Source organism: Flavobacterium sp. LK-23, assembly GCF_058135255.1.
The window spans coordinates 1-57671 of the sequence record NZ_JBYUVT010000016.1; the positions used below are offsets into that span (position 1 = coordinate 1).

The following is a 57671-nucleotide window of genomic DNA, read 5'->3' on the forward strand; positions in this document are numbered from 1 at the left end:
ATGGAAAAAAGCCAATTGAAATGATAAATCCGTTACCGAAATAAGTAACTTTTACAATTTCGACGAAGGAGAAATCTTCGCGAGAAACTCTACAAAGATTGGCGATTTTGATTGCGGCGTTACTTGCTTGGTCTTCGACTTCGCTCAGACTGACAAAACTAGATGTAATTCTTTTTTGAATAGATTCATAAAAATTCCAAATTCCAATTACTTTATAGCTTGGAATTTGGAATTTTTATTTTGGAATTTAACTCGACTTACTAACTGCTTTTATAAAATAAGGCGAATCATTCCAGCGGATTTTTTTATAATTGAAATCTTTTTTTAACGATTCGGGAAGACAATTCCAGATTGCTTCATTCATTTTTTCTAGTAATAATTTCTTGGAGAAGGAATCGGAAACTACTAAACTTATTTCTCTTACGGGAACAGGTTCCTTGAAAGGCTTAAAAAGTCCGCCAGATTCGTTTAAGGTGGAAAGTTTAGGAATAATTGCAAATCCTAAATGGGCGCGAACTAGATTTTTTAAGGTTTCTATCGAATTAATATCGTACGTAAATTGCTCCTTAATTTTATCGGATGTTTTTAGTCCGCAGATGTCTAACAATTGTGCGTTGTAGCAATATTCGTGATGCAATAATAACAATTCGGTTTTGTCGCCAGGCTGCATTTCGTAAAATTCATCATTCGCCATAGGATGCGTCTGATTTAAATAGGCAACAAACGGTTCTTTAAAAACAACATGTTCAATTAAATTCGGGTTTCCTGTTGGCGTAGCCATAATGGCAACGTCAATTGCACCTGTTTCCAAATCGCGCATTAAATGCCCCGTATATCCTTCTTTAATAATAAAATGCACTTTTGGTGCCACTTCTTTCATGGCCTGAATAAACAGCGGAATCAGATAAGGCGATAAAGTAGAAATAATGCCAAGTTTCAGCTCTCCTTCCAGCAGATTTTTTTCATTGATCACAAAATCACGAATTTCATCGACTTCACGAAGTATCTTTTTGGCTTTATTAATAATTTCAATTCCTAAAACGGTTGGTGTCAACGGCACTTTATTTCGATCAAAAATCTTAATTCCGATTTCTTCTTCCAGATTTTTTAACTGAATGGTAAGTCCAGGCTGCGTTACCATACAAACTTCGGCAGCTCTTGCAAAATGCCGTTCTTCGTCTAAAGCGACTATATATTTTAACTGCTGAATGGTCATGTCTTCTAGTTTCTAAGATACTGAGATGCTAAGGTACTGAGTTGCTCTTTTTTATTGTTAGTTTTTTAAGAAAACTTTGCTTTTGTTTTTATTTAGCGATTCTTAAAATACCCTATTCTATTATTTTTTTGTCTTTTAGAGGTAGTCACTATTATTTCTCCCTGTCTATATTTACCATAATACCGCACTAAAAATACTGCGCATATACCAGCAGTAAATCCAACTACATTTTAGAAATCCCACTATTCTCCTCTATATCAAAATAAAGGATCGCAAAACTATTGCATCAAATTAACCTTAAAACAAACAGCATGAGCTTTCTAGCAAACTACAAATCAACGAAGAAGAATGTAACAGCATGAGCAAATTCTAATGCTCTTATCCCTAGAACTGACCGCCAAAGAATCGATTTTCGGCAATGCCAAGTTCTTTAAAAAATAGATTTCAATTTAACCAATCACTACCCTATTTAAATTTATAAAAAATGTCAAAATTCTCCGAACAGGTACATATTACCATAGAAGGCTTTACCCAAAATGTTATCTACTACAATCTTGAGCTCTCTCAAAAAATGGCAGACCACCATCATTTTTCTTTCTTTTGGCAATACACAGGAAAACCTATTATTGCCCCGCAGGATCAGGAAAAAGCCTTTAGCAACTATATTGGCAGCGAGGTCATTTTTACCTTTAAAGTAAAAGGCATCCGACTGATGTCTAAAGGAAGAATTACAAAATTAGGCTCTATCGATCTGCACGGAAGCCCCGCCGGACTGCATGTAACGGGAACAAGCCATACCATTGCTCTGGATGATATGCCAAAATCCAGAATCTTTCGCGAGAAAAGCCTTCAGCAGATTGGGCTCGAAATTTTTGCAGAAGAAAGTTCGGGAGAATTCTATCAGAGAGAAGCCATTGTACCTACTTATACCAAAGAATTCAGTTTTAAAATCCAGTATAACGAAACGAGCTTTGATTTCCTTAAACGCCTTTCTGCACGCTATGCCCAATGGTTTTATTTTGACGGAATGCGCATGCAGTTTGGCAAAATTAAAAACACCGACATAAAACTCATAAACGAATCGTCTCTGCATAACTTTAGCATCGAGGCCAATCTGGTTTCGCACAAAACTTCGTTCAGCAGCTATGACTACAATAGCGCTTCCCCCATAAAAAATGGTGCAGAAAAAACCTCAGAAGGAAGCCGAGATCGTTTTGCATCGCTTGCCGTCTTTAAACAGCCTTACATTGTAAGACCCGGACTCGAAAACGGCGCGTATACCAGCAACGCTCAAAATAAAGAAGAAATTGATAAAATGGTGAAAATGCAGACTGCAGGGCGCGATGCCAACAGCATATTCTACAGCGGCACCTCTTATCTGCCAATAGGTTTGGGACAGACTTTTTCTATTGAAAACAAAAATGTAGAGCACCATTTATTGGCAGTTGAAATTGTACACCGCTCTGAAGTAAACGGAAATTACACCTGCCAGTTCAAAGCAATTCCAGCCGATGTGGCAGCGCCACACTACACAGACGTAACGGCATTTGCTCCCGCCGAAAGCCAGCCCGCAATAGTAATTGACAATAATGACCCTGAAAAAATGGGACGCATAAAAGTGGAATTCTTCTGGAATGGCTGGTCAAGCAAAAGCGACTGGATGCGTGTGGTTCAGCCTTACTCTGGTTCTGGAAAAGGGCTTTATTTCAGACCCGAAATTGGCGAAGAAGTTCAGGTGAGTTTTGAAGGCGGCAATGCGGAACGCCCGTATGTTTCTGGCACCTATTACAACGGAAAAGAAATGCCCGATTTCTTTGATGACAAAAACCGAATTAAAGGCTGGAAACTCCCTTTTGGACAGCTTTTCAAATTTATTGAAAAAGTGTGCATCATACTCTCTGACCCGAGTGGGAATGAAATTCAGCTAGATGAAGAAGGCAAAAATATTAATATGACCTCTCCTGAAACAGTTACTATACGGGCTAAAAATATTGTTTTTGAGGCAAGTGAAAGTATAACTTATGTAGCTGGAACTAATATCTCTGAAACAGCTACACTAAATAAAACATCAAGTATTGGAGGAATTTTAGACACTAGTGTCGGATTGGATAAAATACTACATGTTGCTGGAGATAATCATATCAATATTGATGGCGACTCTAACTCAGAAGTAAAAAAAGATAGAAATATTGCTTCTGAAAACAGAATAGTTACACATAGTGAAATTGGACATGAGTTTCACTCTGATAAGGATATCAAAAACAACAGTAGTGAGAAAACAAGACAAAACTAACTAAGATGGCAATAAAAACAATCTGCGGTATTACCATAATGGGAAACATTGGCAATTACAGTTTTCACAACTCTAAAAACGGCGCTCATTTTTTCTTGAAAGACAGCAATGTCAGTTATAGTGATCCTTATGGAAACCACATGACCAATCATGCCTGTCATATCCGAATTAATTTTGAGCCTTTTAGATTAGAAAAAATGGGCGATGAAATTCGAAAATCAGATGGCAGTCTCATTATCATGATGCCAAAAGAACAAATAGAAGAAATTGCCAACAAAACCTTCTATGCTGATGGGCAGTTTCATGCTATAGATTTTTTAACCTATACCATAACCGAAGAAAAATAAACTATGTCAGAATATATTAGAGTAAAAGGAAATATAATAGAAAAAACTGGAGGAACTTCTAGAGTTTATGCCAAAGGAGGAATTGAACACAACTCAAACGGATTTATAGATTATTTTGCTAAAAATCACACCTATGGTGAACCAGAAAAATATGTACCAAAACAGCCTGAAAACTCAGTCAATGTATATGTAGGAATGTTTTTTGATGGCACTGGAAACAATCGTTTTAATTCTGACAGCATGTATTACTCTAAAATTAAAAGTAATACCGACAGAATAGACCCAAAAGATATTCCTGCAAACAAAGAAACAGAAATTACAATAGAAGATAAAGACAAAAAAAGCAAAAAAATAAAAGTAAAAATTACAGATCGTGACAGCTACTGGAATCCTTATTCTAATATTGCCAAACTTTTTGATTTATATAAGGAAAAAAAAACACCTAGTAAGGATGATAAAAATCAAATAGATGCTCATTCTGAATATGGAGAATATGCATTGTTAAAACAATATGTAGAAGGTATTGGTACAAAACAAGGAAAGCCAGATGATTTTTTAGGTTCGGGTTTGGCCAGAGATACTTGGGGTGTAATAAGCCGTGTACACGAGGGCATCGAAAAAGTGGTTCAAAACCAGTTTAGTGCAATACCCAAAGATAAAAAAATCAACAAAATTGTAATTGATGTATTTGGCTTTAGCAGAGGAGCTGCTGCTGCAAGGCATTTTTGCAACGAAGTGATGAAAAAAGCCACGTACAGAAATGAAATGATCAATGATCCTTATGATAAATACCCTTTGCCCTCTGGAAAAAAAATAATTGATAAACATGCCGGAGGACAATTGGGATTTGAGCTTAGTGCAAAAGGACATCTACCTGTGGGAGAAACCTACAAAATAGAAATACGCTTTTTAGGTATTTTTGATACCGTAATATCAGATATAGTTGTAAAAGAAAATATGGGGTACAAACTAGGACTTGGAGCACCACTCATACCTTATTTATCTATGGCTCCTTTGGCTCAAGAAGCATTGCCCGAAATAAAAACCAATATAGGAAGCATCAAAATAGGCAAAGTTTTTCATATAAAAGCATCTACAGAATGGCGGAAAAACTTTGCTTTTACCCCATCAGAACAAGGTTATACGCTAGGTATGATAGGCTCCCACTCCGATATTGGCGGAGGGTATGCAGAGTTAACACAATATGAACCTGTATTAAGTTATTTTGATTTACCGCTTGGCGATAAAGAAATCCTGAGTCAGATGCAGAAATTTAAGCAATTTTATACAGACAGATTTATCTGCACTAATGAGGAGCTGCAATTTGTAAATACCTATGATCATGTTACCGAAACCAGCATTTCACCAAATTCGATGGGGACAAGCATATCTAGTAGAGAACTAAAAGCACCGAATGATTTTCCAGATGAAGGAAAGACCATCTCAAATAATCCAATGTATCAGGTATATCAAACTAAAGATTCAGATCATTATGTTTTAAAAGATTCTAGATATATTTCAAACAAGTATTCGCTCGTACCCATGCAACTCATGTTAGAAAAGGCAATAGAAAATGACGTGCCATTCTTTAAAAGTTACGATGAAGCCTCTCCAAAGCCTCCATATAAATTTGAATACGAAATTCCCGAAACAGAATCATTTGATATATTGCGAAAGTATTTAGAAATTATGCGTGCCGCTTCAAAAGAAGAAAACAAAGACAAAAATTCAACCTACGAGATAGATTACGAGATCTACAAACACATACACCACAATTACGTTCATTTATCAGCGCATTATGGCGGTTTTGAAAATGATTTTTTAACAGTGCAAACAGGAGATCATCATCTTTTGGCAAATTATGTTTTTATCAATGAACCTGTTGAACCAATTATAAAAGAGGATAAAGTAATTTATAAAAGAGAAATATATGTACCCAAAAGTTAGATTTTTTATATACTGCTTTTTAATCATTAGTTTATTTGCAAGCTGTCAGTCTAAAGATACATTTGACTGGAATGCAGGTCTTTCTGGTCCAAAAAATTACCCATCAGGCGCACCGTTTGTAGAATATTTTTATCAAGGACAAAGTGTTGCGGGGGCGTCTTCTGGTACAGGAGCAGATCAAGGATGGGGCATTACTAGCGGCGGTTATGTTGGAGGTGACAAATACAAGCCCGTTCCTGATAGCATGGCGGTAAAATGGATCTGTTCAGTCGACAACTTAGTATATAGAGGAGGGTTTAAATTGCCTAGAGAAAAAATGCTCGAATTGTTTAAAAGAAAAGTGATAGATTCTTATGGTGTCCGAAATGATTACAGTGTAATTGTTGCAGGAATGGCACCTGGAGGCAATATAACTGTATGGATGCAGGGAGGAACTGGCAGTACAGAAATAGCGAAGTTTAAAATTTTAAAATGGGAAGAAGATAAAAACATAGATGATGACTACAAAAAAAAAGAGATAAAGTCATGGGGCAATTATCTTACCTATTGGAAAATTCATGGCATTCCCTATTCTGTTTGGGAAAAAGGAGAAAAAGAATATCCATATGATATTGGATTTTCAAGCGAAGAAGAATACAAGTTTGCATTAACATTTTATGCCAAGGATGGCAGTTTATTTCGAATTGACAATAAATCCAGTTTTTTGCCTTGGAAAGATCGATTTGTTTCCTATCCAAAAAACTCTGACTTTCTTTCTAGAAAGAAAAAACTTCCAATTCAAATTCATATCCAATGGTACTCCCAAGATGAATCAAGGTGGTTTAATGGTGATATTATTATGCCACAGAATCTAGAAAAAAAAATTAATCCTAAACAATTTGATAGAATGATTATATCTATAAAAAAAGATACCCTAGATAAAGTTATTGGTGATATTTATTTAATTAATAAATCAAAAAACGAAAAAATTATGTCTTTTCAGCTTGGTGTCTATAATGAACATCTTAAAAGATTAATGGCACCTGAATATTCTTTACCTAAAGATTTTGTATTTCCTAAATGGGAAGGCAGAGAACCTATTGTGTTTCCAGATTTAGATTATTGGCAGGAAAAATAAAAGAAATAAAAGAAACTAAAAAATTAAATATGATCACATTAAATAATAACAAGAAATCACTAAAGGCAAAAGTATTTTCAATTTTACTCTGTCACATTGTCCTTAACTTTGCATACTCACAAAAGGGTTATACCAATTTTGAAAATTTGAACAAAAAAGTAAATGTAAAAGAATTTTTTCTTGCAAATTTTGTGGATAAAGATTCTACCCAATATTTATTGCCCAATGAGAACAATATTTATAAAACGATAAATGCGAAAGAAGCATTTTCCAAATATTATGAAACACGATATGTTTCTATGAAAAACATATATGCTAACGAGTTAAACAATCAAATTAATTATACAGATGATGCGGAAAAAATAATTGGAAAAGTATTTTCTCTCAACAGATATACAGAAGATGACACATCATATTTCTATAAAAATTTAAGATTTAATCATTTTCAAATGATGTCAGATACTAATAACCTACTATTAGCTGTTATTTGCTATAATTCAAAAGAAAAAGAAACCAGTTATGAAAAATTGTTATCAGAACTTAAACTAAAATTTCATTTTAATGTAAAAGAAGACAACAGAAAAATAAGTACCATTTTTCAATTAAAAAACTATAAACTAATAATAAATAAAATAAAAACATCTTATTATAGTGAAAGTGAACCGATAGTACAAACATTAGATATGGAAACACCTCACAACATTGAAAAAACAATAAATCTAGAAGCAATAATGCAGTTCGATACGTTAAATAATGACCAACAAAAATGGATTAATAATTTGCAAGAATATTAAAAAATCTTCCTAGCGTTTCGCTCGAACTAATGACCAACTTCACTACAAAAAAATACCACTACTTCCTAGAGCAATCATTTTCCCCTGCCGGCGCGAGTGTCCCGCTCGTGAACACAAAGAATGACACAATTAAAGACAAATCTTGCAAATGCACGAGCGAGACGCTCGCGCTAGCAGGGGGAATATGGCCCCTATTTAAAAGATAATTATAAAATAGTTTAATTTCAAATCTCCAAAAAATGAAACAATTACAAATTAAACACCTCTTATATTTATTAATTTTTCTTTTCATATCGTGTAATCTAAAAAAAAAAGAAAATTATTGTTTAAAAAAAGCAGAATATTACCCACTATCAAAAATGCTAGTGCCTGAATCAGCAATTAAATTATATATCCAAGATAAAGACAGTGTATTGCAAAAAAGAGTAAACTTAGAAACAGCACAAAAAATACTCTTTTATTCTGTAAAAGAAAAGGACAGAAACCAGTTTCATTTAGTAACTCCACAAATTAAATCATTTCAAATAAAAAATGGCATTATTACAATCTCAGTTTTAACAGCATATTTTCGTCCAAATATTTATATTGATGGAGCAAGAAAAAAAAACAAATGGACTAATGAACAAATTAAAAAAGTGATTGAAAATGATATAGGAGTTATCTTCGATAAAGATACAATTCTTATTAAAAATTGTAAATGCAAGTCATAATTTAACTGAAGACTTTACAAGACTCTACTGTTGGCTTGAGCGTCCCGCTCATGAGTACAAAATTCATGCAACCGAATTAAATTAAGTGCCATGCGCAAGAGCGAAACACTCACGCCAACAAGAGGGACTACATCTAGTAAAAGACAAACCTAAACGCCAAATTATTGACGCCTAAAAAACGGATTATGAAAAAAATCATACTACTACTTAGTATTATTTTAACTACACAACCTACCTTTAGTGTGGAGCTATTTTTAGTCAAGTCTCATTTTCTTTTTAAAATTTAAATAATTATGAAGTATAATTTATATCTCCTTTTATTATCAATCATTCTTTCTTCATGCAACAATAAAATTAAAAAAAATGTGATTTTAAATTCACATGATTTATCAAGAGACACTTTATTTAGACCAAAAAATAATTTGTTAGAAAAAAAATGTTTGGATCAAATTAAGGGTTACAAAAACAGATATGGAATTATATTCTCAAATTATTATACAGACCAACCTATTCCTTTTGATTTTGACAACAATAAAACAATAGATACAATTGTTGTTTTAAAACCTTATTATGAAAGTAGTAATGACGATTGTTTTCCTAATAATTCAGAGTTTGATTTTCCGATACTATTTATAAGCAAAACGATAAATAAAAAGAGTGAAATTTTTAAAATTTATAAAAACGTTTTAAAATGCAATACCCCTATTTACTACGAAGAAATAAAAATTAATAAAAGTGGCTTTATTATATCTAAAGATCTCATAGGAAATAACGGTTTTTTTACCAAAACATATGTTTCATTTAAGTCTAATGAATTTTATGTAGATAGTCTAAATATTGAGTCTTGGGGTTGGAAACAATACAAAAAAACATTAAAATTTGCTGAGACAAGTTTTCCTCTTTCTAACTACAAAAGGACAAATATTGACTCTATAACAACCTTATTAGATAACAATAATCCATAAATAACCAATTTCAGTTTTAAAAATAGCCCAACAGGTGAATTATGAGAATTACCACGTTTTTTTTCTGTCTTTTTCTTAATACATTAATTGCACAAAAGAATACTCCTGACTTTATTCAAAAGGAAATAAAATCATGTAGAATAGCAATTAATGATTCTTTAAGTGTTTATAAAATTCACGAGAATCTGTTTAACAATGAAATTACTTTTTTTCTAAAAACTGAAAATGTAATTACCTCAGAATGCAATAAAAATTCGCTAACAAAAAAGCTAATTGAAAAACTAAATTTTTCACAAAATCCAATAATAGAGATAAATAATTATGACATTAAAAATATTGTTATCAAAGATTTTACAAATCTCATTCCTATTAAGATCGTCGCATTAAAAAGATTAAATTATACAAGTATAATAATCGAAATAAATAGTTTTTCATATTCGACAATAGGCAATGGATATATCTATATATGCTTCAAAATTGATCAGAAAGGAAAAGTAATTGAGAAAAAAATACTTGAATCAAAACTGTCTTTAAAAACAAATAAGTATAAGAAAATTTTCTAAGTCACAATTTTGTAAACAAATAAAAAAAATCCCGATAGCGCGGATTTATAATCCGTGCCCGCAAAGATCGGTTTGGTTCTCTATTTTAAATACAAAACAAAAGCTGTATGATTCTTTATAGCTTCTGTCTTGATAATTTGTGTTGTGTCTTATTGTTGCGGGCACGGTTGGAAAATGTGCGCTATCAGGAAAATAAATATTTAAGAATTATACTACTTTTTAAACTATTAAACCAACTTCTTTTTAAACTATTAAACCAACTTCTTTTTTAATATATTTGCGCTTCCTAAATTACAGAATTATGATACTTAAAAAACTTCTTGCCCATGTGGTATGGTGGCGGCATTGGAAACAACCGTAACGCTTCTGTAAGCGTAGGACACCTAAGCTACATGGGTTTTATATTTCCTAAATTACAGAGTTATGAGTACCAAAACCCTTTCAAAAGAAGCCGAAATCGGTCTAATGAATTTCTTCAACGACAGAATTGACCCACTCGATATGGCGAGAGCCATAAGACAGGTAAATCTAACCCTCGCATTGGGCGTTCTAAACGATCAAGAAAACATTCAGTTAAACGCTGCCAAACTTGGAGACAGCTTCTATTGGCTCAATGAACTAGCTGAAATTTTAGATCCTTATCTGGATTTGAAGTAAAGGTTTATTCTTTTTGAAAAAAAAATTAAAACCCTTGGTTTTTGAAAGAAAACTGAGGGTTTTGTTTTTTGTTGCATTTTGGAAAATACCGTGCAAAACTTGCTATTTGGAATTTAATAATTGGTATTCTTGCTGGATATATTTCAATGATTACGGTTTTCCTTATTCTTTTTAATTAAACATTCAATACTTTAGCAAATGAATTATTTTTACAGTAATTGTATGCATTTTTCATGACTTTTAATAAAGATTCTCGATTTAATAATCACATTAATGAAGTAAATAACTAAATAATATCCTTTTTAATACTAATGAATCAATATATCATTGCAAACGATTTTCTAAACTATTTAACAAACCTACAAATAGACCAAAATATTAAGGATTGGATTTGTAAGGGAAGAACAAATATTACTTATGGCAGTCCTAATGGTGGCTGGGATGGAATGAATGGCTTTTTATTTGTAAAAATAGATAACTCACATAGTTATGTAATTAGAAGTATACCAAAAGAAAAAAGTAGTTATATAGTTATTGAATCATTAAATATAAAAGGTCAGTTGTACAATATGGATTTATCTAATCCAAGAATATGTAAGGAGAGTCAAGGAAAAACTTATTTACTGGAATCCTATAGGATGACCGTTGGTAAAGGTAAAATGAAAGAGATTGATGTTGAGAACACTTTTAAGTCTTTTAAAATAAATAATAATGAAATTAGCATAATTGAAGACTCACGACCAGATTGGTCAAAAACCCTAAATGATATTCTAGAATGGGCAATTTTAAGAGAAAAAATTAAACTCGATTTGAAAAATAATATAAAACTAAATAACCGTTTTGATCAAATCATCAATGATTTCAAAACATATATTAGGACAGAAAAAACCAAAATTAAAGGTTTTACTTTTCAAAAAATATATCCTAAATATGTTTGGTTAACTGATTCAGAAAATAAAATTGGTAAGGATGGATTTTGCCATTATGAATTGATTACTAGAAACAAATATCCAAATAAAATATTCGTAGAAATTCATTTTGATGAAAAAAGAAAACAACAATTTAAAAAATTAATTTCTGATCATAAAAATGAAAAAACATTTTGGAACAATGAACATGAAGGAGGCGAATTAAGCTTGGCTTATCACGAAAGTTATGATTTTGAAGATGAAAATTTATTTACAAAATTAGATGAAGCATTGTTTTATTTAGAATCAAATTTTGGCGAATTAATTAGAAGTGAATTTAAAAGTCTATCCGCAATTTTATCAAATCAAAAAATGACAAATCAACCTTTAAATCAGATTTTGCATGGCCCTCCTGGGACAGGAAAAACTTATAATAGCATTAATAAAGCTCTAAAAATAATAAATGAACAAGAAGAGCAACAATTAAGCTGGGACGATAGAAAGGCCGTTAAAAATCTTTTCGATAAAAGAGTAGCCGAAGGTAGAATCGTATTTACTACTTTTCATCAAAGTATGAGTTATGAAGATTTTATTGAGGGAATAAAGCCTAAAACGGTATCAAGTCAAGTTCAATATGAAATTGAATATGGGATGTTTAAATCTTTAGTAAAAAAAGCATTAGTTGAATATATTAGAAAAGATTCTGGAAATAAAGAAACTAATGATTTTGATATCGTTTATAATGATTTTATACAAAGTATTAAGCCATTAGAAGGAAAACGTCAAGGTACTTTTAAAACCAAAACAGGCATAGAAATTATGCTTGTGGACGCGAATGATAATTCTATTTTGGTAAAATATTTATGGAGTGATAATTCCAAAAAAGATACCGAAGGACAACATGTATTTAGCGTTACTAAAGAAAAACTAAAAAAAGTATTGTTAGAAGGTATTGATCCATCTAAAATAAAAAGTTTAAAAGCTGATTTACATCCACTTATTGGTCACATTCATTGTGAGCTTTTTGCTGTTTACAAAAAATTCTATGATTTTGTAATAGATAATAAGGGTGAAATTGAAACAATACATTTTGATGAAGATGAACTTTCTTTTGAAGATGTAAAAGAACAATTTGATTTATTGTATAAAGAAGATATTAATGCCAAAATAGTAAAACCTTTTGTAATAATAATCGATGAGATAAACAGAGGGAATGTTTCTCAAATCTTTGGTGAATTAATAACGTTGATTGAAGAAGACAAACGTCTAGGAAAAAGCGAGAGTTTGGAAGTTACATTACCTTATAGCAAAGATAAGTTTGGAGTTCCTGCAAATCTTTTCATTATTGGAACTATGAATACGGCAGATAGAAGTGTTGAAGCTTTGGATGCTGCTTTAAGAAGACGTTTTTGTTTTGAAGAAATACCCCCAGTTTATCATTTAGAGGGATTGCAAAATGAAATTTTTGGTCATAAAGCTTGGGAAATACTTCAAACCATCAATTTAAGAATTGAAAAACTATTAGATAAAGATCATAAAATAGGTCACTCCTACTTACTTAATAAAGATGAAGATTCTATCATAAATTCTTTTTATAATAATATCATTCCTTTGCTTCAGGAATATTTTTTTGGAGATTACAGTAAAATTGGTCTAGTATTAGGAAAGGGCTTTGTATACTTGAAAGAATCGAATAAAGAATCAAATATCTTTGCCAAGTTTGACGATCATGAAAATAATTTTGAAGATCGAAATGTTTATGAAATTATTGATTATAGAAATGAGCTTGAAGAGTTTGATGAAAAAATAAAATTTGGTCAAGCTATTCAATATTTAATGAATAAATAATTTGAGTAAAACAAAAGAAAATATGGTTGTTTTTGAACATGAAATTCTTCGTTTTGATCGAGGTGAAAAAAAAATCACTAAAGAGCAATTCGAAGCTTTAGAACGTTATTATGGGAATGGTAAACCTTTCTATAAATTAGTTTATAATGGTGTTCAATTCAATGAACATGTTGGAGTTTTACAAGTTGGAAATACACTAATTGAAGTTTTACCAAAGACAGACAAAATTCCACATTCAGAAACAGAAGACAGCAAATGGCGTAATTTACTAATTGGAATGTTACGAGCTGTTGGAAGCTTTGATATAAAATCTACAAGCTCCAGTAATTTAAAAATAAAACCTAATACTATTTTAGATTTATATTTTGAACTATTTATCAAAGAAGTAGAATATTTGCTACATAATGGTTTAGTAAAAAGGTACAGAAAAAAAGAAAGTAATGTTACTGCATTAAAAGGTAGTTTGCAATTCAACAAACACATTCAGCAGAATCTTGTTCATCAGGAACGTTTTTATGTACGCCATTCGACTTATGATATTGAACACATCTTGCATTTCATTCTTTATAAAACCATAAAATTATTAAAACAGATTAACACCAATAATGATTTACGCAGTAGAATTGGTGTTTTACTTTTGCATTTTCCTGAAATGCCAGATACAAAGGTTTCAGATGCCACTTTTGAAAAATTAGCCTATAATCGAAAAAACCTGCATTATCAAAAAGCCATTGAAATTGCTAAATTATTATTATTAAAATACCACCCAGATGTGAGTAAAGGACGCAACCATGTTCTGGCTTTAATGTTTGATATGAATCTTTTATGGGAACAATTTATATATGCAAGCTTAAAGAAAAATACAACTGATTTCATTAAAATAAAAGCGCAATCGTCAAAGTTTTTTTGGAAACCAGAAAATGGCAAAAGAACTGCGATGAAACCAGATATTTATATTGAAACTAATGATGGAAATATTGTATTAGATACCAAATGGAAAAATCTAAATGGATATAATCCTTCTCCTGACGACTTAAGACAAATGTATGTCTATCATGAATATTATGATGCTAATAAAGTAGCTTTGATTTATCCAGGAGATAATAAAAATAGTAAAGCAGGAGTATATCTAAAAAAAGATGGCAAACATGATAGTAAAATATGTAGTGTTGTTTTGATTAATGTAGAAGATGAAGTACTAAAATGGCAAGAAGAAATTAGAAGAATTATTAAACAATTTGCCACTACAAAATAAAGTTATATAAAAGAAAGAGCTTGTAGAAAACAAGCTCTTTTTCATTCATTAAAAATTAAACAAAATCACCCCAAACTCATCCCCCCATCCATAATAACATCCGCCCCAGTCATAAACACCGCAGCATCACTACTCAAATGCGACACCATTTGAGCCACATCTTCTGCCCTTCCCATTTGTTTTAGCGGGACTTTTTCTACTACGACATCCATAATACCTTTTACGGTGGTTTCGTCTAAGCCTACTTTGTTCATGACTTCGGTTTGAGTTGGTCCTGGGCTAACCGAATTGACACGAATCTTTCTAGGCGCTAATTCTAAAGCCGCAGATCTCATAAACGAATTCAAAGCCGTTTTACTCGCCGAATAAACCGAAGATCCCGGACCTGGCATACTAGCAGTATTAGAAGAAAGAAATACCACCGAAGCACCATCTTTCAAAATCGGGATAAATTTGCTTAAAGTAAAAAAAGCACCTTTTAGATTCACATTCATAATGCTGTCGTACAATTCTTCTGTGGTTTGTTCAATTGTTCCTAAACCTGCAATTCCTGCATTGATAAACAAAATATCAACCGAACCGAAATCGGCTTTTACCTTTTCTGCCAGTTTTTCAATATCCGAAATATTCGATTGGTCTGCTGTAATGGCTGTAACACCTAGTTCTAAAGCTGCTTTTTCTATCGCCTCTTTTCTTCTTCCTGTAATAATTACTTCTGCACCCTGATCTTTTAATAATTGGGCTGTAGCATATCCTATTCCACTGTTTCCGCCAGTTATCACTGCCACTTTATTTTTTAAATTGTCCATTGTATATGTGTTTTAAATTAATGAGACAAAGGTAAATTCAAAATGGTATAACTTTGTAACCAGTATCACAGAGTATACCAGAAGTACATTTTAACATTAAAATAGTATTGAAAAATAAGTTTTAGTAAAAAGCCTTGTTTTTATGTTAAATATTGAATTCGTATTCTTTAGATTTTTGGTTAAAATTCTTCGATTTATTTAGATTTTTAAATCAATTCTCTTAATTTTTTTTTAAAACTTCATTAAACGCCTGTTAAATCTTAATCAGAATTCATTGAAAATTCTGCAGAAAAAGGTATATTTGAGTAATACAGAAATTTATTATCGTGCAAGAAAAAACAAAATCACATAGTTTTATATTTCCAAAAACTCCTACTGGAGTTGACGGATTAGATGAGATTACAGAAGGTGGATTTCCGAAAGGACGACCAACTTTAATCTGCGGTGGAGCGGGATGCGGTAAGACTTTATTGTCTATGCAGTTCCTTATAAAAGGAATTACAGAGTATAACGAACCAGGAGTTTTTATGTCTTTTGAAGAACCTTCAGACGACTTGACTCTAAATGTTAAATCATTAGGCTTTGACCTTGAAAAACTTAAAAAAGATAAAAAGCTTGTTGTAGATCATGTTCGCGTTGAAAGATCAGAAATTGAGGAAGCGGGCGAATACGATCTTGACGGCTTATTTATTCGTTTAGGACATGCTATTGATTCTATAAAAGCGACTCGTGTTGTATTGGATACCATCGAATCGCTGTTTGCTGGTCTGGACAATCAGGCCATTTTACGGGCAGAATTACGAAGATTATTCCATTGGCTTAAAACCAAAGGCGTAACTGCCGTTATTACAGGAGAACGCGGCGAGGCTACACTAACCCGCCAAGGTCTGGAAGAATACGTTTCGGATTGCGTAATTGTTCTCGATCATCGTGTAATTGAACAGGTTTCGACTAGAAGGCTTCGAATTGTAAAATACAGAGGTTCAACACATGGAACCAATGAGTATCCGTTCTTAATTGACGAAGACGGAATTTCAGTTCTTCCGATTACTTCTCTAAAATTGGATAACGAAGTTTCCTCAGATATTATCTCTACAGGTGTTCCGGGACTAAATGAAATGTTTCATGGCGGCGGTTTCTACAGAGGAAGTAATATTTTGGTTTCGGGAACGGCGGGAACGGCTAAAACGACAGTTGCCTGTTATTTTGCTAATGAACAATGCGAAAAGAACGAAAAAACGATTTACTTTGCTTTTGAAGAATCACCGCATCAATTGGTGCGCAACATGAAATCAATCGGAATTGATCTTGAAAAACACATCAAAAAAGGCATTTTGCAAATACATTCTTCCCGTCCGTCATTAAACGGTTTAGAACTACATTTGCTTACGCTTAGAAAGTTAATCAAAGAATTTGAGCCTACTACCATTATTATTGACCCGATCAGTAATCTTATTTCGGTAGGAAGTGAACACGAAGTGCGCTCTATGCTGGTGCGATTAATTGACATGCTGAAAGCCAATAATATTACGGCCATGTTTACGTCGTTAAACAAACAAACCGACACCGTTAGACCTGATCTGGCAGAAGAATCGGTTTCGTCATTGGTGGATACCTGGATTACGGTTCGCGATATGGAAGGTGTTGGCGAAAGAAACCGTGGTATTTTTATCATCAAAGCGCGCGGAATGGGGCATTCTAACCAAGTTAGAGAATTTGTCATAACGAGTAACGGAATCGAATTGCTAGATGTAGAATTAGGTCCGCAAGGAATTTTGACGGGAGCAGCAAGACAATCTTATCAATTCAAAAAAACCATCTCGGATATTAAGCTTCAAAACGAAATTAGCCGAAAAGACAGGGAGATTGAGCGTAAACGCAAAGTCCTTGAGGCGAATATTGAAGCATTGAGAACAGAATTTGAATCGGCTGAAGAAGAACTAAGCATCCTTAAAGCAACAGAAGAATTGCAGGAAAAACTGTCTTCTAAGAAAAAATAAATAAAATGAAAAAAGAAGTAGCCGAATGGCAATTATTGCTTTATATAGCAGGGCAAACGCCAAAATCGATCAAGGCGCTGGAAAACATAAAGAAGTATGCCGAGGAGCATTTAAAAGGAAAATACAGCATCGAGATTATCGATTTGCTGAAGAATCCGCAATTGGCAGAAGGCGATCAGATTTTGGCCGTACCTACTTTGGTGCGTAAATTTCCCGAGCCTATTCGTAAAATTATAGGTGACCTTTCTAATGAAGAAAGAGTGCTTGTAGGGCTGAACATCAAACCTATAAACTCTTAATCATGGAAGATTCATCTGATGGCACTAGTACAACCAAACATAAGTTTATGCTTTTTGTTTCAGGTATGTCTGTTAAATCAGGACATGCAATCGAAAATATACGCAAAATTTGCGATACCTATCTCACCAATAATTATGAATTAGAAATTGTTGATATCAGCCGTGATAAAGAACTGGCTGTGATTCATCAAATTGTAGCCATTCCTACCTTGATCAAAACACATCCAGAACCTAAAAGAATCATTTTAGGAGATTTATCAGATAAAGAAAAAGTATTATACATACTTAATATAAGCAAATAAATTGAAGGAAGATAAAAAAAATATTGCCGCTCTATTAGCCGAAATTGAGTCATTGAAAGAAGAACTTTATGAGTCAAACAGTATTGTTAATGCTATAAAACAAGGAGATGTTGATGCGCTTGTGGTAACCAGTAATGGAGTTCCCGAACTATATTCTCTAGAAACTGCCGATTACACGTATCGTCTTCTTATAGAAAAATTCGGTCAGGGTGCATTGAGTATTTCAAGAAATGGATTGATACTCTACTGCAATGAGCAATTTTCAAAATTAGTCGGTCTTCCTTCAGAAAAAATAACAGGAACGTACATTTATGAATATTTTACAAACCAAACGCAGTTTGTTTCTCTTATAGAAGCACTGAGATATGGAATTACTAAACATGAAATACTTCTAAAATCGGAGAATGAAAAGACTTTTCCAGCTTATATCGCTTTAACTGATTTGGAACCTTCTGTAGAAGCTATTGGTGTTGTGATTACCGATTTGACCGAAAAGAAAAAGCATGAAGAAGCTTTAATTCGCCATCAGAAAGAATTAGAAGAAAAAATAAACGAACTGAATAAAATCAATCGTAATCTCGAGGAATTTATTCATGTGATCTCCCACGATTTGAAAGAACCGTTGCGGAAAATTGTTATGAATACCAGCAGAATTGACGGAAGCTATTTTAAAGAAGCCGATACAAAAGCTATAAATGTGATGAAATTATCGGCTCTAAGATTAAATTCGCTTGTAGATGATTTAGTGCAGTATTCTTCGCATACCGCGCAGGAAGAACGAACAGAAATAGATTTAAGAACCATCATCTCGGAAGTTATTGAGGATTTTGAAATTATTATTGCTGATAAAAAAGCCGTTATCAAAACAGGAAAACTTCCCATTATTAAAGCTTCTCGCGTACAGATGAGACAGCTTTTCTCTAATCTTATTTCAAACGCCATTAAATATAGTAAAACAGATATTGCTCCTATAATAGAAATTTCACAGGAAGAAAATTTAGATAGTGAAATACCGAATCAAAATGCTAAATTTGTAAAGGTTCAGATAAAAGACAACGGTATTGGAATGGAAGAAAGCCATTTGCTTAAAATATTTGTCATTTTTCAGCGCCTGCATGCCAGAAACGAATACTCAGGAAATGGTATTGGCCTCGCGATCTGTAAAAAGATAATGGAAAACCATTCTGGAAATATTACCGTTGAAAGCACATTGAACAAAGGAACCATATTTAACCTTTACTTCCCGATTTTATAAAATGCCGGAAAAATATAATTTACATATCGTAATTGCTGAAGATGACATAGATGATGCAGATGTTATTACAGAAACTTTTACCAAAAATCCAAATTTTAGCAAAGTCAGTCTTGTTGCCAATGGCGAGGAACTGCTTAATTATCTAAAAAACGGTTCGAACGAAAATCCAGATGTTATTCTTACCGATATCAATATGCCCATTATTGACGGTATTGAAGCTTTGCAAGAAATTCTTAGCAATGATGAATTAAAAAAAATTCCGTGTTTTGTTTATTCCACAAGCATTAATCCTTCTTACAAAGAAAAATGCGATGATATGGGCGTAAAAGCCTACTTAATTAAACCGTACTCTTTTGAAGCTTTCGCTGAAATTCCGAAAACTATTTTGAGCATTATTGAAGCTTAAATTTCGTTTCATCTTTATTTTTTTCATTATTTTAGATTTATGGTATAACTTTGTAACCAGTAGATTTTCTAAACTAATGCTGTTTTGTTATGGAAAGAAATCAGAAAGAAGAAGTACAAGCGCTTCAGGACACTTTACATGTTTTGGGCGGAAAATGGCGTTTGCCCATCATTAATTCCATCTGTAACGGAAATAACCGTTTCAGGGAAATCGAACGCAGTATTCCGGGAATTACGACACGTATGCTTTCGCGAGAACTCAAAGAAATGGAAATCAATATGCTGATCAAAAGAACTGAAGACCGCGATGCCGAAATTCAGGTTAAATACGAATCGACGCCGTATTGCAAATCTTTTGGCCCTGTAATCGAAGAAATGATCAAATGGGGAAAATCGCATCGTAAAGAGATTATTCGAAATTCTTAATTATTTTAAACACATAGAAACATAGATTTTTTATTTGAGAAAGAATTTAAAAAGAAACTAGTTTCTAACACATAGTCTCAGTACGAAGCCAACTTTGTCAAAGTTTAAACCTATGTGAATTAATGTGAGTGAAACGCCTTTACCTAAAATCTAAAACTATGTTTCTATGTGTTTAGAAAGAAATCAACACGAAGCCAACTTTGTCAAAGTTCAAAACTTTGACAAAGTTTAAGCTATCAACAGAAAATCACATAGAAAGAATCAAAACACTTTCAAATAAACTTAAAAAGCGCTTAAAAATGCTTTTTTTTATCATTTTTAGCTATAAAAGTTCTATCTTACAAAAAAGGCAAAAGCCGATTCTGTTGGCCCTATCGGCAGTATAAACTTTAAAAACTACAAAAAATGAAACAACTATTACAGTGGACCATCATTATTCCAATCCTTTCGTGGGTTCTTTTATTTAGCGGACTGATCGCCGACAGCAGCTTATTTCAGATTGTTGCTAGTATATTGCTTATTCTGAGCGTAATGTCTGCCGTACATCACTCCGAAATCATTGCAGAACGCGTGGGAGAACCGTACGGAACCATAATTTTGGCTATTTCTATTACTGTAATTGAAGTTTCTATTATTGTTTCTTTAATGCTTTCTGAAGGTTCTGAAGCCGCTTCTTTGGCCAGAGACACCGTTTATGCCGCCACGATGCTGATTCTGAACGGAATTATTGGATTGTGTCTACTTATTGGAAGCATCAAACATTACGAACAGAATTTCTCTACTTCTTCGGTAACGATTGGTTTGGTTTCGCTTATTTCGATTATTGTATTTACGCTGGTTTTCCCCACTTTTACAGAAAGTGTTCACGGATCTTATTATTCGACGCCTCAATTGATCTTTGCTTCCATTGCCTGTCTGGTTATTTACGGTTCTTTTTTATTCGCACAAACCAAAGGATATCGCCAATATTTTCTAACCAATACCACGACTGAGGACGAATCTAAAACACATCCGATCGAAATTAATAATAAAACATTTTATACGAGTCTTGTTTTTCTATTAGTGAGTTTAGGAATTGTGGTCTTACTGGCCAAAACCCTCTCGCCTACTATCGAAACTATTATTATAAGTCACAATCTTCCAAAATCTTTGGTTGGGGTCGTAATCGCCATCATCATTTTATTGCCAGAAGCGATCGCAGCGATAATTGCAGCCAAAAAGAACCGATTGCAAACGAGTTTAAACTTAGCTTTAGGTTCTGCTCTTGCCAGTATTGGTTTGACTATTCCAACTGTTGCGCTCGTTTGTATCCTAATGGGAATTCCAATTGTTTTAGGACTTGATATTAAATCAATTGTCCTTTTGGCACTGTCTGTCTTTACGGTAATGCTTTCTCTGAGCAAAGGAAAATCAAATATCGTTTATGGCGTTGTGCTTCTAGTCAATTTGTTTGCTTATATGTTTTTGATGATTTACCCTTAAAAGAATGGGATTTAAACACATAGCTTTAAAAAAGCCTGTAAAATTAATACTTACAGGCTTTTTTTATCATTTTTTAAAACAGCGTCAATCCAAAACTCCATCCTATCCATCCGAGAATATCTTTGCTGTTATTGTTGATTATCGTATAGCGTTTGGTACGATCCTGAACGAATGCAGAAGTATTTAAATTGCCGTTTTTATCTTGTTTCTCAGACCAATAAAAATTTAAGGAAGGTCCTGCAGATAGCGCTACACCTTTACATAATTGAAAAGAAAAGGAAGAATCAAATTTAGATAAGGAATTATAAATGTCCCAATTTCCTAAATAAAGATACTGCGTGCTAAATTCGGGATTAAAAGCGAAACGTTTCCCTAACGGAATGTTCTTTCCTAATCCGATTCCGAAAGAGAATAGCTTTTCTTCATCGTTTCTATCGCTTCTTCCCGCCATTAAAATGGTATACATTTTATGGTCTCCTGTTTTTACAGCAACATTTATATCTGAAATCTCATTGCTTGTAATACTAATCTTTTTATAACCGCCTTTTTTAAAGTTTAACAGACCAAAACTATAACCAGACGGTGAATCTGTAATGTTGACCAATCCAAATTGTACTCCATTTAATTCTTTGGCATAATTAAAAAGTCCCGTAATTTGAGCACCACGCACAGTATCTTTTCCAATATTGTAAATTCCCGAAAACTGTAATCCGTTTTGTGAACCCTTTACTGTATTACCAATTCCTGCAATTTGAAGCCCTTTAGAATCTTTATATACATTGTTGTAGATACCGCCCATTTGCAAACCGACTTGCGAACCTTTTACACTATTATGAATACCACTTACTTGCAATCCTCTTAAATTGCCAAAAACATTATTATAGATTCCGGCTAACTGAATTCCGTTAACAGATCCTCCAACGGTATTAAATATTCCGGCTATTTGAAGCGCGTCAACATTCATACGATTAATATTGTAAAGTCCTGCCATTTCAAGTCCGCGAACTCCAGCATTATAACCTCCTAATATATTTAGCGAAAAATTATTGACAATTTGCGTATTCAGCATTCCTCGCGTGCTGATACTTGGAATTAAAGAAGCCTGCAAAGGAACCTTAGAAATAAATCCTCCCAGATTGAGCGCTTGTATTTTTTGTTTGGAAGAAATAAAGAAACGGCCGATTCCTGATCTTTCAATTTCAGAAAAATCGCCATCGATATAATCTGTTTTATTCTTTTTATCTCCCATCTGAATTTTAATTTCAGAAAGAAATACCATCGTTACCGTTTTATAATTCTCCTTAACTGCTGTAAGTTCTATAGCTTGAGGTGCATTTTTTAATCGAAGTTCAAAAAAACCATCTTTATTCGTTAAGGTAGATACTAGTGCATTCTTCTCTAATACACTCACATTTTCAATACGATTATTGGTTTGTGTATCTACAATATAACCAATTACAATTTGCTGTCCGTCACTCAAAACAGTGTTTTTTTCTAACACAAGAGCAAGTTCCAAAGGAGCATAACGAACAATAATAAATCCTGGCGATTCTTTAAACTCATATTTGGCACCTAGTAACTGATCCAGAACTCCTTTTATCGTATTATTATCGGTATGAATACTAACGACGCTATCTTTTACAGCTAGTTTGCCATAATAAGCAAATCTGAAATTTCCTTTTTCTTCCATTAAGTCCAAAACGCTACCTAATGGCTTATTATCTGCCTGAATAGAAATTTCATTTTCTAGTACCGACTGTGCATTTGCTTTAAAAAAGATACCCGAAGTAAGGGTAAAAAAGATGGCTGTAAAAACAAACTTTATGTTTCTTGGCATAAAAAGGATATAATACTTTAATGAATTAAATCTTGGATCCAATGATTGGGTTTCCAAAATTACCTCAATTCCTATATTTTCAATAACCATTTTTATAATTTTTTACATCTTTTTTCTTACGAGCATGAAGATGCTGCTAATAAAAGTATTCGCAAATGGCATTAGCAGTATTACAACGATTTAGTTGAAAAACAGCGATAATAAGCGTAATTTTTACACATAAAAAGTATCACAATAAAGACCAAAACTGAACGATTTTACCCCTCATTTTTCAGCATTTTTCTCTAACTTAGCGCTCTACATTTTGAAATGTAAGATTAAAATAACCATTGTTTTTTGGCAAAACATTGAATGAAAAAGAATTACCATACTTTCTCTTACTTTTTGCTGCAAAAACATTCTTCTAATAATTTAGTTAATTGAAAACTATGAGCAAATTTGATTTTGGAATTGTAGGACTCGGCGTAATGGGTCGTAACCTACTTTTAAATATCGCCAGCCATAACTTTGCGGCTGCAGGTTTAGACTTAGACACCGAAAAAGTCAATTCTCTTCAACAAGAAGCCGATGCCGACCACACTATTGAAGCGACGACAGATGTAAAACATTTTGTAGAGCTTATTCAGCAGCCAAGAGCGATTATGTTATTGGTTCCTGCTGGAAAACCAGTTGACAGCGCTATCGCTAGCTTATTGCCTCACTTAGATAAAGGAGACATTATTATTGACGGTGGAAACACGTATTTTACAGATACAGACAGAAGATTTATCGAATTGTCTGAAAAAGGAATCCACTTCTTTGGAATGGGAATTTCGGGTGGTGAAAAAGGGGCTCGTTTTGGTCCTGCTATGATGCCGGGAGGAGATCAGAAAGCATATGAAAGATTACGCCCTATTTTTGAGGCAATTGCGGCAAAAGTAGATGGCGAACCTTGTGTTGAATATTTAGGAAATGGTTCTGCTGGAAACTACGTGAAAATGGTTCACAACGGAATTGAATACGGAATTATGCAGTTGATTTCTGAGATTTATGACTTAATGAAAAGAGGTTATAACTTGGATGATGAAACGATTCAGAAAACTTTTGCTGAATGGAATCAGACAGATGATTTAAGATCGTATTTGATTGAAATTACTGGAAACATCTTAAAACAAAAAGATGAAGACGGAACACAATTAATCAACAAAATATCGGATTGGGCAAGATCTAAAGGAACAGGAAAATGGACTTCGCAAAATGCAATGGATTTACAAGTTCCAGTTCCAACAATCGACGCAGCGGTTAACATGCGTGATATGTCTAAAACAAAACCAGAAAGAATTGAAGCGGCTAAAAAATTAGTTTGGAACGCTGATGAAACAAATGTTCCGCAAAGCGAAGCCATTGCGGCTTTAAAATCGGCTTTGTATTTTTCTATCGTGGTAACTTACACTCAAGGTTTAGCTCAGCTTCACACCGCTTCTAAAGAATACAATTACGGATTAAATCTAGAGACAGTTGCTAAAATCTGGCGTGGCGGATGTATCATTCGTGCGACTATTTTAGAGGATTTCAGAAAAGCATACGTAGCAAAATCAGATTTGCCAAATTTACTTTTGGATGGCGGAATTGCTTCAAAATTAGTAGAAAACCAAGCAGGAATGAGAGCTGTGATTCAGTTCGCCGTTCAAAAAGGATTGCCTGTTTCAGGATTAATGAACTCGTTATCTTATTTTGATGCTTATAGATCTGCTAATCTTCCAACTAATTTAATTCAGGCACAGCGTGATTATTTTGGAGCGCATACTTACGAGCGTATCGATAAAGAAGGCGTTTTCCATACCCAATGGGCTGAATAAACAATTAAAGCAACACAACTACACACAATGACTAAAAATAAACTAAAGAATCCAACCATCATTGTTATTTTTGGTGGAACTGGAGATCTAGCAAAGAGAAAGCTCTTCCCCGCTTTCCAAAATCTGTACCTTGACGGACGCATGTCTGAACAGTTTCAGATTATTGCTCTTGGTAGAGCTGAAAAAACCAATGAAGATTTTCGCGCTTATGTAGCAGAAAATCTAAATCTGTTCTCAAGAAGAAAAGGAGTTGACGATCCAGAAACAGAAAAGTTTCTTTCGCATATCTCTTACCACAGTCTTGATATCGATAAAGAAGAATCATACTTTGGACTAAACGAAAAAATAAACGATTTTGACCTTGCTTTTGGCGAACGCGCTAATCGTCTTTTCTATCTTTCGATTACGCCTTCTTTCATTTCAACGATTTCAAGCAATATCAAGAAGATCGGACTTGCTGCTAATGCGAAACAAGATCGTATTATTATCGAAAAGCCTTTTGGTTACGATAAAGCTTCTGCAATCGAGTTGAATGAAATGCTTTCTCAGACTTTCAAAGAAGAGCAGATTTACAGAATTGATCACTATTTAGGAAAAGAAACGGTTCAAAATATCTTGGCTTTCCGTTTTGGAAATTCAATGTTTGAGCCATTATGGAGTCGTAATTTTATTGATTTCGTGCAAATTACCGTTGCAGAAGAAGTCGGCGTTGAAGAACGCGGCGGATTCTATGAAGGTGTTGGTGCATTGAAAGACATGATTCAGAACCACTTGTTTCAGATTTTATGTATGACCGCTATGGAAGCGCCTGCTTCTTTAAATGCTGATGACATTCGTAATCGAAAAGCAGATGTTCTAAAGTCAATTCGACGTATTAAACCAGAAGAAGTTGATCATTATATTGTAAGAGGTCAGTATGATGCTGGAGAAATAAAAGGAGTTCCTGTTCCGGGTTACCGTCAAGATAAAGGCATTGCGCCAGATTCTAATACAGAAACCTATGTTGCCATGAAAATCTATTTGGACAACTGGAGATGGCAGGGAATTCCGTTCTACTTGCGTTCAGGAAAAAGAATGGAAGAAAAACAATCTTCGATCATTATTCAGTTTAAACCAGTGCCACATTCTTCATTCTCATATGGAAAAGAAGGCATGACACCAAACCGATTGATTATCAACATTCAGCCTTCAATGGACATTAAACTGCAGTTTATGACCAAAAAACCAGGTTTATCCATGTCTTTAAGACCTGCTGAAATGGTTTTTGATTATTTTTCTTGTTCTACAATGTCGCCAGAAGCTTATGAAACCCTAATTGCAGATGCATTATTGGGAGATCCTACCCTATTTATGCGTTGGGATCAGGTAGAAGAAGCTTGGGATGCAATTGAAACGATTCAGCAAGTTTGGAAAACAACGCCTCCAAAGAATTTCCCAAATTACAAAGCAGGAAGTTGGGGACCTGAAGAAGCTGATGAATTGTTAGCGCGTCAAGGCCACAAATGGATTCCGAATACACAAACAAAAGAAGAAGTTTTAAATGATACAGATACACAATAATACAGAAGAAATTAATACTGCGGCTGCAGATCTTTTTGTAGAATCAGCTCAAAAAGCAATTGCTGCAAAAGGCCAATTTACAGTTGTACTTACAGGGGGTTCTTCTCCTGCTGGGATTTACAAATTATTAGCTTCTGATGCTTACAAAAACAAAATCGACTGGAGCAAGGTTTATATTTTTTGGGGTGATGAAAGATGGGTTCCACTTAATGATGATTTGAGCAATGCAAAAATGTCTTATTCGACTTTATTGAGCCACGTTCCTATTCCGCAAGAGAACATTTTTGAAATGTATAAAGATGGCGTTACACCAGAAGAATATGCTGCTGAATACGAAAAGTCTATTAGAAAAATTTTAGGCGAAGAAGGAAAATTTGACCTGATTCTTTTAGGAATGGGAGATGACGGACATACAGCTTCTCTTTTTCCAGGAGAAGCAGTTCTTGAAGAGCAAACTAAATGGGTTGATGCTTATTATTTAGCTCCTCAAAAAATGTATCGAATCACGCTTACTGCTCCAATAATCAATAAAGCAGAAAAAATTGTAGTGGTGGCTTTTGGAGAAAAGAAAATCAACGCTTTGAAAGAAGTGACAACTGGAGAATACAATCCGACTTTATACCCAATGCAATTGATTAAACCAGTTTCGGGCGAATTATTGTTTTTAGTGGATAAAGTTGCTGCGGGAACAAACTAAGAAATTATTTATTTCTATATAATTTAAGGTCTATACTGAAAAGTGTAGACCTTTTTTTTTGATAATTTTTTTCACGCAGATTTTGCAGATTTAAGCAGATCTAAACAGATTAATTTAAAAAAAAGTCTGCGAGAATCTGCTTAAATCTGCAAAATCTGCGTGAAACCTAAAGCCCAGCTACACAATCACAAAACACTGAAAAACAAATATTTACACAAACCTATTTCTTTTTTACTTAATTTTATTTAATACTCTCCTATTCAACCCATTAGATTATACGCATTAGTTTTCTTCATTAGAGCTTTTACACTGATTATATAATTTCAAATTCCTTTTGCAATGAAATATAATTACTTTCTAATTGCTGTTTTTTTTCTTTTTATTTCCTGTAAAGAAAAAAACACCGAACCCAAATCAGTTAAAGTCAGCGCTTCGCAAGGGTGCTATATTCCAAAAACGAACGATAAAGATTGGTACACCCAAAACAAAAAAGCGCCAAAATTTAAAGGTCTGGAAGGTGTAACGTTTAAAATTACAACCAATAATCCAGAAGCACAGGAATATTTCAATCAAGGAATGATGCTCGCTTACGGATTCAACCATGCCGAAGCTGCCAGATCATTTTATGAAGCTTCGCGTTTAGATCCGAATTGTGCCATGGCATATTGGGGATTTGCGTATGTTCTCGGCCCAAATTATAATGGCGGAATGGAAGAAGATAATTTTCAGCGTGCTTATGATGCGGCTCAAAAAGCTAAAAAACTTTCTGCCAAATGTTCTCCGAAAGAAATCGCTATGATTGATGCATTATTAGTCCGTTATGTTAAAAATCCGCCTGCTGATAGAAAACCACTTGACATAGCTTATGCCAAAGCGATGAAAAAAGTATACGCTCAGTTTCCTTCAGATCCTGATATTGGCGCGCTTTACGCCGAATCTCAAATGAATCTCCATCCGTGGGATTTGTATGAAAAAGGCACCGGAATACCTAAAAAATGGACTCCCGAAATACTTGCTGTTTTAAACGAATTGATTACAAAAAATCCGAAGCATACGGGCGCTCATCATTTTTTGGTTCATGCCGTAGAAGCTTCCGCCCAACCAGAAAACGGACTTAAAAGTGCTAAATTACTAGAAACTTTAGTTCCAGGTTCGGGGCATTTGGTGCACATGCCGTCTCATATTTACATTCGTACGGGAGATTATCATGAAGGCACGCTTTCCAACATTGAAGCGGTTCGAATTGATAGTTTGTATTCTACAGCCTGCAATGCACAAGGCGCTTATCCTCTAGCCTATTATCCGCACAATTATCATTTTTTGGTGGCTACCGCTGCTTTAGAAGGAAATTCAAAATTGGCTTGGAAATCGGCTCAAGTACTACAACAGCATATGTCTCCCAAAATTATGCGTGAGGCTGGTTGGGGCACTTTACAGCATTATTATAGCATTCCGTATTATATCGCTGTAAAATTTTCGATGTGGGATAAAATTATGGAGATTCCCCAACCTGAAAAAGATCTTGTATACCCGAATGCTATTTGGCACTATGCGCAAGGAATGGCTTATCTCGGAAAAAATGATATTACCAATGCCGAAAAACAGCTCGCGTCTCTTAATCAATTAGCCAAAGATAAAACCTTAAAAGAGGTTACTATTTGGAATATCAACACCACTTACGATCTTGTTCAAATTGCTGCCAATGTACTTTCAGCAGGAGTTGAAGCCAAAAAGAATAATCTGGATAAAGCAATTGTTCTTTTAAACAAAGCAATAACAATTGAAGATCAGTTAAATTACAACGAACCGCCGGATTGGTTTTTCTCTATTAGACATTATTTAGGCACAGTTTTACTAAAAGCTGGAAAATACATCGAAGCAGAAAAAATCTACAGACAAGATTTACAAACGCTCCCAAAAAACGGCTTCGCCTTAATCGGACTTTACAACTCTTTAGTTGCGCAGAAAAAAGAAAAAGAGGCTTTAAAAATTAAAACCTCTTATGATGATGCTTGGCAATATGCCGATTTTGAGATTAAGGATTCTTCTAGTATTTTGGAGTGATTTTAGTTTTTAAGATGTGATAGTAAAAAGTCAGAGACTTTTATTACGTTTAGAAATTCTAAGACCAAAAAAATTGCGCAAAGTCAGAGACATTTGAGCAGCTTTTTAATTTAAGTTTGAAACTCTTTGCAGAGCAAGGACTTCTTCTAGAATTATTGAGTGACAGCTTTTTTTACTTATTTAATATCGCCACAATGCGTTATAAGAATATTTTTGCTTTAATATCCAATACAAAAAACAGTCTCACCTTTATTCACTGGCGGAGTTCCAATTTTATATAAAACAATTCCAGTTGCGGGTGATTTAATTTCGATTAAAACCTTTCCAAATTCATTAGAAACAAATCCGATTTTATCGCCTTTTTTTATGTAATCTCCGCTTTTTAAAGTACTATTAAAAATTCCCGCAACTTCTGCTTTTACATACTCCTGATTGTTCAAATAAACGGCTGATGGATTTTTCGCAGAAGCTATTCCGTTGCTGTACATTTCCATGTAATTGAGCATATTATAAACTGCTTTTTTAATCAAATGTACCGCTTCTGTCTGTACATTTCCTAATTTTCCAGCTTCGATACTTAAAGCTGTTTTTCCGTTTTGGGAAGCTTGTTTGAAAGCATATTTTGCAGGTTCGGTTTTCGTAATCGTGTACGGATAAGAAACAATATGATTGATTCCTGAAATCTCTGAAAGTTTACTGCTTAAAAGCGTTTTCTTTTCTTCTGATGTATTATTGTAGTAACACACAAAGGGAAGCAAATCTTCATTGGCATCGCCTCCATGAATATCCAAAAAAACATCTGATTGAGGAATAATCTGCTTGGTGATATAATTAGCAATCTGTTCTGTAATAGTTCCTGTTTCTGAGCCTGGAAAAGCATTATTCAAATTTTTATGGTCTGACGGATTTACAAATGGTGTTCTTTTATAAAATGAACCGACATTGGTAATTGGAACCACAATCAAAGTTCCTTTCAACTTTTTGGGATCGATTTCTTTGATTAATTCCTGAACTGCTGTAATTGGCGGATATTCAAAACCATGTATTCCCGCAATAATGGTAAAAACAGGTCCCTTTTCTTTTCCAGAAAGTATCGTTACAGGCATGTAATTATAAGGCGAGTCTGTTTTGAAATGAACCAAAGTGTCGGTTCTTTTTGCAATGTTTTCTTTTATTAATTTTTCTAGATTTTGTCCATAACTAATTACAGTCATCAATAGCATTAATTTTGTTCCAAAAAGCTTTAAATAATTCACGTGGTATTCTTTTTATTATGGGAAACAAAGTTTGCTTCCTTATATTCTTATAGCGCAAAGATAAAAAAGTTTACTCTTTTACTAAATTCTCAAAATCCAATCGATACTAACTTATTAATAAGGAAGATACTAAAAAATTAAAACCCTAAAAACCAACTTCAAATATTATCAAATTTTTAAATCTCACGGTTTTTAGAAAAATTTTAAGAAACCTTACTTTTCAAATTACTATATTTGGCGCACTTTAAACAAATATATTCCCTCTTTTTAAGGAACAAAATTATATAATCTGCTGTACTGTAAATGAAACCCACCAAGTTCATATATGTCGTTTTACTATCGTTGCTTTCTTTTTTTAGAGGTACCGAGACGTATTCGCCGATTTATAGTGCTAGCAACTGCATTACCTTAGATAGTGTTGCAGCAGACGACACGCAGATTTTTTCTTCTGACTTTTCTTCTTCTAAAAATCTAGAAGTTCATTATAAGCTCAAAAAGAAAATGAAATGCAGAGCGACTACTTTGGAACAAAGTACGATTAAAGCTCCGTATTTTAGCAATTTAGTCAACTTCAAAGTCTATAAAGAGACTTTAATATATGGTATAGCTTCAATATACCACATCGAAAGACATCCTCATCTTCATTTGTATCAGCTTTTCTAGACTTTAAATTTTTGTCGTTTTTATATTTAGAATAATATCTCATTTGCTTATGCAATAGAGTTACTATTGCTATAAAAACATTCTCAAAACGGTACTTTTCTAACAGAGAAGCATCCAAAATCCATTTTTATCTTTTGTTTCGATTGTTTTCGAAAACAGAATCCAAATTCATACTCCCGATATTTTAGTATCAAGGGAGAAAATCTATTTATTCAAAAATTTAAACCTAATGATGAGCATTTATAAAAATCCATTTCTTTTATGCACCTTGGCTTTATTCGTTTTAGTCTCGTGCGGAGATAAATCAAAAAAAGATTCTAACAACATAAAAACGTTTCCTGTTTATAAGGTAACTCTAAAAGACACCATAGTTTCGAGCAAGTTTGTTGCCGATGTACATGCTAAAAACAATGTGGAAATTCACGTGCGTATTCCTGGTTTATTAGACAAAGTTTACGTTAGCGAAGGACAAAAAGTAAAAAAAGGGCAAATCCTTTTTAAAATAAGCGATGTTGAACTTCAGATTCAATTGCTAAAAGCCGAAGCCGTTTACAAAAGTGCAAAAGCCGATTTAAGAATTGCAACTGTAGAACTAGAACAGGCCCAAACCCTTTTTAATAAAAAAGTAATTGCAGACAAAGAATTAGAATTATCTAAAGCAAAAAATGATGCCGCTTCCGCGAAATTGGCTCACGCTGCTGCAGAAAGAAAAGCAATCAACCAACAGATTAGTTTTACCACAATCCGTGCGCCATTTGACGGAACAGTTGACCGTATTCCGTTTAAAGAAGGAAGTTTAGTAGAAAATGGTTCATTATTGACTACTGTTTCTCAGTTAGACGATGTGTACGCTTATTTCTCAATTCCAGAGAACACTTATTTCCAAATGATGGAAGACAAAACCTTAAACACGCAGGGCGATATTAGATTGGTATTGCCAAATGGACAAGTTTACGATCAAAAAGGAGAATTAAGAACTGCTGATGGAGATATCGACAAACAAACAGGTTCTATTCAATACAAAGCAAAATTTCATAATCCGCAAGGATTTATCAAACACGGAACTTCTGGAAAACTAATTATTTCAGAGCCAAAAACCAATGCAATTTTAATTCCGCAGAAAGCTGTTTTTTCTATTCAGGACAAACAATACGTTTTCCGCGTGAACAAAGATGGAGTAGTTAAAATGACGAATGTTACAATCGAAACGACTCTAGATGATGTGTATATCTTGAATGAAGGTCTAAAAAGCGACGACCTAATTGTGCAAGAAGGTACGCAATCATTGAGAGACGGCGATAAAATCAACATGAAACAAATGTAGGTTATTGACCTGCAAAACAGTTATTTAATTATTTATCTAAAAAATTTAAAATGATAGAGTTATTTATCAGAAGGAAAATATTGTCATTAATCATCTCGGTTATGATAGTCCTTCTGGGATTGCTGGCGTTGTTTCAGCTTCCCATTACCCAATTTCCAGACATTGTACCACCGTCTGTAACCGTTACAGCAAAATATACAGGAGCAAACGCAGAGGTTTCGGCCAATGCCGTTGCCCTTCCGTTAGAAAGAGCTATCAATGGTGTACCCGGAATGACGTATATGTCAACCGTAACATCCAACGATGGATTGACCTTAATTCAGGTTTTCTTTGAAGTAGGAACCGATCCCGATCTGGCTGCCGTAAACGTGCAAAATAGGGTTACCACGATTTTGGACGAACTTCCAGAAGAGGTAATTCGCGCCGGGGTTACAACCGAAAAAGAGGTAAACAGTATGTTGATGTACTTGAACATTACAAGTACCGACAAAACGCAAGATGAACAGTTTATCTTCAACTTTACCGATATTAATATCCTTCAGGAATTAAAACGTATCGATGGTGTCGGACGTGCCGAAATCATGGGTCAGAAAGAATATTCGATGCGTGTTTGGTTAGATCCAGAAAAGATGCTTTCATATAATATTTCGGCAAATGAAGTGATTAATTCACTTCAAAAACAAAACATTTCTGCCGCGCCAGGTAAAGTTGGTGAAGGTTCAGGACAAATGAACAATCAATTACAATATGTAATTAAATACGGAGGAAAATTCTTCGAGCCAAAACAATATGAAGAAATTCCGTTAAGAGCCAATTCAGACGGAACTATTTTAAGATTAAAAGACATTTCGAAAATCGAATTTGGTGCGATGAGTTACGGAATGGTTTCTAAAACCGACGGAAAACCTTCGGCATCAATCATGCTAAAACAGCGTCCGGGTTCAAATGCTTCTGAGGTTATTGCTAGCGTAAAAGAAAAAATGACCGAATTAAAAGGCTCTTCTTTTCCTCCTGGAATGGAATTCAACATTGCTTATGACGTTTCGCGTTTCCTTGACGCTTCTATTCACGAGGTTTTAAGAACTTTAGTTGAAGCCTTTATTTTGGTGGCATTTGTCGTTTTCCTTTTCCTTCAGGATTGGAGATCGACTTTGATTCCTGTATTGGCAGTTCCTGTCGCACTTATTGGTTCGTTTACCTTTATGTCGATGATGGGCTTCTCGATCAACTTATTAACGCTTTTCGCTTTAGTACTTTCTATCGGAATTGTGGTTGATAACGCCATTGTTGTCGTCGAAGCCGTTCACGTAAAAATCTCCGAAGAACATATGTCGCCAATGGAAGCTACCATTAGCGCTATGAAAGAAATTACAGGTGCCGTTATCGCAATTACAATCGTAATGGCTGCCGTATTTATTCCCGTTGCTTTCTTGAGCGGTCCGGTTGGGGTTTTCTATAGGCAGTTTTCTTTAACAATGGCTATTAGTATTGTGATTTCGGGTATTAACGCCCTTACCCTTACTCCTGCCCTTTGCGCTATTATGTTAAAAGCACACGATCCAAATAAAGAGAAAAAATCGCTTTTAGACAGATTCTTTAATAGATTCAACCATTGGTTCGATAATATTACTTCAAAATACATCAAAGTATTGGTGAAGTTTGCCGATCGTAGCACCGTTACAGTTGGTATATTAGTGTTATTCTGTATTTTAACATGGGGAACAACTAAGTTTTTGGCATCTGGATTTATCCCGACTGAAGACCAAGGTATGGTTTACGTAAGTGTTACAACACCGCAAGGAGCAACAGTAGAACGTACTGAAAAAGCCCTAGACGAAGTAACTAAAATTGCTCGCGGAATTAAAGGTGTCGACAACGTAACAACTCTTGCTGGATACAGTATTGTAACTGAAATCGCTGGAGCTTCATACGGAATGGGAATGATCAACTTAAAAGACTGGAGCGAACGTGATATTTCGGTTACCGAATTTATGGCCGAACTTACAGAAAAAACCAAAAACATTACCGATGCGCAAATCGAGATTTTTGCGCCGCCAACCGTTCCAGGTTTTGGTAATACCAGCGGTTTTGAGCTTCGTTTACTGGATAAATCTGGAGGAAGTATTACCAATACCGATAAAGTAACCAAAGAATTCATCAAAGAACTAAATGCTTCGCCAGAAATTCAGAACTCTTTCTCGAGTTTTGATGCCACTTTTCCGCAGTATTTAATCCATATTGATTATGATTTGGCGGCTAAAAAAGGAATTTCAGTAGACAATGCCATGTCGACTTTACAAACCATGTTAGGCTCTTTTTATGCAACCAACTTTATTCGTTTTTCTCAAATGTATAAAGTAATGGTACAGGCAAGTCCGCAATTTCGTCAAAATCCAGAAAGTATTTTGGATATGTATTTGAAAAATGAAGCTGGCGAAATGGTTCCGTTTTCTACTTTCATCAAATTAGAAAGAGTGTACGGACCTGAGGTTTTAACACGTTACAACATGTATATGTCGGCTATGATTAACGGTGAACCTGCTGAAGGGTACAGTTCTGGAGATGCCATTGCTGCTGTTGAAAAAATTGCAGCGGAAAAACTTCCTAGCCGTTTTGAACTAGAATGGTCAGGTATGACGCGTGAAGAGATTTTATCAGGAAACCAGACGATCTACATTTTTGCGCTTTGTATACTATTTGTATACTTATTATTGGCGGCACAATACGAAAGTTTATTGCTTCCGTTCCCAGTATTGTTGAGTCTTCCAGTTGGAGTCTTCGGTTCTTACATTGCACTTGTTATGGTGGGGCTGGACAATAACATTTATGCCCAAGTAGCGCTCGTCATGTTGATTGGTCTGCTCGCCAAGAACGCCATTCTGATTGTAGAGTTTGCTATGGCGCAGAACAAACTCGGACGTGATATTGTCGAAGCAGCAATTGAAGGAGCAAGACTTCGTTTCAGACCGATTTTGATGACTTCTTTTGCTTTTATTTCAGGATTGATTCCGTTGTGTATCGCTTCTGGTGCAGGTGCAATTGGTAACCGTTCGATTGGTACAGCAGCTGCAGGAGGAATGTTAATTGGAACTGTATTTGGTCTTTTAATCATTCCTGGACTGTACATACTGTTTGCAAAATTGGAAAAACGAATGAGCAAATCTTAATGGGTAATTTTTTAAACACATAGATTCATAGGATTTAAAAAGCGTAAAAAAGGCGTTTCACTAGCATAAACACACATAGGCTATGTGTTAGAAACTAGTTTCTTTCAACTCCTTTTTCAAAAAAAAGAAAATCTATGTTTCTATGTGTTAAATAAAAAAATACACAGAAGATTGAACAAATAAATTAAACAATGAAAGAGATATTAAATCAATATAAAAATACTGATGTGATAAGGACAACCAAAAGCGCCGTTGTAATAACTGGAGTTTTACTTTTAACGGCTTGTTCGGCGCCAAAAGTCAGTAACAAACTAGATGCAGCAAAGCTTCCAGAAAATTTTGATAGGGAGAAAAAAGAAGCTTCAACTGAGGCTCAGCCTTTTATTCCGTTAAAAACGGAGACATTTTTTAAAGATCCAAAATTAGAGGAACTATTAAAAAAAGCCATTACCAAGAATCCTGACTATTTAATCATGCAGGAAAGAATTTTAATTGCCAATTCGCATTTAAAAGTAGCAAAACTAGCACTTCTTCCCTCTTTAGATCTTGTGGCCGATGCTTCTGGAACACATTACGGAAAATATACAATGGATGGAGTTGGTAACTTTGATACCAATTTTTCTCAAAATATTAGCGACAAACAAAGAATCAACGAAGATGTTACTCCTAACCTATTTTTAGGAGCCAAAGTTTCTTGGGAAGCTGATATATGGGGCAAATTAAGCAATCGTAAAAAAGCAGCTCAACAACGATTCTTTGCTTCTCAGCAAGGAATGCGTTTGCTGCAAACGCGTCTTTTAGGAGATGTTGCCGACTTGTATTTCAAACTGATCGCTTTAGACAAACAAGCCGCGATTTACGATAATAACTTGAAAACGCAAGAAAAAGCGCTTGATATTGTTTCAGCACAAAGATCGGTTGGAAAAGCAACAGAATTAGCTGTACAGCAGTTTAATGCACAAAACAATAACATTCACGCCGAAGCGTCAGAATTAAAATTAAGCATTGATCAGACCGAAAAAGCGCTATTGACACTTTTAGGCGAATATGGCGGAAAAATTGACAGAAGCAGTGATTTCTTATCTGGACATTTGGAGGTTTTAAACCAAAAAATCAGCGTGGATTCTATCATTCACAAAAGACCCGATGTATCTGAAGCTTACTTCGAATTATTAGCCAGTAATGCAGATGCCAAATCGGCTCGTGCCGCTTTTTTTCCAACTGTGAATTTGGGCGGATATGCAGGATTCAATTCGTTTTCGTTCAACACTTTCTTTGATGCTGGTTCTTTCGCTTGGCAGATATTGGGCGGATTAACAGCTCCCGTTTTCAACAAAGGACAGATTAAACAAGAATTTTATGTTTCCAACAGAAAACAGGAAATTTCATTTCTGCAGTATCAAAATACGGTTACAACAGCTTTCAACGAGTTAAGTGCTCTATTGCATAGAAATCAAGCTTACGAAGATGTTTTAAAATATAAATTAAACGAAATTGATCATCTCCAAATTGCCGTAAATGTCTCCAACGATTTGTATTTGAGCGGTTATGCTAATTATCTGGAAATCATCAATGCACAAAAAAATAAATTGCAGGCCGAATTGGACTTTGTTGATATCCAACTTCGAAATGCAAACTCACAAGTATTGCTTTATAAGGCTTTAGGAGGAGGAATAAATTAGTTTATATGTTGGTCAAAAATGGCTTCTGTTTATAATAGCTCATCGCAGAGGTTGTTTTATATCCCATTTCTTTTGAAATGGGATTTTTTTATTAAAACATGCCCCGTAGGACTAAATTATTTTTAACACATAGATAAAAACCATATATTTTACCGCAAAGTCCGCAAAAGATTTTACGCAAAGTGCGCAAAGTTTTTTTAGAATCACTACAATGAAAAAGTTCGCAAAGCTTTGCGAACTTAAAATATCGATTAGGATTAGTCTCAGAATAAAATGTCTTTGCGAACTTTGCGTTAATTTTTTTTGCCCTTCAACAGGAAAGCTATTGTTTTTTTTATCGAAATTTTTCGGTTACACTTAACAACTATTATCTTTATTCCAAAAAACAAAAAATGGATATTTCCAAAATCCTTGATCTTATATACGAACTTCCCGAGCAGTCTAAACTTGCTCTGCAAAACAATGTTACAGAAATAGCCTTTTCTAAAGGGCACATTTTGCTAAAAGCCAATAAAATAGAATCGAATATTTATTTTATAAAGAAAGGACTAGTTAGAGCTTATGTAGAAAGAGATAATGAAGTTACGTTTTGGTTTGGAAAAGAAGGCGAAACCATTATTTCGATGAAAAGTTATGTGGAAGATCAGCCTGGTTATGAAACCATCGAACTTTTGGAAGACTGCGAATTGTATGAACTCAAAACGGAAAATCTTAGAAAACTCTTTAATGAAGATGTTCACATAGCCAATTGGGGAAGAAAATTTGCTGAAAAAGAGTTGATAAAAACCGAAGAACGCTTAATTTCTAAACAATTCAAAAATGCGTCTGAACGTTATTTGGAATTAATGAAAGATCATCCTGAATTATTGCAAAGAGTTCAACTAGGACATATTGCTTCCTATTTAGGAATTACGCAAGTCAGTTTAAGCAGAATACGTGCAGAAATAAAGTAACACCAACGATAGAAATTATTTCAACACATAGAAACATAGCTTTTAGAAACTTTAAAAAAGGCATTTCACTAATTTGAATACACATAGCTATGTGTGAAAGCTAGCTTTTTCTCCAATCTTATAAAAGGAGCAATTAAAAAATCTATGTTTCTATGTGTTAAAATTAAATTTTGTTCTATTTCAATGGTAGTAAAATAACTTCATTTTTTATCATTTGTTAATTTTTTTCTGATTTCCATAAAAGAACTTTGCATCACAAAATTTTAACTATATGAACTGGATTATTTTAATCATCGCGGGTCTATTTGAAGTAGCCTTCGCATCATGTCTTGGAAAAGCAAAAGCAACTACTGGTACCGAAATGTACTATTGGTATATTGGCTTCTTTATATCTTTAACCATTAGTATGCTTTTACTAATGAAAGCTACAGAAACGCTTCCGTTAGGAACTGCTTATGCTGTTTGGACAGGAATTGGTGCTGTAGGAACTGTTTTGGTAGGAATCTTTATTTTTAAAGAACCGGCAGCATTCTGGAGATTGTTTTTCTTGGCAACTTTAGTTGGTTCTATTGTTGGGTTAAAGGCAGTTTCTCACTAAAAATATACTACACGAATTTGGATACAACTTTGTCAAAGTTTTAAAGCTTTGACAAAGTTTTTTTGTTTTTAAACACATAGAAATTTTCCCAATCTTGTCATTCCGACGAAGGAGGAATCTCCACAAGAAACTCTACAAAGATTGGCAACTATTCTGCAGGGAGCTACTTGCGGAGATTCCTCCTTCGTCGGAATGACAAACTGTTGCTTGAACTTTGTCAAAGTTTAAAACTTTGACAAAGTTAATCCTTGAAACAACTAATGCAATTCCAGCATCACATGATAAAAAAATAGCATTTTATATCATTACTCAGGCTTTTATCTTTGTCAAAAATTAAAGCCTAAATAAAAAAATGACATTCAGCCATTCCATTAAATCTTTTGACGAATTAACCAATCACGAATTGTACAATATGCTTCGATTAAGAAGCGACGTTTTTGTGGTCGAACAAAATTGTGCTTATCTCGATTTAGACAATAAAGACCAGAAAGTTTTTCATTTGTTGTACTATGTAGATAACGAATTGGCAGGTGTGACCCGTTTACTTCCAAAAGGAGTATCGTATGATGAAGTTTCGATCGGAAGAGTTGTCATTGCAAGATCGCATCGCGGATTAGGTTTAGGAGTAAAACTAATGGAAGCTTCGATTGCGGGATGTGAAGAAAAATTTGGAAAAGGTCCAATCCGAATCAGTGCGCAATACCATTTATCCAAGTTTTATCAATCTTTGGGATTTGTAGAACAAGGTGAAGTGTATGATGAAGACGGAATTCCGCATATCGGAATGCTAAGAGCTTAAAGGTTTACGGAATAATCAATTTTAAAACATTGGAAAGCACAGGATTATGATCTTCCGTTCTCCAATTGACATATAAATCGGTTTCGAGCGGTAATTTGATAAATCGGATTCCTGGAATTTCATGAAAGACATACGAATCGGGTAAAATCGCGATTCCAAGTCCCTTACGAACCAAAGCGATTATAGAAGAACCAAATTCAGAATGAAGATATACTTCTGGCGCGTTCTCCAAAGAATGGAACAATCTTCGGATAATATCGCTGTAACTGCTGCCTTCATCATTGGTTGGTAAAATAAATTTCTGAGACGCAAGCGTTTCTTTAGTCAGATCCTCAGGGGTTTGATACGGATGATCTGCTGGAACCACAACCGCCAAATGATCGGTATGTATTTTTTGGGATTGAATGTCTTTTGCATTATTAATATCTCTGGTAATCGCCAGATCTATTTTATAATTTCGCAGAAAATCTTGCTGATTCTCGTACAGCACCTGAACCAGTTTGATTTTTAGTTTTGGAAAAGCTTCTGAAATACGCGACAAAATTTCGGGCATAAGAGAAGCCGAAATAGAATCGGGATGAGAAATGGTAATCGTACCACTCTCCCCCAACTGAATCTGGCGGGCAGATTGATGAATAAACTCCAGTTTACTCAATTCGACCTCCCATTTTTCTTTTAGGAACTGGCCGGCGGCAGTAAGTTTGACATTACGTTTGTTACGCTCAAACAACTGCACGCCAAGCTGATTCTCAAGAGACTGAATCTGGCGGCTGAGTGCCGATTGTGTAATATTCATTTTTCCGGCAGTGTTCCAGAAATGAAGTTCGCGGGCCAAAGCCAAAAAATATTTAATCTGCTGTAAATCCATTGATGCAATTTACGCATTTATTGCAAACAAAAAATAGCTTTTAACGCATTAAAGAAATAAAAAATGAACACGCTAAAAATAACTAAAGCCACAACTGATGACGTTTTAAAACTTCAATCCATTGGTAGACAAACCTTTTCTGAAACCTTCGCCGATGTAAACAGCGAAGAAAACATGAAAAAATATCTGGATGAAAGCTTCGCAACAGCAAAATTGGCTGCCGAACTCGAAAATCCGTCATCCTATTTCTATTTAGCTGTTTTAGACGAAAAAGTAGTGGGTTACCTGAAACTGAATACAGCCGATTCTCAAACCGAAAAAGAAGCTCTAAACGCTTTAGAAATAGAACGTATTTATGTAGCAAAGGAATTTCATGGCAAGAAAGTCGCGCAGGCGTTGTACGCTCAAGCAGAAGAAATTGCCGAAGAAATAAAAGCTTCGTACATGTGGCTGGGCGTTTGGGAAAAGAATTTCAGAGCGGTAAGCTTTTATACTAAAAATGGTTTTGTACAATTTGACACTCATATTTTTAGATTAGGCAACGATGAACAAACTGATTTAATGATGAAAAAAGTATTGATTTAAAATGGAAAGAAGACAGCTATTATTGTTTCTATTAATTCTTGGCACTGCCTTTTGGGGAGTTTCTTACTCCGTTACCAAAATGGCAATTGGCCACTATTCACTCAACATTTTTTTATTTTATCGTTTCCTGCTGGCCGTAATGGTATTGAGCATTATTTTTTGGAAATACGTTAAAGACATTAATCGAGAAGCTATTAAAACCGGTTTTATACTTGCCGTTCCTATGTTTTTAGGAATTCAATTACAGACAACCGCATTAAAATATACCGACGCTTCACAATGTTCTTTCATTGCAGGACTGACAGTAATTATTATTCCGATGTTGAAGTTGGCGATTTACAGAACCAATACGCCTTTAAAGATTTGGATTGCCGCTCTCACAGCTTTAACGGGATTATTTATTATTGCTATAACAGATAAATTTACCATAAACATTGGCGATTTATTTACCATCTCTGGCGCATTTGCTTTTGCCGTTTATTTGATTTCTGTCGAAAAACATTCGGCTGCCAAAAACCTTTTGTACTCGATTGTTCCTATGTTTGCGTTTTGTGCTTTATTTACTTTTTGTATTGCACTTACAGATTCGCAAGCTGTTTGGTTCCCTAAAAACGATACGTTTTGGCTTGGTGCTGTTTACTGTGCTTTGTTTTCTACAGCTTTTATGTACACGGTTTCAAACATTTCACAGCGTTATTTATCGGCAGAACGTGTAGCGGTTATTTATTTGTTCGAACCTGTTTTCGGGGCAATTGGAGCGTTTTTTATTTTGGGAGAAAACCTTTCATGGCGACTGCTTTTGGGCGGAACTTTAATTTTCTCGGCGACTATTATTTCTGAAGTCAATTTTAAAAGTAAAAAATTAAAAATGCTGATTAGAAAAAACTAATATTTTAAAAGATTTCACGCAGATTTAAAAAGATTTAAGCAGATTTTATTTTATAATCTATTTAAATCCGTTGAATCTGCGTAAAAAAAACTTATTTACAAAGGCAAAAGCGTGTCTTCGGGATCGCAAGGGAAATAAATAATAATATCCGTACCTTGATTTGTCTTTCCTTCTGCACGAATGTCTCCTCCAACTGCCTGCATAATCTTTTTGCATAAAGCAAGCCCAATGCCCGAACCTGTATAATGTTCTTGCGTATGAAGTCTTGTAAAAACTTTAAAAATAGATTCTGCATATTGCTGTTCAAAACCAATACCGTTATCAGAGAAACGAACCCAATGGCAATATACTTTGTATCTATCGTGTATCAGAACACGTTCCTGAGAAGCTGTGATTACAATTTTAGGCTGTCTTTCTGAAGAAGCATATTTGATTGAATTCTGAAGAATATTATTAAACAGCTGGCGCATTAAAAAACTGATAGCGTGAACTTCCGGAAGATTTTCATGCTCTATTTTAGCATTACTTTCTGCGATAGTTTCATGCATCTCTTTAATCGTAGACTTCAATATTTTGTTTAAATCTACTTCTTCCAGCTTCTCTCTCGTATTTTTTATACGGGTATATTTCAGAATATCTTCCAGCAAGCCGCTCATTCTGTTGGCAGATTTAGAAACGCGCTGCAAAGAATTCGAAATTGATTCTGTAGAAATAACATCTAATTCTGAAAGCATTTTCGAAGTAATAAGCTGAATTTTACGCAAAGGTTCCTGCAAATCATGCGTACTGATCCAGTTGATGTTTTCAAGCTCAGAGTTGGTTTCTTTCAAAATTTCACTTTGACTACGATATTTCTCTTCCTCTTCACTTAACATAATCAAAATCAAATGATTGTACAAAGTATGAGTGTATTGAGAAGCAGCATTAATTTCATAAAGTTTCCAGTTACTGCTTTGGTTTTTTACTATTTGTTTATAAATATTGTATGAGTTTCCTGGATGGAGTCCTTTACTGTCTTTTACAATTCTTTTTTCTGGATCGCCTCCCCATTTAATTTCTGAAATCGTTTCTGGTCTAAACCATATTACATGCCCATTGTTACCTAGTGAATGGTAAATAATTCCAGCGAAATTAGAATTTTCATCAAATTCTGGAAAATGGTCGCTAATCTTATTCGTTGAGAAAAAATCAGTATTCTTTTTACTTTTGAGATGTCTGACTAAATCAATAATTTGTTCATCAGATGGCGTTAAACCATTTTTATAGATTTTATCTCTAGTAATAATAGATACACCAGAAGCATTTGCGATTTCTAATAATTGTGGTGCACTAACAATTTTTTCTAAAGACTCTTTTAAAACAGGAAGCTCCAAGCTAGTCAACTGTTCTAATGCTAAATTCGTTTTTTGGGCACTAAGATACTCATCATTAGATTGTCTGATATCGATTTGAGAAGTAATAAACTGTCCCTGAAGTTTTGCTGCAAGCCTAATTTCAGGAGATATATTTTTCTTTGAATAATGATGACAGGCAATTAGTCCCCATAATTTTCCATGATGAATAAGAGAAATCGTCAATGTTGCGCCAACTCCAATATTTTTCAGGTATTCTACGTGAATCGGTGATGTACTTCTTAAAATAGAAAGACTTAAATCGAGATTTTTTCCCTCTTTATCATCAACCGTATAAATTGGAACAGACTCATAATCAATATCTACAATCAGCCTCAATAGATTCTTAATATATAATTCTCTTGCTTGGGCTGGAATATCAGTATGAGGGTAATGCAATCCTAAAAAAGGTTCTAAATCTTCTCTGCAATCTTCAGCAAAAACTTCTCCGTTATATTGTTCATCAAAACGATAAATCATTACACGATCATAACCCGTAATTTCACGCGTTCCTTGTGCTACAAGCGCGCAGAGATCTTTAAGCGAAGTAGTTTTATTCATCTGACTTACAAACTGAATCGTTTGTTTGTAAGCATCAGCGAGTTTTTCTTGATCTGCAAACAGTAATTCAGCTTCGAGAATGTAAATTCCTTCACTTTTATGAATGTTTATTTGAAATAAGCTACCCAACAATTCTATCTCCAGAGGAAAAGCATCTTTAAACTCATCTCCGTTTGTGTAAGCTAAAATTTCATTTTCGGCTGTAACTCCAAAAACTGCTGCAAAATCTTTCCCTAACATTTGATTGTGGGAAATACCAAAATAAGCAGCAACATTTTCTGAACAGAAATCTATTTTCCATTGCAGTGTTATACCAAGCAAAAAACCGTGAGGCTGAATCTGACCTGGTATGTGTATAGGTTCATGCTCGCAGTTGGTTAACGTAACGATATCGCGATTAACTATATCCTTAATTTTCATTCTTTTTATTTGCTCTCAAAGTGATTATAAATACTATCAAAAGCAAATACAGCTCCTTCTATAATACTATCTCCACAATTATTTTGTTGTTCATATTCAGAAAGAAAATTCAAGAAAGATTTCCAGAAACTTCCCGTTTTTTCTCCATAACCATTAAAATAAGAAACGCCTTTATCTCCTGAAAGTTGTGGTACTTTTGAAACATTCTTTAAAATAAACCTTCCGCCCAGTGTGGAACCTTCTACTACATACAAAATACCAAGCGCAAAAGGAACCGAAATATCTTTGGTCTTAAAAACTTTCTCTGAAGGAGTCAATTCGTAATTTAAAAATGAAAGATCTGCTTCTATAAGCTGTTTTTTTCTTCTTTGTTCTAAATCGTCGATTAGATTTGCAAACAAAGGAAAAATAGTTCCCTCTGTATCTTGATGAACGTCATGCATTAAATTTAAGTATTTCGCATATTCATCAATTTTCATGTCTGGTGACATAATTGACATGGAAACCGGAAGTTCTTCTAATTTTTTATGAGAATCAGCAGTTTGTGTTTTTAGATCATTAAGAAAGCTAGAAGCTATTGCTGAAGTTGAATTTGTACTCATTATTTTAATATTATTATTATTTAAAAGAGTCAAATTGCAACTCCTCTTTCACAAATTTAAACAAAAAAAATTATCCAAATTTTAAAAAGATATTTTAACCGTTATTCTGTTAATCTTCAACCAAAGAAATCTCAAAAACAGTGGTATTATTTTCGCTTTTATGCGAAATATAACCGCCGTGTGCTTCAATAATATTTTTAGACAAAGTAAGTCCGATTCCTGCTCCTTCAGTTCGGGTGGTGAAAAAGGGAAGAAATATCTTTTCTTCAATTTCTTTTTCGATTCCTTTTCCAGAGTCCGAAACTTTTATAAAAATACGATTGTTTTTGGCTTCCGCCGAAATCGAAATTTGCTTCAGATTACTGTTTTCTAAGGCATTAATTGAATTGGTCAATAAATTGATTATCACTTGTTCTATCTGTTGAGAATCGACATTGATCAAAATGTTTGGAGCAACGGCATTGGTTACTTCGATATTATTTTTCTTAAACAACGGATTCATAGTCTGAATACAATTGTCAACCAGATGCTGCAATTCTGCTTTTTCTTTTTTAGGCGAAGGAAGCATGGCCAGTTTTCTATACCCTTCAACAAATTTCTGCAAATGATCGCTTCGTCTCAGCATCGTTTGCACGCTGTTTTTTATGTCTTCTAAGTCTTCTGTCGAAAGCGAATCTTGTGCTACTAAATCCTCCAAGTTCTGGCAAATCGAACGAATTGGCGTTATAGAATTTAGCAATTCATGAGAAATCACTTTCATCAAATTAATCCACGCATCTTTTTCTTTTTTCTCTACTACGTTCTGAATCGAATCCAACAAAACAATAAAATAATCCTGTCCGAAAATTTCAGTACGAGAAGCTTGCAAAACAAAAGTCTGTTTGCTTTGTTCGTTTATGCTAAGCTCAATCGATGTTTTTATTTCATGAAAATCATCTTCTTCGATAATTTCACACAAAGATGGCAGCTGATTTTTAAGATATTTCCATTTTGAAACTTTCGGAACATTAAAGTGATTCGAAAAATAATCGTTCATCAAAAAAATACTCCAATCGCTTTCCTGTTTCTGCAAAATAATAACACCCGATTCTATATTGTTTAAAATCGAACGGTAAATAATATCTCTTGTAACTTGCTCATTTTGTTTACTTTTTAAAGTTTCATACAAGGTAAAAAGCTCATTATACGTACTATTGAATTTATGTTTTGAGAAATCGGAACTAAAATCATCCTGCAATATCGAAGAAATGGTTTTATTATAAATCAAAACCATATTTCTAACATAAAAATACATTTCCCTCCCAAGCAGAAAAACCATGCAGAGTCCAAAAACTCCCGTAAAAAGCAAACCAATTCTAAAGAAATACAGCGACAATTCGATTCCGATCACTATAAAAATTAATCGCAGAAAAAGGAGTTTATAAGTTTGTAAAGTCCTTAACATAATTAGTCGATATTGATATTAAATTTCTCCAAACGTCGATACAGTGCCCCTCTTGACAAGCCCAGTTCTTCGGCAGTTTTACTTATATTATTGTTATTCTTAAGAAGTGCTTTTTCAACCGTTGCTTTTTCAACCGAAGAAAGCTGAATATCATCTGAGTTTTCCTCGTAAGGCGTTATCGTTTCTAAATCCAGATCGGAAACCGTTATAGTGTTATTTTCGCAAAGAATAACTGCACGTTCAATCTTATTTTCCATTTCACGAATGTTTCCATTCCAAGCGTGCTTTTCAATTTGTTCCAAGACTTTTTTATCAAACGTAATTTCGTCACGGCTATATTTTTCAATCATTTTGTCCAAAAGATATTCGGCAAGAGGAATCTTATCTTCGTGCCTTTCCCTTAGCGGAGGCAAAACAATTTCCATCGTATTGATGCGATAATACAAGTCTTCACGGAAGTTTTTATCAGTAACTTCTAGTTTTAAGTTCAAATTGGTTGCTGTAATAATTCTCACATTCAAAGGTCTTGCTTTCGTTTCTCCCAACCTTGTTACGGTTTTTGTCTGAATGACTTGAAGCAATTTTGATTGCAAATGAAGCGGTACATTTCCTATTTCATCCAAAAAAATGGTTCCGTTTTGCGTCATTTCAAAACGTCCCGCTGTATCCGTTTTAGCATCGGTAAAAGCGCCTTTGGCATAACCGAACAATTCGCTTTCGAAAATATTAGAATTTAAAGACCCCAAATCAACTGCAACAAAAGGCTGATTTTTTCTTTCAGATTGGGTATGAATATGATGTGCCAAAACGAATTTCCCTGTTCCATTTTCGCCCAAAATCAAAACATTCGCATCGGTTTTTGCGACTTTATCTGCTAGAGAATAAGCCTTTTTTATAATTTCAGAACTGCCAACAAAAAAGTCCTGTTTTATCTCAATGTCTTTAGTTTTCTTTTGTTCTTTTCGGGCTTTATCGACAGCTTGTTTTACCGACTCTAACAGCTTTTTATTTTCCCAAGGTTTCAGAATATAATCAAACGCGCCCGATTTTAATCCTTCAACAGCTGTTTCTACTTTTCCAAAAGCGGTCATTAGAATTACCACTGTTTTAGGCGAAAGCGTTTTTATTTCTTTCAATAAATACAAGCCTTCCCTTCCATCTTCAAATCCCAATCTATAATTCATGTCTAACAATACAACATCAATGGCATTTTTTGCCAATAATTCGACAATATTTTTCGGATTATTGAGGGTATAAATGTTTTCAAAATACTTTTTCAGATAGACTTTTGATGCAAAAAGGATGTCTTCCTGATCGTCTATGATTAAAATAGATGCGTTGGTCTTTTTCATTATTGTTCAGTTTTGGACGAAAGGTGTCCACTTATGGACAGTTTAAATTTTTATTTAAAAATAATCCCTTAAAAACAAGGTGTTTACAATGTTTAATTTACTGGCACGAAAATCACATTAGAACTTGTAAATCATTAATAATTAACCTCTTTCGGAAGTACAAATAACAAAATAAATAGCGATAAATTAAAAATAATTTATCTTAATTTTCAGACTTGTTTCTGTCATTCCAAAGGGCATAAAAATTTTAAAAGAAATCAATCAAAAATTAAAACAGTCCAATTATGATTACAATTACTAAACTTTCAAAAGTATTTAGAACTGAGGAATTAGAAACCAAAGCATTAAGCGAAATTTCGTTAACCATCAATCAAGGCGATTTTGTATCGATTATGGGACCGTCTGGAAGCGGAAAATCGACTTTATTAAATATTATCGGACTTCTGGACAGCGCTTCTAGCGGAAGCTACAAACTCCTTGATCAGGAAATGGTAGGTTTAAAGGAAAAATCTAGAGCGCAAGCCCGAAAAGAAAACATCGGATTCATTTTTCAGAATTTCAATTTAATTGACGAATTATCGGTTTTTGATAATATCGAATTGCCTTTGATTTATAATAATGTTCCATCTGCCGAAAGAAAATCGCGAGTAAACGAGATCGCAAAAATTTTAGGAATTGCACACAGATTAAAACATTTTCCACAGCAACTTTCAGGAGGACAGCAGCAACGTGTAGCCGTAGCGAGAGCTTTAATCAATAATCCGAAAATTATTTTGGCCGATGAGCCAACAGGAAACCTAGATAGCAGAAACGGAAATGAGGTTATGGAATTATTGACCGATCTTCATGCCGGAGGATCGACAATCTTGATGGTAACACACTCCGATTATGACGCTTCTTTCTCGCAAAGAACTATTTTAATGAAAGATGGCGAAATTCTTTCTGAAAAAGTAAATCATAGAAATGTGGACGTTTTGGTAACTGCTAACAACTAGTTTATGCTAAAGAATTGGATCAATATATTTATATATCAATTAAAGCATAACAAGCTTTTCAGCATCTTAAATATTCTTGGTTTAAGTATCGGAATTGCAGGTCTAATCTTTGCAACGCTGTACTGGAACGACGAATATTCGTATGATAAATGGAATCCCGAAAAGGATAAAACATTTATTGTTATGAATAATGTGGGAAAAGGAAATATTTTTGCTACAAACTCTGCTATTACAGCGCCACTTCTAAAATCGTCTACTCCATACGTAGAAAATTATTGCTATTTTACTGATTATTACTCAAAGGAGATGATTCAATATAATGGCAAAACAGAAATTGTAGATAAAATCTTTTCTGCACAAAAAAGTTTCTTTTCTTTTTTTCCGTATCAATTCAAATACGGCAATCCCAGTACTGTGCTTCAAGAACCTCAAAGCATTGTGTTTTCTGAAGAAACTGCTTTTAAGTTTTTTAAGAATGAAAATCCAGTCGGAAAACAGGTAAAATATGATGACAGAACCTATATAGTTCGTGGTGTTTATAAAATACCTGGAAAATCGGTTGTCATGCCAGATGTGGTTACCAACAGCATTGAAGAAAGTCTTGAAAGAAATAAAGATCATTGGGGCTTCAATTATGGTTTAGTGCTAAAATTGAAAAAAAAGAGTGATGCTCCACTGGTAAAAAAAGCGCTAGATGAAATATTCTTAGAAAAAAATTATAAAAGACAGGCACGAAATGAAGGCATGACGCTTGAACTGTTCATAAAAACATACGGTGAACCTTTGAAAACCATAGTAGTTCCATTTGAAAATTCTAGGCTCCACAATGAAAGCTATCCATTTCCAGAAGGAACAGGAAGCCTTCAGTTTTTACGAATCTTAATGGGATTGTCTATTGTCATTTTATTGCTGTCAATTGTCAATTATATCAATTTAGCTACGGCCAATGCTATAAAACGTGCAAAAGAAGTGGGTGTGAGAAAAATTATTGGTGCTACAAAAAGACAGATTGTGCTTCAATTTGTATTTGAAACTGCTTTGACCATGCTTTTTGCTTTATTATTGGCACTCGTAATTGTCGAAGTTTCTCTGCCTTTTTACAATCAGTTTTTAAACAAAGAATTGGTTCTTGCGGGATCTCAGTTTTATCTTCAGCTTGTTGTAATCTTTACCCTTGTGGTTATTGTAAGCGGTGTTTTTCCTGCAGTTTACATTTCAAATTTTGAGGTTTTGAATGTGCTAAAAGGAAATTATTCGCACAGCAAAAACGGTTTATGGCTTAGAAATACCATGCTTGTTTTACAATTTTCGATTGCTGTTTTCTTTATCATCGGTTCTATTGTTGTGTATCAGCAAGTTCAATTTATGGTAGAAAAAGATTTAGGCTTTAATGGATCACAGTTAATGAGTATCTCCTTTAGAGCACAAAAAGACAAAGGTCAATTTGAGCGATACGAAAGCATAAAACAAGAACTGAAGAAAATTCAAGGTGTTGAAGCGGTTTCTGCAGCAGCTTTTTCTATTGGAAATGATTGGAGCTCCAGAGGCGGTTTGCATTATAAAAATAATCCAGAAGTTATCATTCAGCAATTGGGTTCAGATTTTGGAATGCTGGAAATGTTAGGCGTTAAATTGCTAAAAGGAAGATTCCTGACCGATAAACTAGTTTCTGATACGATTTCTAATGTTTTACTGAATGAAGTCGCGGCGAAAACAATGAACGAAAAAAATCCTGTGGACAAAATAATCGACTGGCAAGGCGAAAAATATAAGGTTGTCGGAGTGGTAAAGAACTTCCATTGTTCTGGTCTTGATAAAGAAATTAGTCCGATGATCTTCTTTCATATCAATGCCCAAAAATGGACACAGAGAAATATCGAATCTATTACGGTAAAGGTTTCTCCTAAAGATATGCAACAGACAATTTCTTCCCTTAAGAATTTCTGGGCCAAAAATGTAGATGCCGAATATCCTTTTGAATACAGTTTTGTAGACAAAAATTTTGCGCGCACTTATAAAAAATACCAAGATCAAAGAAACTTATTTGCTTTATTGAATGTTGTTGTAATTCTAATTGCCGTTTTCGGGCTGTTTGCCTTAGCTTCTTTTTCTATGGAAAGAAGATTAAAAGAAATTGCAATAAGAAAAACACTTGGCGCCGAAACCAATATTTTACTGAAAGAATTGTCTAAACAATACGTGATCTTCTGTATAATTGGTTTCTTAATCGGAATTGTTCCTGCTTATTTATTGTTGCAGAAATGGCTTAAAAATTTCCCATTCCGAATAGATATCACTCTCCTACCCTTTTTTCTTGCTTTTGTGTCTTTGTTATTCCTTACGCTGACAATAGTTTTAGCAAAGGCCTATCAAGTAACAAAAGTGGATGTTTTAAAATACTTAAAATACGAGTAAGATGCTTAAAAATTGGATTAACATATTTGTATATCATATCAAGAATAACAAATTCTTTACAGCTTTAAATATAGTGGGCTTGAGTATTGGAATTGCAGGTTTAATTTTTGCGATTCTATACTGGAACGACGAACACGCTTACGATCAGTGGAATCCTGAAAAAGACAAAATCTTCATTGTAATGAACGATTTTGGCGGTGGAAATATCTGGACAACAAATTCTCCAATTCCAGGTAGAATGCTTAATGCAACTACTTCATACTTGGATAAATACTGTTATTTCAGAGTAAACTATACCACGGAAACTATTCAGTATAACGGAAAAATCGAATTGGTTGACAAAATCTTTTCGGCCGAAAGGAGTTTTTTTTCTTTCTTCCCTTTTGAATTTATTCAAGGGAATGCTAAGACAGCTTTTAGCGACCGCAACAGCATGGTTCTTTCTAAAGAAACTGCTGCGCGCATTTTTAAGAATGAAAACCCAATGGGAAAACAGGTCAAGTACGCAGATCGAATTTTTGTTGTTCGCGGTATTTACAAAATGCCTGAAAAATCGTCTGTGATGCCTTCCGTAATTACTCCGATTGTAGAAGAGGAATTGGAACAAAACAAAGATAATTGGGGCTTTAGTTACGGATTAATGTTAAAGCTCAAAAAACCCAGCGATACCACTGCAGTCATTCAAAATTTAGACAAAATATTCCTTGAAGACTATTATAAAAAACAGGCAAAAGCTGAAGGCTTATCGATAAAACAGTTTTTTAAACAATATGGAGACCCTATAAAATCAAGGCTTCTTCCGTTTACAAAAGCAAGGCTTCGTCAAGGAAATTATGCATTTCCTGAACAGAATGCCAATTTGCAATTTCTAAAAATTATAATGGGTTTATCTATCTTAATTTTAATACTTTCGATCGTAAACTACATTAATATGGCTACTGCAAATGCAGTAAAACGAGCTAAAGAAGTTGGAGTTCGCAAGATAGTGGGTGCTACTAAATCGCAAATTGTAACACAGTTTGTTTTTGAAACCACACTTATTACTTTGTTTTCGGTTTTACTGGCAATGGTAATCGTAGAACTTTCGCTTCCTTTTTACAATGCTTTTTTAAACAAGAACTTAACATTAATTGGGACTCAATTTTACTTCCAACTTATTTTAATTTTCTTCTTTGTAATCCTTGTTTCGGGGGTTTTTCCTGCTGTTTACATTGCAAATTTTGAAACACTGAAAGTCTTAAAAGGCAATTTTTCGAGAAGTAAAAACGGTGTCTGGATTCGTAACGGAATGCTTGTTTTACAATTTTCTATTGCTACACTTTTCATTATAGGATCCTTTATTGTCTATAAACAGGTAAACTTTATGATGGCGAAGGATTTGGGCTTTAACGGATCTCAGGTTATGGATATTGACTTTAAACCGCAAAAAGGAAAAAATCAATACGAAAGGTATAAAACCATTAAACAAGAACTGCAGAAAATTAAAGGTGTTGAAGATGTTTCTGCTGGAATGTTTTCTATTGGAAGCAATGACAATTCTTGGCAAGGACTTCATTATCAATCAAACAAAGAAGTAATTACGCAGCAATTGCCTATGGATTTTGGACAACTGAACCTTTTAGGCATAAAAATATTAAAAGGAAGAGATCTGAATCCTGAATTGGCAACAGATAGCATTTCGAGTGCTTTATTGAATGAAACCGCTGCAAAAACACTTCAGGTAAAAGATCCTATAAATAAAGAAGTTCTTTTGGGTGGGCAGAAATTTAAAGTTGTGGGTATTGTCAAAAATTTCCATTACATCGGTTTAGAATATAATGTGGCTCCAATGATATTCTTCCATATTAAAGCTTTTGATTGGATGTCTAATGATATGAGAAATATCACCATCAAAATATCGCCCGAGCAAATGCCAGAAACAATTGCAACCATTAATAAATTCTGGAAATCTAAAGTAGATCAGGAATATCCGTTTGAATATGATTTTGTAGATAAAAACTTTGCCCGAACATACAAAAAGTATCAGGATCAGAGAAATTTGTTTGGGCTGCTGAATGTTGTGGTAATTCTAATAGCTGTTTTCGGTCTGTTTGCTCTAGCTTCGTTTTCTATGGAAAGACGATTAAGAGAAATTGCGATTAGAAAAACGATTGGTGCAGAAACCACTATTTTACTGAAAGAACTATCTAAACAATATGTGATTTTCTGTGTAATTGGTTTCTTAATCGGAATTGTTCCCGCTTATTTATTAATGCAAAAATGGCTTGAAAACTTTGCTTCTCGAATTGAGATTCCGTTTCTGCCTTTTATAGTTGCTTTTGTATCACTGTTATTTTTAACTCTGACCATTGTTTTAGCAAAAGCCTATCAAGTGACCAAAGTAAATGTTTTAAAATATTTAAAATACGAGTAAACTAACTCCAAAACCAAAAAACACCAATAAAATGCTAAAGAACTGGATCAATATATTTATCTATCAAATCAAACACAGTAAATTATTTACTGCTCTCAATATTCTCGGATTATCAATTGGAATTTCAGGTCTAATTTTCGCGCTTTTATATTGGAACGACGAACATAGTTACAATGCCTGGAATCCAGAAAAAGATAAGGTTTATCAGGTTTTGGTTCAGCTTGGCGATATGCCGGCAGTTGCCGAAAACTCGGTTCGATTAAAAGCCTATTTAGAAAATGACCCTAATGTGGAGACAATCGTTTATGCTGACGATTGGTATCAGAAAGACAAAATAATCTATAAAGGAAAAAAAGAATTTACAGATAAAATTATCAACGCGGAAAATGGTTTCTTTTCTCTTTTTCCCTTTAAAATAATTCAAGGAAATAGCTTTTCGGCTCTAAAAGAAGGCTCAAGTGTGGCAATTTCGCAAAATATTGCAAAAAGACTGTTCGGCACCGAAAACCCTATTGGCAAACAGATTAATTGCCTATCAGAAACGTTCACTGTCAAGACTGTTTACAGCATTCCAGGAAATTCTTCAATCGCCCCGACAGTAATTGTCAATAAAATGAAAGATTTAGTCGATTTGAGCAAAAACCAAGGTTTGTTTGTTTTAAAAATACTGTTGAAGGTTAAAGATCCCTCAAAAATTGAGAGTACAAGGACAATGCTCGAAAAAGTATACTATGACGAAATTATTGTAAAAAACTCGAAAGAAGCTGGAATGTCTCCTGCTGAAATGGAAAAGAAAATTGGCCATTTTAAAGTCTTTATGGAACCGCTTTCTGACTCTAGATTGCATTCTATTTTAGACGGTTATCCAGAAGGAAGAGGCAATTATCAATTTCTCCTAATAATGGCTGGATTGTCTATTTTGATCTTGATTTTATCAATTGTCAATTATATTAACATGGCAACAGCAAACGCCATTAAACGTGCTAAAGAAGTTGGAATACGAAAGATTCTTGGAGCTTCAAAAAGCAAAATTGTTTTACAGTTTATTTTTGAAACGGCTTTAATTACCTGCTTTTCTATTTTACTGGCATTGGTAATTGTTGAGTTAACGCTTCCTTACTACAATAATTTTCTTGGTAAAAATCTAACGATCATAAATGCCCAATTCTACTTGCAACTTGTTATTATCTTTAGTATTACAATTTTAGCAGCTGGCTTATTTCCTGCACTTTATGTTTCTAATTTTGAAACGATAAATGTATTAAAAGGTAATTTTGAAAGAAGTAAAAATGGCATTTGGCTTCGTAACGGAATGCTAGTCTTTCAATTCTCGACTGCTGCATTTTTTATCATTGGCTCTAGCATAGTTTACAAACAAATAGAATATTTAAGCAATAAAGATTTAGGTTTTAAAGGAGATCAAGTTATTGCTGTTTCTTTAAATTTTCCTTCGTCTTATTTTGAAGGAGAGTCAAGTACTAAGAGAATTTATAATCGATACAATACGATAAAAGAAGAGTTATCAAAGCTAAACGGTATTTCTAAAGTTTCGACAGGACTGCTTGCATTTGACGGAAATGATAATTCATTGTGGCCAGTCTGGTACAAAGAAGAACTCTTTAAACAAAAAGCAATTGGACTAGATTATGGAATGCTAGATCTGATGAACATAAAAATCATTCAAGGACGTGACTTTAATACAAAACTAGCTTCAGATACGGTAAATTCTGTTTTGATAAATGAAACAGCATTAAAACTGATGAATATTAAAAATCCGATTAACAGCGAAATTAGAATTGGCAATCAACCCATGAAAATTATTGGAGTTGTAAAAGATTTCAATATTCTAAGTCCAGAATCCAGTATCGTACCAATGACTTTCTATCATATTAAATCTTTGGATATGGCTGCAGAGATGAACGTTGTTTACATAAAGCTAAAGCCAGAAAACATACAAAAAACCATTGCAGGCATTGAAAATTTTTGGAAAGCAAAAGTAGATTCCGAAAATCCTTTTCAATATGATTTTGTTGATAAGCAATACGCGAGAACTTATGAGTCGTATGTGAAACAAAACAACTTGTTTTCACTATTAAATATTGTCGTCATTCTAATTGCTCTTTTTGGATTATTTGCTTTGGCTTCTTATTCCATTCAAAGGAGAATGAAAGAAATCGCGATCAGAAAAACTTTGGGCGCAGAAACCAATATCTTATTAAAGGAATTGTCTAAACAATATGTAGTTTATTGTGCAATAGGTTTTCTTATTGCTGTATTTCCTGCTTATATTTTATTGCAGAAATGGCTGAATAATTTTGCTTTTAGAATCGAAATTCCGATGCTGCCGTTTCTACTTTCCTTTTTGCTTTTATTATTTCTAACCTTATGCATTGTTTTAGCAAAAGCGTATCAGGCAACAAAAGTGGATGTCCTAAAATATTTAAAATATGAATAATTAGTTTTGAGTTTTTGTAAAAAGCTGTGCAAGTCTGAGCCCTTGCGCAGCTTTTTTTATGAAATTATATTCCGTTAGGAATATCTCATCGTTAGAAAAAAAATCGTTTTAAAATTTCCTTTGCATTGTCTGAAGCTACAATCAATCCGCCGCTCATCATGATAATGTCTTTGAGAACCAGACGGCCTCCGACAGAAAGATACGGAAAACCAAATTCTGGTGTTGGAAAATCTCCGCCCAAATTCGGCACGTAAACTTCTGGTGTTGTGATTAAAAACGATAAAGTCACAAATGCCATTCCGAACGTTAAAAGTCCGCCCAAAAAGCCCATTTTAGGAAACCAAATTCCCAAAAGAACCAACAAGCCAATGGTCACAATAACAGTTCCTAATCCGTAAGAGAAAATATAAGTTCCGTTGGCTTCGTGCCATTCAATGTTTTTCTCCACAGTTTTGCCTTCAACGTTTTTGTAAAGTGTGTAGGCTTTTACGGTTTTACCATCTTCATTCACAACTTGTTTATTGGCATCTTTATAAAAGAAACTCATAAACGGACTATTCGCAACAAGCGGAACAATTCCATCAGCTTCATATTTAAAAGCTTTTAATCCGCCAATCCATGCCATTACAACAAATATGGCAATTCTCAAAAAGTGAATAAAGTTGTTTTGTCCGCCAGCAATAAATCGTATAAATTTTTCCATTTTGATTCTGTTTTAAATACATACCAAAATTACTATACTGCTATCTGGATAAAAATGGACTAAAAGGAGTTTTCATGGACTATTTTGCCACGATAGAAATGCCGACTTCTTTTCTGAATTCTTTAGGTGAAATGCCCACACTTTTCTTGAAATATCGGCTGAAATAAAATTCGTCTTCAAAATTAAGATCGTCTGCAATTTCTTTTATCGTCTTCGTTGTTAAATGCAGCTGTTTTTTGGCTTCCAAAACAATTCGGTCCTGAATAAGCTGAGAAGGCGATTTTCCGAAATGCTTTTTGATTCTTTTACTGAAAGTATTTACACTTAAATTGTATTTAGAAGCATAAAAAGCGACTTCTTTGGCTTCAAGAAAATGAGTATCTAACAAATGCTGAAACTTCAAAATATCAGCATTCCCAATAGATTCCTGAATCTGTGGTGACATTTTGAGCTGTTTTTCTTTACTGCTCAAGGCGAGAATAACCTGCAGATAAGACTTTAGAATCGAATTATCATAATCGAGTTCAGAGTCTTCTACCCTT

46 protein-coding genes (1 of these 46 running past the window's edge) are annotated in these 57671 nt (G+C 34.1%); 35 read left to right on the forward strand and 11 right to left on the reverse strand.

Annotated elements, in window-relative coordinates:
- Positions 1 to 247 precede the first annotated feature (247 nt).
- Positions 248 to 1216: a hydrogen peroxide-inducible genes activator gene (locus tag AC3Y25_RS19085; RefSeq protein ID WP_482501291.1), complete on the reverse strand. Its 969-nt coding sequence runs from the start codon at positions 1214 to 1216 to the stop codon at positions 248 to 250.
- A gap of 484 nt (positions 1217 to 1700) precedes the next feature.
- Here AC3Y25_RS19085 and AC3Y25_RS19090 point away from each other — a divergent pair, with 484 nt between their 5' ends.
- The 11 genes from AC3Y25_RS19090 (at position 1701) to AC3Y25_RS19140 (ending at position 14620) form a co-directional block, all read left to right on the forward strand.
- Positions 1701 to 3509: a type VI secretion system Vgr family protein gene (locus AC3Y25_RS19090; protein WP_489903829.1), complete on the forward strand. Its 1809-nt coding sequence runs from the start codon at positions 1701 to 1703 to the stop codon at positions 3507 to 3509.
- A 5-nt stretch (positions 3510 to 3514) separates the two neighbouring features.
- Complete coding sequence (locus tag AC3Y25_RS19095; protein ID WP_320495009.1) at positions 3515 to 3856, forward strand: hypothetical protein; 342 nt, start codon at positions 3515 to 3517, stop codon at positions 3854 to 3856.
- Positions 3857 to 3859: 3 nt separating this feature from the next.
- A complete protein-coding gene (locus AC3Y25_RS19100) occupies positions 3860 to 5803 on the forward strand; it encodes a phospholipase effector Tle1 domain-containing protein (protein WP_489903830.1) in 1944 nt (647 codons plus the stop codon).
- Positions 5787 to 6920, forward strand: a complete 1134-nt coding sequence (locus AC3Y25_RS19105) for a DUF2931 family protein (protein ID WP_489903831.1) — start codon at positions 5787 to 5789, stop codon at positions 6918 to 6920. Before AC3Y25_RS19100 ends, AC3Y25_RS19105 begins: the two co-directional genes overlap by 17 nt.
- Positions 6905 to 7714: a hypothetical protein gene (locus tag AC3Y25_RS19110; RefSeq protein ID WP_489903832.1), complete on the forward strand. Its 810-nt coding sequence runs from the start codon at positions 6905 to 6907 to the stop codon at positions 7712 to 7714. Before AC3Y25_RS19105 ends, AC3Y25_RS19110 begins: the two co-directional genes overlap by 16 nt.
- A 239-nt stretch (positions 7715 to 7953) precedes the next feature.
- A complete protein-coding gene (locus AC3Y25_RS19115; protein ID WP_489903833.1) occupies positions 7954 to 8424 on the forward strand; it encodes a hypothetical protein in 471 nt (156 codons plus the stop codon).
- Positions 8425 to 8717: 293 nt separating this feature from the next.
- Positions 8718 to 9389, forward strand: a complete 672-nt coding sequence (locus tag AC3Y25_RS19120; RefSeq protein WP_489903834.1) for a hypothetical protein — start codon at positions 8718 to 8720, stop codon at positions 9387 to 9389.
- 41 nt (positions 9390 to 9430) lie between these two features.
- The gene (locus tag AC3Y25_RS19125) at positions 9431 to 9952 is read left to right on the forward strand and encodes a hypothetical protein (RefSeq protein ID WP_250835896.1); all 522 of its coding nucleotides are present in this window, start codon (positions 9431 to 9433) and stop codon (positions 9950 to 9952) included.
- 423 nt (positions 9953 to 10375) lie between these two features.
- Positions 10376 to 10609: a hypothetical protein gene (locus tag AC3Y25_RS19130; protein ID WP_489903835.1), complete on the forward strand. Its 234-nt coding sequence runs from the start codon at positions 10376 to 10378 to the stop codon at positions 10607 to 10609.
- A 311-nt stretch (positions 10610 to 10920) separates the two neighbouring features.
- Complete coding sequence (locus tag AC3Y25_RS19135; protein ID WP_489903836.1) at positions 10921 to 13365, forward strand: McrB family protein; 2445 nt, start codon at positions 10921 to 10923, stop codon at positions 13363 to 13365.
- Between the two features lie 22 nt (positions 13366 to 13387).
- Positions 13388 to 14620, forward strand: coding sequence for an McrC family protein (locus AC3Y25_RS19140; RefSeq protein ID WP_489903837.1), 1233 nt, complete (start codon positions 13388 to 13390; stop codon positions 14618 to 14620).
- Between the two features lie 65 nt (positions 14621 to 14685).
- On the opposite strand, the gene AC3Y25_RS19145 is transcribed toward AC3Y25_RS19140, so the two are convergent.
- Positions 14686 to 15429: an SDR family oxidoreductase gene (locus tag AC3Y25_RS19145; RefSeq protein ID WP_489903838.1), complete on the reverse strand. Its 744-nt coding sequence runs from the start codon at positions 15427 to 15429 to the stop codon at positions 14686 to 14688.
- 326 nt (positions 15430 to 15755) lie between these two features.
- Between AC3Y25_RS19145 and kaiC the strand changes: the two genes are divergently transcribed.
- The 7 genes from kaiC (at position 15756) to AC3Y25_RS19180 (ending at position 21598) form a co-directional block, all read left to right on the forward strand.
- Positions 15756 to 17429, forward strand: a complete 1674-nt coding sequence (gene kaiC / locus AC3Y25_RS19150; protein WP_489903839.1) for a circadian clock protein KaiC — start codon at positions 15756 to 15758, stop codon at positions 17427 to 17429.
- Between the two features lie 5 nt (positions 17430 to 17434).
- The gene (locus tag AC3Y25_RS19155) at positions 17435 to 17728 is read left to right on the forward strand and encodes a circadian clock KaiB family protein (protein ID WP_095927489.1); all 294 of its coding nucleotides are present in this window, start codon (positions 17435 to 17437) and stop codon (positions 17726 to 17728) included.
- Between the two features lie 2 nt (positions 17729 to 17730).
- Positions 17731 to 18030: a circadian clock KaiB family protein gene (locus AC3Y25_RS19160; RefSeq protein WP_281632351.1), complete on the forward strand. Its 300-nt coding sequence runs from the start codon at positions 17731 to 17733 to the stop codon at positions 18028 to 18030.
- 1 nt (position 18031) lies between these two features.
- Positions 18032 to 19285 carry a sensor histidine kinase gene (locus AC3Y25_RS19165; RefSeq protein WP_489903840.1) on the forward strand — a complete coding sequence of 418 codons (1254 nt, stop codon included), beginning with the start codon at positions 18032 to 18034 and terminating at the stop codon, positions 19283 to 19285.
- 1 nt (position 19286) lies between these two features.
- Positions 19287 to 19691, forward strand: a complete 405-nt coding sequence (locus AC3Y25_RS19170) for a response regulator (RefSeq protein ID WP_427873499.1) — start codon at positions 19287 to 19289, stop codon at positions 19689 to 19691.
- Between the two features lie 89 nt (positions 19692 to 19780).
- Positions 19781 to 20116, forward strand: coding sequence for a winged helix-turn-helix transcriptional regulator (locus tag AC3Y25_RS19175; RefSeq protein WP_250835887.1), 336 nt, complete (start codon positions 19781 to 19783; stop codon positions 20114 to 20116).
- A 405-nt stretch (positions 20117 to 20521) separates the two neighbouring features.
- Positions 20522 to 21598: a calcium:cation antiporter gene (locus AC3Y25_RS19180; RefSeq protein ID WP_489903841.1), complete on the forward strand. Its 1077-nt coding sequence runs from the start codon at positions 20522 to 20524 to the stop codon at positions 21596 to 21598.
- Positions 21599 to 21671: 73 nt separating this feature from the next.
- On the opposite strand, the gene AC3Y25_RS19185 is transcribed toward AC3Y25_RS19180, so the two are convergent.
- Complete coding sequence (locus tag AC3Y25_RS19185; RefSeq protein WP_489903842.1) at positions 21672 to 23525, reverse strand: peptidase associated/transthyretin-like domain-containing protein; 1854 nt, start codon at positions 23523 to 23525, stop codon at positions 21672 to 21674.
- 338 nt (positions 23526 to 23863) lie between these two features.
- On the opposite strand from AC3Y25_RS19185, the gene gndA reads away from it, so the two are divergent.
- The 4 genes from gndA to AC3Y25_RS19205 all read left to right on the forward strand — a co-directional run bounded on the left by gndA (position 23864) and on the right by AC3Y25_RS19205 (position 29594).
- Positions 23864 to 25273: an NADP-dependent phosphogluconate dehydrogenase gene (gene gndA / locus AC3Y25_RS19190; RefSeq protein WP_489903843.1), complete on the forward strand. Its 1410-nt coding sequence runs from the start codon at positions 23864 to 23866 to the stop codon at positions 25271 to 25273.
- Between the two features lie 27 nt (positions 25274 to 25300).
- Positions 25301 to 26833, forward strand: coding sequence for a glucose-6-phosphate dehydrogenase (zwf, locus tag AC3Y25_RS19195; RefSeq protein ID WP_489903844.1), 1533 nt, complete (start codon positions 25301 to 25303; stop codon positions 26831 to 26833).
- Positions 26814 to 27530, forward strand: a complete 717-nt coding sequence (pgl, locus tag AC3Y25_RS19200) for a 6-phosphogluconolactonase (RefSeq protein WP_489903845.1) — start codon at positions 26814 to 26816, stop codon at positions 27528 to 27530. Before zwf ends, pgl begins: the two co-directional genes overlap by 20 nt.
- A gap of 339 nt (positions 27531 to 27869) precedes the next feature.
- A complete protein-coding gene (locus AC3Y25_RS19205) occupies positions 27870 to 29594 on the forward strand; it encodes a tetratricopeptide repeat protein (protein ID WP_489903846.1) in 1725 nt (574 codons plus the stop codon).
- Between the two features lie 218 nt (positions 29595 to 29812).
- Here AC3Y25_RS19205 and AC3Y25_RS19210 read toward each other — a convergent pair whose 3' ends face one another.
- Complete coding sequence (locus tag AC3Y25_RS19210) at positions 29813 to 30850, reverse strand: succinylglutamate desuccinylase/aspartoacylase family protein (protein ID WP_489903847.1); 1038 nt, start codon at positions 30848 to 30850, stop codon at positions 29813 to 29815.
- 303 nt (positions 30851 to 31153) lie between these two features.
- Here AC3Y25_RS19210 and AC3Y25_RS19215 point away from each other — a divergent pair, with 303 nt between their 5' ends.
- The 7 genes from AC3Y25_RS19215 to AC3Y25_RS19245 all read left to right on the forward strand — a co-directional run bounded on the left by AC3Y25_RS19215 (position 31154) and on the right by AC3Y25_RS19245 (position 40036).
- Entirely contained in the window at positions 31154 to 31513 is a 360-nt protein-coding gene (locus tag AC3Y25_RS19215; RefSeq protein ID WP_489903848.1) for a hypothetical protein, read from the forward strand.
- A 229-nt stretch (positions 31514 to 31742) separates the two neighbouring features.
- Entirely contained in the window at positions 31743 to 32837 is a 1095-nt protein-coding gene (locus AC3Y25_RS19220) for an efflux RND transporter periplasmic adaptor subunit (RefSeq protein ID WP_250835869.1), read from the forward strand.
- 50 nt (positions 32838 to 32887) lie between these two features.
- Positions 32888 to 36004, forward strand: coding sequence for an efflux RND transporter permease subunit (locus AC3Y25_RS19225; RefSeq protein WP_489903849.1), 3117 nt, complete (start codon positions 32888 to 32890; stop codon positions 36002 to 36004).
- A 191-nt stretch (positions 36005 to 36195) separates the two neighbouring features.
- Entirely contained in the window at positions 36196 to 37686 is a 1491-nt protein-coding gene (locus tag AC3Y25_RS19230; protein WP_489903850.1) for a TolC family protein, read from the forward strand.
- Between the two features lie 392 nt (positions 37687 to 38078).
- Complete coding sequence (locus AC3Y25_RS19235) at positions 38079 to 38639, forward strand: Crp/Fnr family transcriptional regulator (protein ID WP_489903851.1); 561 nt, start codon at positions 38079 to 38081, stop codon at positions 38637 to 38639.
- 271 nt (positions 38640 to 38910) lie between these two features.
- Positions 38911 to 39237, forward strand: coding sequence for a DMT family transporter (locus AC3Y25_RS19240; protein WP_111376437.1), 327 nt, complete (start codon positions 38911 to 38913; stop codon positions 39235 to 39237).
- 352 nt (positions 39238 to 39589) lie between these two features.
- On the forward strand, positions 39590 to 40036 hold the full coding sequence (locus AC3Y25_RS19245) for a GNAT family N-acetyltransferase (RefSeq protein WP_489903852.1): 447 nt from the start codon (positions 39590 to 39592) through the stop codon (positions 40034 to 40036).
- A gap of 4 nt (positions 40037 to 40040) precedes the next feature.
- Here AC3Y25_RS19245 and AC3Y25_RS19250 read toward each other — a convergent pair whose 3' ends face one another.
- Positions 40041 to 40904: a LysR family transcriptional regulator gene (locus AC3Y25_RS19250; protein WP_095927506.1), complete on the reverse strand. Its 864-nt coding sequence runs from the start codon at positions 40902 to 40904 to the stop codon at positions 40041 to 40043.
- Positions 40905 to 40967: 63 nt separating this feature from the next.
- Here AC3Y25_RS19250 and AC3Y25_RS19255 point away from each other — a divergent pair, with 63 nt between their 5' ends.
- Together AC3Y25_RS19255 and AC3Y25_RS19260 are read left to right on the forward strand one after the other, a co-directional pair.
- Positions 40968 to 41489, forward strand: coding sequence for a GNAT family N-acetyltransferase (locus AC3Y25_RS19255; RefSeq protein WP_489903853.1), 522 nt, complete (start codon positions 40968 to 40970; stop codon positions 41487 to 41489).
- Position 41490: 1 nt separating this feature from the next.
- Positions 41491 to 42378: a DMT family transporter gene (locus tag AC3Y25_RS19260; protein WP_489903854.1), complete on the forward strand. Its 888-nt coding sequence runs from the start codon at positions 41491 to 41493 to the stop codon at positions 42376 to 42378.
- Between the two features lie 95 nt (positions 42379 to 42473).
- Here the strand turns inward: AC3Y25_RS19260 and AC3Y25_RS19265 are convergent, their stop codons facing one another.
- From AC3Y25_RS19265 to AC3Y25_RS19280, 4 genes are all read right to left on the reverse strand, one after another.
- The gene (locus AC3Y25_RS19265; RefSeq protein WP_489903855.1) at positions 42474 to 44750 is read right to left on the reverse strand and encodes an ATP-binding protein; all 2277 of its coding nucleotides are present in this window, start codon (positions 44748 to 44750) and stop codon (positions 42474 to 42476) included.
- A gap of 5 nt (positions 44751 to 44755) precedes the next feature.
- The gene (locus AC3Y25_RS19270) at positions 44756 to 45352 is read right to left on the reverse strand and encodes a biliverdin-producing heme oxygenase (RefSeq protein ID WP_489903856.1); all 597 of its coding nucleotides are present in this window, start codon (positions 45350 to 45352) and stop codon (positions 44756 to 44758) included.
- A gap of 109 nt (positions 45353 to 45461) precedes the next feature.
- A complete protein-coding gene (locus AC3Y25_RS19275) occupies positions 45462 to 46796 on the reverse strand; it encodes a sensor histidine kinase (RefSeq protein WP_489903857.1) in 1335 nt (444 codons plus the stop codon).
- A 2-nt stretch (positions 46797 to 46798) separates the two neighbouring features.
- Positions 46799 to 48148: a sigma-54-dependent transcriptional regulator gene (locus AC3Y25_RS19280; RefSeq protein WP_489903858.1), complete on the reverse strand. Its 1350-nt coding sequence runs from the start codon at positions 48146 to 48148 to the stop codon at positions 46799 to 46801.
- Positions 48149 to 48432: 284 nt separating this feature from the next.
- On the opposite strand from AC3Y25_RS19280, the gene AC3Y25_RS19285 reads away from it, so the two are divergent.
- Genes AC3Y25_RS19285 through AC3Y25_RS19300 form a run of 4 tightly spaced genes read left to right on the forward strand, consistent with a single transcriptional unit; the run spans position 48433 to position 56426 of the window.
- Positions 48433 to 49143 (forward strand): ABC transporter ATP-binding protein, encoded by a 711-nt coding sequence (locus AC3Y25_RS19285; protein WP_250835859.1) that lies wholly within the window; start codon positions 48433 to 48435, stop codon positions 49141 to 49143.
- 3 nt (positions 49144 to 49146) lie between these two features.
- Positions 49147 to 51558, forward strand: coding sequence for an ABC transporter permease (locus AC3Y25_RS19290; RefSeq protein WP_489903859.1), 2412 nt, complete (start codon positions 49147 to 49149; stop codon positions 51556 to 51558).
- Position 51559: 1 nt separating this feature from the next.
- Complete coding sequence (locus AC3Y25_RS19295; RefSeq protein ID WP_489903860.1) at positions 51560 to 53971, forward strand: ABC transporter permease; 2412 nt, start codon at positions 51560 to 51562, stop codon at positions 53969 to 53971.
- A 31-nt stretch (positions 53972 to 54002) separates the two neighbouring features.
- Complete coding sequence (locus tag AC3Y25_RS19300) at positions 54003 to 56426, forward strand: ABC transporter permease (protein WP_489903861.1); 2424 nt, start codon at positions 54003 to 54005, stop codon at positions 56424 to 56426.
- Positions 56427 to 56517: 91 nt separating this feature from the next.
- On the opposite strand, the gene AC3Y25_RS19305 is transcribed toward AC3Y25_RS19300, so the two are convergent.
- Complete coding sequence (locus AC3Y25_RS19305; protein ID WP_489903862.1) at positions 56518 to 57129, reverse strand: DUF417 family protein; 612 nt, start codon at positions 57127 to 57129, stop codon at positions 56518 to 56520.
- A 79-nt stretch (positions 57130 to 57208) separates the two neighbouring features.
- Positions 57209 to 57671 carry the 3' portion of an AraC family transcriptional regulator gene (locus tag AC3Y25_RS19310; protein WP_489903863.1) on the reverse strand. It continues 350 nt past the right edge of the window, so only the last 463 of its 813 coding nucleotides appear in the window; its start codon lies beyond the right edge, outside the window; its stop codon occupies positions 57209 to 57211.

Excerpts from the sequence above, each read along its gene's own strand:
- AC3Y25_RS19145 (WP_489903838.1), bottom strand. The coding sequence starts at position 15,429 with ATGGACAATTTAAAAAATAAAGTGGCAGTGATAACTGGCGGAAACAGT.
- AC3Y25_RS19255 (WP_489903853.1), top strand. The coding sequence starts at position 40,968 with ATGAACACGCTAAAAATAACTAAAGCCACAACTGATGACGTTTTAAAA.
- AC3Y25_RS19265 (WP_489903855.1), bottom strand. The coding sequence starts at position 44,750 with ATGAAAATTAAGGATATAGTTAATCGCGATATCGTTACGTTAACCAAC.
- AC3Y25_RS19220 (WP_250835869.1), top strand. The coding sequence starts at position 31,743 with ATGATGAGCATTTATAAAAATCCATTTCTTTTATGCACCTTGGCTTTA.
- AC3Y25_RS19135 (WP_489903836.1), top strand. The coding sequence starts at position 10,921 with ATGAATCAATATATCATTGCAAACGATTTTCTAAACTATTTAACAAAC.
- AC3Y25_RS19215 (WP_489903848.1), top strand. The coding sequence starts at position 31,154 with ATGAAACCCACCAAGTTCATATATGTCGTTTTACTATCGTTGCTTTCT.
- AC3Y25_RS19120 (WP_489903834.1), top strand. The coding sequence starts at position 8,718 with ATGAAGTATAATTTATATCTCCTTTTATTATCAATCATTCTTTCTTCA.
- AC3Y25_RS19105 (WP_489903831.1), top strand. The coding sequence starts at position 5,787 with ATGTACCCAAAAGTTAGATTTTTTATATACTGCTTTTTAATCATTAGT.
- AC3Y25_RS19095 (WP_320495009.1), top strand. The coding sequence starts at position 3,515 with ATGGCAATAAAAACAATCTGCGGTATTACCATAATGGGAAACATTGGC.
- AC3Y25_RS19160 (WP_281632351.1), top strand. The coding sequence starts at position 17,731 with ATGGAAGATTCATCTGATGGCACTAGTACAACCAAACATAAGTTTATG.
- AC3Y25_RS19280 (WP_489903858.1), bottom strand. The coding sequence starts at position 48,148 with ATGAAAAAGACCAACGCATCTATTTTAATCATAGACGATCAGGAAGAC.
- AC3Y25_RS19180 (WP_489903841.1), top strand. The coding sequence starts at position 20,522 with ATGAAACAACTATTACAGTGGACCATCATTATTCCAATCCTTTCGTGG.
- AC3Y25_RS19175 (WP_250835887.1), top strand. The coding sequence starts at position 19,781 with ATGGAAAGAAATCAGAAAGAAGAAGTACAAGCGCTTCAGGACACTTTA.
- AC3Y25_RS19245 (WP_489903852.1), top strand. The coding sequence starts at position 39,590 with ATGACATTCAGCCATTCCATTAAATCTTTTGACGAATTAACCAATCAC.
- AC3Y25_RS19235 (WP_489903851.1), top strand. The coding sequence starts at position 38,079 with ATGGATATTTCCAAAATCCTTGATCTTATATACGAACTTCCCGAGCAG.
- AC3Y25_RS19275 (WP_489903857.1), bottom strand. The coding sequence starts at position 46,796 with ATGTTAAGGACTTTACAAACTTATAAACTCCTTTTTCTGCGATTAATT.
- AC3Y25_RS19170 (WP_427873499.1), top strand. The coding sequence starts at position 19,287 with ATGCCGGAAAAATATAATTTACATATCGTAATTGCTGAAGATGACATA.
- gndA (WP_489903843.1), top strand. The coding sequence starts at position 23,864 with ATGAGCAAATTTGATTTTGGAATTGTAGGACTCGGCGTAATGGGTCGT.
- AC3Y25_RS19125 (WP_250835896.1), top strand. The coding sequence starts at position 9,431 with ATGAGAATTACCACGTTTTTTTTCTGTCTTTTTCTTAATACATTAATT.
- AC3Y25_RS19290 (WP_489903859.1), top strand. The coding sequence starts at position 49,147 with ATGCTAAAGAATTGGATCAATATATTTATATATCAATTAAAGCATAAC.
- AC3Y25_RS19130 (WP_489903835.1), top strand. The coding sequence starts at position 10,376 with ATGAGTACCAAAACCCTTTCAAAAGAAGCCGAAATCGGTCTAATGAAT.
- AC3Y25_RS19305 (WP_489903862.1), bottom strand. The coding sequence starts at position 57,129 with ATGGAAAAATTTATACGATTTATTGCTGGCGGACAAAACAACTTTATT.
- pgl (WP_489903845.1), top strand. The coding sequence starts at position 26,814 with ATGATACAGATACACAATAATACAGAAGAAATTAATACTGCGGCTGCA.
- AC3Y25_RS19300 (WP_489903861.1), top strand. The coding sequence starts at position 54,003 with ATGCTAAAGAACTGGATCAATATATTTATCTATCAAATCAAACACAGT.
- AC3Y25_RS19205 (WP_489903846.1), top strand. The coding sequence starts at position 27,870 with ATGAAATATAATTACTTTCTAATTGCTGTTTTTTTTCTTTTTATTTCC.
- AC3Y25_RS19295 (WP_489903860.1), top strand. The coding sequence starts at position 51,560 with ATGCTTAAAAATTGGATTAACATATTTGTATATCATATCAAGAATAAC.
- AC3Y25_RS19155 (WP_095927489.1), top strand. The coding sequence starts at position 17,435 with ATGAAAAAAGAAGTAGCCGAATGGCAATTATTGCTTTATATAGCAGGG.
- AC3Y25_RS19100 (WP_489903830.1), top strand. The coding sequence starts at position 3,860 with ATGTCAGAATATATTAGAGTAAAAGGAAATATAATAGAAAAAACTGGA.
- AC3Y25_RS19240 (WP_111376437.1), top strand. The coding sequence starts at position 38,911 with ATGAACTGGATTATTTTAATCATCGCGGGTCTATTTGAAGTAGCCTTC.
- AC3Y25_RS19230 (WP_489903850.1), top strand. The coding sequence starts at position 36,196 with ATGAAAGAGATATTAAATCAATATAAAAATACTGATGTGATAAGGACA.
- AC3Y25_RS19225 (WP_489903849.1), top strand. The coding sequence starts at position 32,888 with ATGATAGAGTTATTTATCAGAAGGAAAATATTGTCATTAATCATCTCG.
- AC3Y25_RS19090 (WP_489903829.1), top strand. The coding sequence starts at position 1,701 with ATGTCAAAATTCTCCGAACAGGTACATATTACCATAGAAGGCTTTACC.
- AC3Y25_RS19250 (WP_095927506.1), bottom strand. The coding sequence starts at position 40,904 with ATGGATTTACAGCAGATTAAATATTTTTTGGCTTTGGCCCGCGAACTT.
- AC3Y25_RS19285 (WP_250835859.1), top strand. The coding sequence starts at position 48,433 with ATGATTACAATTACTAAACTTTCAAAAGTATTTAGAACTGAGGAATTA.
- AC3Y25_RS19140 (WP_489903837.1), top strand. The coding sequence starts at position 13,388 with ATGGTTGTTTTTGAACATGAAATTCTTCGTTTTGATCGAGGTGAAAAA.
- AC3Y25_RS19085 (WP_482501291.1), bottom strand. The coding sequence starts at position 1,216 with ATGACCATTCAGCAGTTAAAATATATAGTCGCTTTAGACGAAGAACGG.
- zwf (WP_489903844.1), top strand. The coding sequence starts at position 25,301 with ATGACTAAAAATAAACTAAAGAATCCAACCATCATTGTTATTTTTGGT.
- AC3Y25_RS19115 (WP_489903833.1), top strand. The coding sequence starts at position 7,954 with ATGAAACAATTACAAATTAAACACCTCTTATATTTATTAATTTTTCTT.
- AC3Y25_RS19260 (WP_489903854.1), top strand. The coding sequence starts at position 41,491 with ATGGAAAGAAGACAGCTATTATTGTTTCTATTAATTCTTGGCACTGCC.
- AC3Y25_RS19270 (WP_489903856.1), bottom strand. The coding sequence starts at position 45,352 with ATGAGTACAAATTCAACTTCAGCAATAGCTTCTAGCTTTCTTAATGAT.
- AC3Y25_RS19185 (WP_489903842.1), bottom strand. The coding sequence starts at position 23,525 with ATGGTTATTGAAAATATAGGAATTGAGGTAATTTTGGAAACCCAATCA.